This is a genomic window from Streptomyces sp. NPDC026673, assembly GCF_040638135.1.
Lineage (GTDB): Bacteria > Actinomycetota > Actinomycetes > Streptomycetales > Streptomycetaceae > Actinacidiphila.
In genome coordinates this window covers 1-57,671 of record NZ_JBEZXR010000021.1, presented here as the reverse complement: position 1 = coordinate 57,671, position 57,671 = coordinate 1, and the positions used below count along the sequence as shown (strand labels likewise).

Below are 57,671 nucleotides of genomic sequence, written 5' to 3'. Positions count from 1 at the left end.
GTCCTCGGAAGGCGGTTGACGCGGGCATGCGCAGGCGGATTGAATCGCCCTCCCGTGCAGGCCGGAGGACCAGCGCACCCGGCGAGAGTGAGGAAGCACCGTGTCCGTGCCATCCCCGGGGACGGCGGCTTTGCCACCGCCCCCGACCCCCGCCGTCCTCTCCTGGACGGATCCGCGGCCGATGGGGAGGGCGGCGCAGGCGTTCATCGCCGCGCAGTGCCTGTCGCAACTCGGCGTGGGCCTCGTCGGCGGAACCCGGTGGGAGTACTACCCCGTGGCCGTGACGCCCCTGGTGGCCCTCTTCATCGGCTCGGTCGTCACCTTCATCCGCTGGTTCCGGCAGTGCCGGGTCAACGCGGCGCTTCTCGCGCCGGGTTCGCAGAAGTACGCCCCCGGCCTCGCCGCCGGGGCCTGGTTCATCCCCTTCGTCATGTTGTGGGTGCCGCGCCGGATGGCCGTCGACATCGCGCGGGCGAGCGGGGTCAGGGGAGCGGCCTGGCTGGTCAACGCGTGGTGGGCGGCCTGGCTCGTCAGGACGCTGGCGCCGGGGGTCGCGGGGGGAGGCGCCGGTTTCTCGCGCGTGGAGGTGGCGGCCGCGCTCGTCGCGGGCGTCCTGGTGGTGGTGCTGATCCAGCGGATCACCGCCGCCCAGGTGGCCCGGGCCGCCGGCTGAGCGCACCGGGGAACGCCGGAGGGGGACGCGCATCGCGCGTCCCCCTCCGGCATCGGCCCCGCGGGGCCTACGTGGTGACCGACACCAGCCGCTGCCCCTGCGACGTGACGACGTCGAACCGGGAGATGTCGTCGGGCTGCATCCCCGCCGACCCGTCGAGGGTCAGCGGGTTGGGCTGGTCGGAGGTGCCGTACCCGGCGGTCGGGACGCTCCAGGTGCCGACCGTCTGCTGGGAGCCGTCCTTGCCGACGACGACCAGGCGGCAGGTCAGCGGGCCCTGGACCCCGGCGAGGGTGAGCCCGACCTCGCTGCCCCACTTCTTCTCGTTGACGCCGACCGTCGCCTTGACGCCCGTGGAGTTGTCGGCGCCCTTGAACTGCTCCGCGTAGACCCTGTCCTGGGCGTCGTCGGAGCCGCCGCCGGAGGCGACCACCGCGATGGCGGGGCCCGCGATGATCAGCGCCACCGAGGCGGCGAGCGCGAACATCCTGCGCCGGGCGCGGGTCTTGCGGTCGTCGGAGACCTTGCCGAGGAGGCGTCCGAGCACCTTGTCGCCGCTGGGCGGGACGGGCACTCCGGCGCCGGCGGGAGCGAGTTCGGCGAGTACCGGCACGAGGCCGCTCAGCTCGTCGAGTTGCTGTCCGCACTGGTGGCAGATGGCGAGATGTTCCTCGAAGCGCGCCATGTCGGCGTCGTCGAGGACGCCGAGGACGTACGCCCCGACGTCGACATGTGGGTCGTGGGGGGCACCTGCCCCGGAGCCGTAACCGTAGACCGTCACGAGGTGGTCACACCCCTTTCCTCAAGAGCGATTTTCAGGGAGCGGAGGGCGTAGAAGACGCGCGAGCGCACGGTGCCGGGCGGTACCCCCAGCGCCGCCGCGGCCTCGTTGACCGTCCGGCCCTTGAAGTACGTTTCGATCAGCACCTGGCGGTGGGCCTCGGTGAGATCATCCAGTGCGTCGGAGATCGTCATCAGCCTCAGGGAGCGTTCGAGTTCGTCCTCGGCCGGGAGCTGGTCGAGGGCGGCCGGGGAGGCCTCCGGGGGCCGTGCCTGGCGGCTGCGATGGCCGTCGATCACGATCCGCCGGGCGACCGTCACCAACCAGGGCCGCAGGGAGCGGGCGCCCGGGTCGAGCCGGGACGCGCTCTTCCACGCGCGCAGGAGTGTCTCCTGCACGACGTCCTCGGCCAGGTAGCGGTCACCGCCGACCAGCCGAAGAACGTATGCGAAGAGCGCGCCCGCGTGTTCGCGGTAGAGCGCCCGCATGAGGTCCTCTTCGGGGACCCCACCTGAGCGATGGTCGGCCACGAGCGCATCCTGCCCTACTGATCGCTGGGGGTCGAGTCCTCTCAATGCCTGCTGTCCCATCAGTACCCGTCTGACCCGTTCTCGGTGGAGGCGCTCTTCGGCTGCGCGGGCGCCCCGGCCTTCGCGCCGTCCGGGGTGGCCGCGTACCAGGCGCGGTTCGCGCCCTGGCCCTTGGTGTCGCCCGGGTTCTTGTCGCCCGCGAAGTGGTAGAGCGGCATTCCGTTGAGCGTGAGCTGCATCGTGCCGTCGGGGCGCTTCACGCTGCCGACCAGGTTCTGGTCCACGCCCTGCACCTGTGTGTCCGAGACCGCCGCGGCCGGCTGCCACTGGGTCGCGCATTCGCCGGTGCAGTTCGAGGTCGGCGGGTTGGGCTTGTCCTTCTCGAAGCGGTACAGCACCCAGCCCTTCTCGTCGGTGACCAGCTTGCCGAGCTGGGCGTTGTCGACGGTCCTGAGGCCGGGTGACGACTGCGCGGGCTGCGACGCCTGGATCGCGCCCACCGGGGGACTGGCGCTGTCGGCGCCCGCGTTGCAGGCGGTGGCGACGATCAGCATCGCGGCGGCGAAAGCGCCCGCCGTGACCGATCGACGCAACTTCGGAACGTTCATGCCAAAGCCCCCGGCATTGTCTGGTCGGTGTGCTCCGCCCCTGGTGGGCGGTTGCCAACTCATACGTGGGTGAGGGCCGGTGTACTCAACGTCCCCAGAAAAAACTTCCGCCCCGGGGAGGGGGTGCCCGGGGCGGAAGCCGGCGGTGGGTCACACCGCCTCAGGGGGAAGTCGCGCGTGGTGCCGCGACAGGTCGGGGGAGGGTCAGTGGAAGCTGTGCTCCGGGGCCGGGTACGCCCCGCCCACGACGTCCTCGGCGAAGGCCCTGGCCGCGCCGCCGAGGGTCTCGCGCAGCGCCGCGTACTGCTTCACGAAGCGCGGCACCCGGCCGGCGGTCATCCCGGCGAAGTCCGTCCACACCAGCACCTGGGCGTCGCACTCCACGCCCGCGCCGATGCCGACCGTCGGGATGTGCAGGATCCGGGTGACCTCCGCGGCCAGCTCGGCCGGGACCAGCTCCAGGACCACGGCGAAGGCGCCGGCGTTCTGCACGGCCTTGGCGTCCCGCAGCAGCTGCTGCGCCGCCTCCTCGCCCCGGCCCTGGACCGGGTAGCCGCCGAAGGCGTTGACCGACTGCGGGGTGAGGCCGATGTGGGCCATCACGGGGATGCCGGCCTGGACGAGCAGCTCGATCTGCTGGGCGGAGCGCTCGCCGCCCTCCAGCTTCACGGCGCCGACCCCGGCCTCCTTGACCAGCCGGGTCGCGCTGCGCAGCGCCTGCGTCGGGCCCTCCTGGTACGAGCCGAACGGCAGGTCGCCGATGACCATCGCGCGCTTGGTGCCGCGCACGACGGCGGCGGACAGCATCGTCATCTCGTCCAGGGTGACCGGGACGGTGCTGTCGTAGCCGAGGTGACAGTTGCCCATCGAGTCGCCGACCAGCAGCACGGGGATGCCGGCCTCGTCGAAGACCGAGGCGGTCATGGCGTCGTAGGCGGTGAGCATGGGCCACTTCTCGCCGCGCTCCTTGGCGGCGGCGATGTCCCGGACGGTGATCCGCCGCGTGCCCTTGCCGCCGTACAGCGCCTTGCTGCTGTCGGGAGCGGGCTGGGCGGGCGTCTGGGCAGCCGGAACGGCATGCGTCATTGCAACGGCTCCTTGTGTCATCTCGAGGCGCCCTGACGGCGTCCCCGGACCGGTTCCATGCTGACACGCGCCGCCGTCCGCGCAAAGGGGGACGTCCGCCACTCCCCCTTTTGCCGAGGTTTTACAATACGATACGGGACCGTATCGGAAATGGGGTCTACCTTGACGGCATGCCCGCCGACATAGCGAAGCCGCAGCCGCTCAGCGTCCCCGAGGCCGTCCACCGCCGCCGCTGGGGGATCCTGACCGTCCTGCTGTTCAGCCTCCTCGTGGTCGTCCTGGACAACTCGATCCTCAACGTCGCGATGAAGACCATCGCCGAGCCCGCCCCGACCGGCCTGGGCGCCACCCAGAGCCAGCTGGAGTGGGCGATCAACTCCTACACGCTGGTCTTCGCCGGACTGCTGTTCACCGCCGGCCTGCTCGGCGACCGCCTGGGCCGCAAGAAGGTGCTCCTCTTCGGCATGGCGGTCTTCGGCGTCGGATCGGTGCTGTCGGCGTTCGCCGGCTCCTCGGGCGAGCTGATCGCCTTCCGGGCGGTGATGGGCTTCGGCGGCGCCTTCGTCATGCCCGCCACCCTCGCGATCATCATCAACGTCTTCGAGCGCGAGGAGCAGCCCAAGGCGATCGGCATCTGGACCGGTGCCGTGGGTCTGGCCATAGCCATCGGCCCGGTCACCGGCGGACTGCTGCTCGACCACTTCTGGTGGGGTTCGGTCTTCCTGGTGAACGTGCCGATCATCGCGGTCGCCCTGGTGGCGATGGTCCTCCTCGTGCCCGACTCGCGCGACCCCCGGCCGGGCCGGCTGGACCCCCTCGGCGTGCTGCTCTCCATCGTCGGCCTGGTGCTGCTGGTGTACGGGATCATCAAGGGCGGCCAGCTCGCCGACTTCACCGCCCCCGCGGCATGGACGACCATCGTCGGCGGTCTCGCGGTCCTCGGGGCCTTCGTCTGGCACGAGGCCCGCAGCAGCCACCCCGCCTTCGACGTGTCGTACTTCCGCAACCCGACCTTCTCGGCCTCGGTCTCCGCGATCGGCCTGGTCTTCTTCGCGCTCATGGGCGTGACCTTCTTCATGGTCTTCTACACCCAGAGCGTGCGCGGCTACAGCGCGCTGGAGTCCGGCCTGCTGCTGCTTCCGCTCGCCATCGCCCAGCTCGTCTTCGCGCCCCGCGCCCGGCTGGTCGTCGACCGCTTCGGCGCCCGCGCCACCTGCGCCACGGGCCTGGGGCTGATCGCCCTGTGCTTCCTCGGCTTCCGGCTGCTGACGGCCGACAGCGAGATCTGGGTGCTCGAGGTGCTCTTCTTCCTCATGGGCACGGCCATGGCGCACGTCATGCCGCCGGCGACCGTCGCGATCATGTCCTCCCTGCCGCGCGAGAAGGCCGGCTCGGGCTCCGCGGTCAACAACACCTTCCGGCAGGTCGGCGGCGCGCTCGGCGTGGCAGTCCTGGGCTCGCTGATGTCCGCGGTCTACCGTGACGGCATCGAAGACCATTTGAGCGGCCTCCCCGCCGGGGTACGGCACCAGGCCGGCGAGTCCATCGAGGCCACTCGCGCCGTGGCCGAGCACCTCGGGCCGCAGGGCAAGGCCCTGCTCGCCCCCGCCACGGACGCCTTCCTGGACGCCATGCACATCACGGCCTACGCCTCGAGCGGCGTCGCGCTGCTCGGCATGCTCGTCGTCCTGTTCTTCCTGCCCGGAAAGACGCCCGGGACCCGCCCCGCGGACGGCGGGGAACGCGAGGCCAGCGCGGTGGGGGCCGAGCGGTGACCGCGACCCGGGCGACGACGGGACCGGCCGACGACGCGGTCGGCGGTCCCTCCGTACGCGTGCCGCGCGGCCGCCCGCGCAGCGCCGCCGCCGACAACGCGATCATCGAGGCCGTCCTCAGCCTGCTGGAGGAGGGCGCCACGATCGGCGAGCTGTCGATGGAGCGCATCGCCCGCGCCGCCGGGGTCGGCAAGGCCACCGTCTACCGGCGGTGGCCGGGCAAGAACGCGCTGATGCTCGACGTCATGAAGTCGGTCGACGAGCAGACCCCGGAGCTCGCCGGGCGCTCGGTCCGCGACGACCTGGTCACCTGCGTCGAGTTCATACGGCGCAGGGCGCTGGTGAAGCGCTCGTCGGCCCTGCTCCGGAACGTCCTCGCCCAGGTCCAGAACGAGCCCGAACTGTGGGCCGCCTACCACGACACCGTCATCGCGGCCCGGCGCGCCCAGGTCCACGAGGTCCTGCGGCGCGGCGTCCGCACCGGCGAACTGCGCGCCGACATCGACCCGGAGCTGCTCGGCGACCTCTTCATCGGACCGATGCTGTCCCGTTCGATGCTCCGGCCGGAGGCCGCCCTGCCCGAAGGGCTGTCCGAGCTGGTCGTGGACTCGGTGCTGGAGGGCGTCCGCGCCGGACGGTGAACAGATGCGGGAACAGGAGGGAATGTCCGGGTTCTGTCACAGGGAGGCCTTCCGCGGGGCCCTGGCGGAACCTCTCGCCCCGCGAGTCCCGTCCTCCGTCCGTCGATCCCCTAAGGTCGACTGAGCACCGCAAGACAGCAGTGAGGACCTCCCCCATGGCGCAGGCGTACGACGCGGACGTGACCACCGACAGCGGTTCCAAGCCGCAGGGTTCGGACGCGAGCGGACGCTTCGGACGCTTCGGGCGTTTCCGGAGGTTCGGGGACGGCATGTGGCGGCGGGGAATCGTCATCGCCGTACTGGCGGTCGCCGTCGCCGTGGTGATGGCCTTTCACGGATCCGTGCCCAACCGGGTGGGCAACCTGGGCAGTCTGCTGGAGACCTTCCTGCCGTGGATCGGGCTCGCGATCCCGTTGCTGCTGGTCGCCGGCCTGCTGCGGCGGTCGGCGACCGCGCTGATCGCCGGCCTGCTGCCGATCGTCGTGTGGCTGCACTTCTTCGGCGGGCTCGTGTCGGACAAGCACAGCGGCGGCGGCGACCTCACCGTGGTCACCCACAACGTCAACGTGGACAACCCCGACCCCGCCGGTACCGCGCGGGACCTCATCGCCTCCGGGGCCGACCTCGTCGCGCTGGAGGAGATCGCCGCCGGACAGGTCTCCGTCTACGAGTCCGCGCTCAAGGCCCGCTACCCCTTCCACTCGGTCCAGGGCACCGTCGGCCTGTGGAGCAGGTACCCGCTGACCGGGGTGCGGCCGGTGGACACCCGGCTCGGCTGGACCCGCGCGCTGCGCGCCACCGCCGCCACCCCGCACGGCAAGGTCGCCGTCTACGTCGCCCATCTGCCATCGGTGCGCGTCAAGTTCAACGCCGGCTTCACCGCCGGACAGCGCGACCGCAGCGCCGACGCCCTCGGCGAGGCCATCGCGGACGAGAAGCTGCCCGACGTCATCCTGATGGGCGACCTCAACGGCACCATGAACGACCGCGCGCTCGCCAACGTCACCTCCCAGATGCGCTCCACGCAGGGCGCGGCCGGGCGCGGCTTCGGCTTCAGCTGGCCGGCCGACTTCCCCATGGCCCGCATCGACCAGATCCTCGTCAAGGGCGCGGAGCCGACCGACTCCTGGGTGCTGCCCGCGACGAACAGCGACCACCGGCCGGTGGCGGCGAAGGTAGCGCTCTCGTAACGAGTTCTTCGCCTGCGGGAAGAATGGGCCGGGCAGACTTTGTTCCGTAGCTAAACTAATAGCTGCTGCGAAGCCCCCGACCCTGCTGCCCGGAAGGTCTCTCATGCCTCTCGCCCTGCTCGCACTGGCGATCAGCGCTTTCGGCATCGGTACGACGGAATTCGTGATGATGGGCCTGCTGCCCGACGTCGCGGACGACCTGCACACCTCCATCCCCACCGCCGGCTACCTCGTCTCCGGCTACGCCCTCGGCGTCGTCATCGGCGCCCCGCTGCTCGCCGCGGTCACCACGCGGATGCCGCGCAAGGCGCTCCTCATCTCCCTCATGGGACTCTTCACGGTCGGCAACACGCTGTCCGCGCTCGCCCCCGGCTTCGGCTGGCTGCTGGCCGGACGCGTACTGGCCGGGCTCCCGCACGGCGCGTTCTTCGGCGTCGGCGCGGTCGTCGCCGCGGGCATGGTCGATCCCGCGCGCAAGGCCCGCGCGGTCTCCCTGATGATCGCCGGACTCACCGTCGCGAACATCGTGGGGGTGCCCGCCGCGACCCTCCTCGGCCAGCACCTCGGCTGGCGGGCCACCTTCCTCTCCGTCGGCCTCATCGGCGTCGCCGCCATGGCGGGCATCGCCCTCCTCGTCCCCCGCATCCCGGTCGTTCCGGGCGGGGGCCTGCGCCGGGAGCTGTCGGCGTTCCGCAGCGGGCAGGTCTGGCTGGCACTGGCCACCACGATCTTCGGGTTCGCCGCGGTCTTCGCGATCTACAGCTACGTCACGCCGCTGCTCACCCGGGTGGCCGGCTTCGGGGAGAACAGCGTCACGATCGTGCTCGCGCTCTTCGGCGTCGGCGCGACGATCGGCAACCTCCTCGGCGGACGGCTGGCCGACCGCGCCATGCGGCCCGCGCTGCTCGGCGGGCTCGGCGCGCTGGCGGTGGTGCTGCTGCTCTTCACGGTCACCGCGCAGGCGCAGTGGAGCGCGGCGCTCACGGTCGTCCTGCTCGGGATCGCGGCGTTCGCGACCGGGTCGCCCATGATGATGCTCGTCATGGAGAAGGCCCGGCACGCCCCCGGGCTGGCCTCCGCCGCCAACCAGGCCGCGTTCAACCTGGCCAACGCGGGCGGCGCCTGGCTCGGCGGGGTCGTCATCGCCCGCGGCTTCGGCTACACCGCCCCGGCGGTGGCGGGGGCGGTGCTGGCGGTGACGGGGCTCGCGATCGCCGCGGCGGCGGGCCTGCTGGACCGGCGCGCGGGCGCGCGGGCGGCCTCCTCGTCCCGGGTCGTCGTGGCGTCCGACGCCGTGGTGCGGTCCGCGGAGCGGGTGGGCTGACGGCGGGCGCGCCGTTGGTTCCGTTTGTTCTGCCGGGTTGGCGGGGGCGGGGGCGGGGCGGTGCCGGCTGGTTCGGGTGGTTCGGCTGTTCAGCCGTCGTCGGCTCTCCCACCGTCTCGCTCCCTTCGGTCGCAAGGATGCGGGCTGCGGATGAGGGGGGTGGGGGGCGGGCCATCGCCGCGGTGTGCGGGCCGAGGTCGGCGGGGGTTCAGGCTCCGGAGCGGGGTGCCTTTCCAGTGGCGGGGTCTCGTGCCCGACCGCGCGTAGAGATGGCCGCTTCCACGCCTTTGCCGGGTGACGGGCGCGCCTGCCGTAACCGGCGTCTGCGGCTGATTCGGGGTGCTGGTGGGGGGTGGGCGGGACATCGGGCTCGCTTTCGCCGATATGTTCGGCGGAACAGAGCCCGATCTTTGAGTCAGGGAAGATCGGGCCCGCTTTCGCCGACTATGTCAGCGAAACAGAGCCCGATCTCGCAAAGCCACCCGCCGAGCCCGTCGCCCACAGGGGGAATCACCCGCAGACGCAGGTCACGGCGGGCGCGCCACCCACGAAGGGTGGGCGTGGCAACCAGCCATCTCTACCCGCGGACGGCAACGAGACCCGCGCCCATGAACAACCGGCCCCGCTCCGGAGCCTGAACCCCGGCCACCCACCGGCCCGCACACGCCCGACGAGAGCCGCCCCCACCCTCCCGTCCGCAGCCCGCCGCTTTGCGCCCGAAGGGCGCGAGACGAACCCGCACCCGACCACGGGCATCACCGCCCCAGCGCTGCCCCGCCCCAGCGCCGCCCCGCGCACAGAGCACCCAGCAGCCGAGAACGCCGACGGCGGACACCCGGGGCCCGACCCGGCGACCTGGCGCCCCGACGCCGCAAGGCTCCTGCGTTCGGGCAGGCCGCCCCCGGCGCCTACGCGTGCTCGCGCCAGCGATTCGTGATCGGGAGCCGCCGGTCCTTCCCGAACCCCTTCGCGGAGATCTTCGTCCCCGGCGGATACTGCCTCCGCTTGTACTCCGCCGTGTCCACCATGCGCAGCACCTTCGCGACGAGCTCCGCGTCGAACCCGGCGGCGACGATCGCGTCGCGCCCCTTGTCCTGGTCGACGTACATCGCCAGCATCCGGTCCAGGACGTCGTAGTCCGGCAGGGAGTCCGTGTCGACCTGGCCGGGCCGGAGCTCCGCGCTCGGCGGCTTGGAGATGGAGTTCTCGGGGATCGGCGGGGTCTGGCCCCGCTCCTCCGCCGCCTGGTTGCGCCACTTCGCGAGGCGGAAGACGGTCGTCTTGTAGACGTCCTTGATGGGCCCGTACGCACCGACCGAGTCGCCGTACAGGGTGGAGTAGCCGACTGCCAGCTCGCTCTTGTTGCCCGGGGCGAGGACGATGTGCCCCTCCTGGTTGGAGATGGCCATCAGCATCGTGCCGCGCAGCCGGGACTGCAGGTTCTCCTCCGCCAGCCCGGTCAGCCCCAGGGATCCCATGTAGGCATCGAACATGGGGGCGATCGGCACGGTGCGGAAGTTGAGCCCCGTGCGCCGCGCCAGCTCGGCGGCGTCGCCCTTGGAGTGGTCGGAGGAGTACCGCGACGGCATGGAGACGCCGTAGACGTTGGCGGCCCCGACCGCGTCGCAGGCGATGGCCGCGACCAGCGCGGAGTCGATGCCGCCGGAAAGTCCGATCAGTACGGAACGGAAGCCGTTCTTGGCGACGTACGCCCGCAGGCCGACGACCAGCGCGGTGTAGATCTCCTCGTCGTCGCCCAGCCGCGGGGCCTCGCCGCCCCGCACCTCCGGCTCGTACGCGGGCAGCGGCTCGGCCGAGAGGGTGACGTGCTCGATCTCCAGGCCGTCGTCGGCGATGCCGGCCGGCACCTTGGTGGCGTCCGCGGCGGGCAGGTCGAGGTCGACGAGCACGCAGCCCTCCTCGAACTGCGGGGCGCGGGCGATCACCTCGCCGTCCTCGGAGACGACGATCGAGTCGCCGTCGAAGACGAGCTCGTCCTGGCCGCCGATCATGGCGAGGTAGGCGAGGGTGCAGCCGGCCTCCTGGGCGCGCTTGCGCACCAGGTCCAGGCGGGTGTCGTCCTTGGCGACCTCGTACGGGGAGGCGTTGACGGAGAGCAGCAGCCCGGCCCCCGCGGTGCGCGTGGCGGGCACGCGGCCGCCGTCCTGCCAGAGGTCCTCGCAGATGGCGAGCGCGACGTCGACACCGTGCACCCGGATCACCGGAAGGGTGTCACCGGGCACGAAGTAGCGGAACTCGTCGAAGACGCCGTAGTTCGGCAGGTGGTGCTTGGCGAACTTCAGCACGACCTTCCCGCCGTGCAGCACCGCCGCGGCGTTCCGCGGCGAGCCGGCGGGCTGGCCGTAGCGGGGCTGGGCCTTCTCGCTGCGGTCGAGGTAGCCGACGACCACCGGCAGCTCCCCGAAGCCCTCGGCCGCCAGGCGCGCGGCGAGCGCCTCCAGGGCGGCGCGGCTGGCTTCGACGAAGGAGGAACGCAGGGCGAGGTCCTCGACGGGGTACCCGGTCAGCGCCATCTCGGGGAACGCCACCAGGTGGGCTCCCTGTTCGGCCGCGTGCCGGGTCCAGCGCACTACCGACTCCGCGTTCCCGGCGAGGTCGCCGACGGTGGAGTCGATCTGATTCAGGGCGAGGCGAAGTTGAGGCACGCCGCCCAGTGTAATCGTCAAATCGACGCGATGTCGTGGGCTGCGTGTGTGCCCTCGCGCACTCGGGCCCGGGAAGCCCTGCCGGACGCCCTCTTCCGGGCCTTTTCGGCGTCGGCCCCCTGTGTCAAGATCGAAAGGGTGCACCACAATGGTGGTGAGGGGTGCCCGGCGGTCCCGGCCACCGCCGAAACAGACCGGTAACGCCGTGACGTGATACTGGTCTGGCCCTCGCTCGAGCCGGCACGGACGACAGGCCCCCCATGACCTGTGAGGTTGGATAGCTATGGATAAGCAGCAGGAGTTCGTGCTCCGCACCCTCGAGGAGCGCGACATCCGTTTTGTGCGGCTGTGGTTCACCGACGTGCTGGGCTATCTCAAGTCGGTCGCCGTGGCGCCGGCCGAGCTGGAGCAGGCCTTCGACGAGGGCATCGGCTTCGACGGGTCGGCCATCGAGGGCTTCGCCCGGGTGTACGAGTCGGACATGATCGCCAAGCCCGACCCCGGCACCTTCCAGATCCTGCCGTGGCGCGCCGAGGCCCCGGGGACCGCCCGGATGTTCTGCGACATCCTGATGCCGGACGGCTCGCCGTCGTACGCCGACCCCCGCTTCGTCCTCAAGCGGTCCCTGGCCAAGGCCTCCGACCTCGGGTTCACCTTCTACACCCACCCCGAGATCGAGTTCTTCCTGCTGAAGAACCTGCCGCTGGACGGCAGCGTCCCGGTGCCCGCCGACAACTCCGGGTACTTCGACCACACCCCGCAGAACGTGGGCCAGGACTTCCGCCGCCAGGCCATCACGATGCTGGAGTCGATGGGCATCTCGGTGGAGTTCTCCCACCACGAGGGCGCCCCCGGTCAGCAGGAGATCGACCTGCGCTACGCCGACGCGCTGTCCACGGCCGACAACATCATGACCTTCCGCCTGGTCATGAAGCAGGTCGCGCTGGAACAGGGTGTGAACGCCACGTTCATGCCCAAGCCCTTCAGCCAGCACCCCGGCTCCGGCATGCACACGCACCTGTCCCTCTTCGAGGGCGACCGCAACGCCTTCCACGAGTCCGGTGCCGAGTACCAGCTGTCGAAGGTCGGCCGCTCGTTCATCGCGGGCCTGCTCCGGCACGCCGACGAGATCTCGGCGGTCACCAACCAGTGGGTCAACTCGTACAAGCGCATCTGGGGCGGCGCCAACCGCACCGCGGGCGCCGGCGGCGAGGCCCCGTCGTACATCTGCTGGGGCCACAACAACCGCTCGGCGCTCATCCGCGTGCCGATGTACAAGCCCGGCAAGACCGGCTCCACCCGCGTCGAGGTCCGCTCCCTCGACTCCGGCGCCAACCCCTACCTCGCCTACGCCGTCCTCCTGGCCGCCGGCCTCAAGGGCATCGAGGAGGGCTACGAGCTGCCGCCCGGCGCCGACGACGACGTGTGGGCCCTCTCCGACGGCGAGCGCCGCGCGCTGGGCATCCAGCCGCTCCCGCAGAACCTGGGCGAGGCCATCTCCCTCATGGAGCGCAGCGAGCTGGTCGCCGAGACCCTCGGGGAGCACGTCTTCGACTTCTTCCTGCGCAACAAGAAGCAGGAGTGGGAGGAGTACCGCTCCGAGGTCACGGCCTTCGAGCTCCGCAAGAACCTCCCGAACCTGTAGCCGCAGGTCAGCGGGGTCATCCCCGTACGACGTGATCCGGGCCGGCAGCGCGATGCCGCCGGCCCGGCGTCGTCTCATTCGCCCTGGGCCGCCTGTGGGCCGTCCGGCGCCGGGTCCGCAGCTTCGTAGAGTCTGTCGACGGCCCGGCGTGTCCGTCCGTCGCTGCTGGGCATCAAGTGCCTGTAGACGCGAAGCGTGAACCCCGCGCCGGTGTGACCCAGGTAGCTGCTCAGGGGGTAGTCAGCGGACCTGGTGCGCTGGCTCTCGCCCGCGCTATCGTCCGTGCCATCACGGGGGTGTGTGAGGTTATGGGGCGGAAGAGCAAGGTGCCAGGCATCATGCCCTGGTGGCTGTGGCTCATCTTTTGGGCGCAACTGGCTTTTGTGGCCTGGAACGTGATCCGGCCGACGGTTCATGTCAGCCTGGCCCTACTGGGACCACTGTTCTTCGCGACCGCCCTCAAGTGGCACCAAAGCCGCAGAATTGGGAGATAGCGGCGCCAGTGGTCTTCGTGTCGAAGGCCTCGGCAGCGCTACCAGACGGGTTGCACGACAGCGCTGTACGGCAGCGGAGTGCAGCAACCACCGCGTCCACCACTGACCGCCACCAGACCCAGGCGGCCGGCTGACGTGCCCAGCAGACCTCGGCGACCGTCGTGCCCATAGTTGGCATCGAGGGGATCGGGATCGGGCGTGCCACAGACGTGCCAGGTGAGGAGGGGCGAACGGGGACCCGCGGGGAACAGCGGTCACCGGGTCGCTTTGCCGCAGGTCAACGTCGGCCCAGGTGAGACAGGGTCCGCAGCCTCCGTCTTCCGAACTGGAACGCCGGCGGCGTTTCGGGCGCAGCCGGCTCTAGGCGCCCTTGGCTCGGTGGATGAGCTCCAGCGCAGCCGCCAATAGGCATGGGTTAATGTGCGCCTTGTGAGGGGGCAGGAATGGAGGACAAGCCGAAATGGCAGAATCATCCGGTCTGGTACCTGGTGTTCATAGTCCCGCAGCTCATGTTTGTGACCTAAGAGGACAACGCCATCAGTCGCTTTCTCGGGGCGTCGAGTCTCGTGCTGTGGGGATTCCTTTGCGGGCGCGAGTCGGCGAAGCGGGCCGCGTGGCGGAGGAGTACCGCTGAGGGAGGGGCCGCGGCGGATAAGAGACGCCAGTGGCGCGAAGGCCGCCGCATCACCTAGCCCGCAACCCGCGGTTCCGCAGCCGTGGTGCTGACATCCACCGATGACTGTGAAGATGGGGGTGGCGCTGTCCCGGTGGTCTGACCCGCCAAATGACCGACGCTTGACGCTCTATAGGAGTCGACCGTTCACCTGCGGTGACGCCCCGCAGGCGTGAAAATCGGTACAGGGGCTGTCCGCCGACGCCGCTTGATGTTTGGGCTGTGAGCCCGCATAGGAGTCTGGTGAGGGAGCCGTCCGAGGGGGCCGCACACTGTCGCCTTGAGCACGCCGATCAGCTTCTCCGTTACCCCTCTGGCTTCCCGGGCAGCCCCTGCCCGCACCAGCACAACAGGGGGCATGTCATGGAGGAGTTGAGAGAAGACCACGACGACGGAACGGTCGCGCGGGTCGCGGCGATCGACATCGCCAAGGCATCCGGGATGGTCTGCCTGCGCGTCCCGCACGACACCATCGAGGGCCGGCGCGTCCAGCAGGTCTGGACGGTCGCCTCGACCACCAACGCGATCCTGGAACTCGGTGACCGGCTGGTCTGCCAGGGCGTCGAGCGGGTCGTCATGGAAGCGACGGGCTCGTACTGGCGCCCGTTCTTCTACCTGCTGGAGGCCCGGGGTCTGGATTGCTGGCTGGTCAACGCGCGCGATGTGAAGAACGTCCCCGGGCGTCCGAAGACCGACAAGCTGGACGCGGTCTGGCTGGCCAAGCTCGCCGAACGCGGCATGGTCCGAGCCTCGTTCGTCCCGCCGAAGCCGGTCCGGCAGTTGCGGGACTTCACCCGCACCCGCACCGTGTTCGTCCAGGAACGCACCCGGCACAAGCACCGGGTGGACAAGGCCCTGCAGGACGCGCAGATCAAACTGTCCGGCGTGGTCTCGGACCTGTTCGGCGTGTCGGGCCGGGCCATGCTCGACGCTCTGGTCGCCGGCGAACGCAACCCCCGCGCTCTTGCAGAGCTCGCCAAGGGAAACCTGGTCAAGAAGAAGGCAGCCCTGGCCGAAGCCCTGACCGGGCAGTTCGAGGACCACCACGCACGACTGCTGCAGGTGCTACTGGGTACCGTCGACCACCTCACCGCCCAGGTCAACGAACTGGACCGACTCATCGCCCAGACCCTGGAAGAGATCGCCACTCCAGGCGACGGTCCGGGAGGAACCGGGACCGAACCGGCCGCTGACGGGGTGAGCGCGCGGGTCCTGGCCGAGCGGCTCGACGCCGTCCCCGGCATCGGTCCGGCCACCGCGCAGATCATCCTCGCCGAGATCGGCACGGATATGAGCCGCTTCCCCACCCCCGAGCACCTGGTGTCCTGGGCAAAGCTGTGCCCCCGGACCATCCAGTCCGGCGCGAAGAACACCACGGGGCCAGCCGGGCAGGGCAACCCCTGGCTCAAGGGCGCCCTCGGCGAGGCCGCCAACGCCGCTGCCCGCACCGACACCTTCCTCGGCGCCCGCTACCGGCGCATCGTCAAACGCCGCGGTCACGCCAAAGCCTTGGTCGCCGTCGCCCGCTCGATCCTCGTCATCACCTGGCACCTGATCAACGACCCAGACGCCTCCTACCGGGAACTCGGCTCCGACTGGCACAGGCGCCACCTCGACCCCGCCCGCAAAACCCGCGACCTCGTCCGCCAGCTCCAGTCCCTCGGCCACCAGGTCACCCTCGAATCCGCGACCGCCTGACCGGCCCCACCCGACATCCGGTCCGCAAGCGGCCCGGATGCTGCCGCCTGCCCTCCCGAAGATCGATTTTCCGATCAGCTTTATCAACGGCACCGGACGTAGGCACCCACGCGCGTCCCAGCGAATACGCTCCGATCAAGCAAGGACCCCTCCCAGGCCACGCTCGGATCGAACTTGTAAAGCGATGGTCTGGGTTCCCGGCCAAGCGTTGCGGGGCTAGGAGTAGCGACGGTATGGCGCGCACGAGCGGTACGGGGGAGCAGCGTGGGAACATGACCGAATGCCCGAGATATCGCCTCCGCCCTCATTCCCCTGGGCGCTCGCTCCACCCGACGTTGCCGCATGGCTTGAGGAACTGGCCGGAGACGGCCTTACGGGGTTTTTGGTACCGGCGATGCCCCATGCCGTGTGGGTGCTCAATGCCATGTACGAGCACGAGCAGGGGCCCGGCGACATCACCTACGACGAAGACGAACGGGCGCGCACCGCAGAGGGGACGGCCCAGCCGTGCATCCTCGCGGGCCTCGACCCCGCGGCGCTGGTGACCACTGGCGGCGGCCTCGGCCGCGCTGAACACCCTGGGAGGGGCTGGCGACGCCTGCGCTGGGCAGAACTTGCTCAGCGGAGCGGGGATCCAGTAGTGCCCGAAGGAATGTTCCCGTGCTACCGCTGCTTCCCCTCAGTCAGCAGGAACGGCAGTTGGCCGCTGGGTATCCAGCCACCCACCGAGGGCAGCTTGGATCGCGAGACCTGGGACCGGCTCATCGCGGTGCTCACCGAGCACAGCTCCCAAGGCGAGGACGCACGCTGCCTGGCTTACTACGGTGCGGTCATGTTCCCGGAGACGGACTTTGAAAGCCCCCAGGTCTGGGCCGGACGCCTGGGCGACGCCGGCGCCCTGTACGACAATCCGGAGGTCAACTGCAGTCCCTCCAATCTGTGGTCCGAAGACCGGTCGTGGGTGGTGTGTACTGACTGGGACCTGTGGGCCAGCAAGGTCGTTGGCCCCACACCGTTGATCGAAGCGCTACTGACCGATCCCTGGATCGAGGCACTGCGGCTGCCCTGGAATGCCTGAATCCCGCGCGGGCGCGATCAAGCGCTGTCGGCTACGTGCGGACCCATTCCGCGACTTCCGCGGCACCACGGCGGACGGCCCCATCCGGATCGTCGGCAAGAGCAGCGCACGCAGCAGAAACGGCAGGCCCCGCTTCACCTGGCGGCCAGGTCACATCGTGCGCGGCAGTCTGCAACCAATCGCCGTGATTGTCGTCAGCGCGAGCGACAGTACGGGCCACAAGCCGCACCGCGGCCAACGACCCCTGCCTCAAGAGGGCCTCGCGCAACAAGAAGCAGGAGAGGGAGGGGTACCGCTCCGCGGTCACGGCGTTCGAGCTCCGCGAGAACCTCCCAGTGGGAGCGGCGCGAAGGCCGGGCATCGACACGGCTCGGGGACGACCCGCGGCCGCATCCCTTCCGGTCGAGGTGCGCGCGTCCTCCGGACCACGCTCCCTACGGGGTCTTCACCGCGTCGGCGGGAGGTTGGCCGCGGTGTACTCGTCGGCGATGCCGAACACGCAGGCGCAACGGGGGCACTCCGCACGACCGAAGAGGTAGGTGATCCCGTGGGCCAGCCGGCGAGTCGTACAGGCGCGCCCAGTCCGTCACCCCCGTATTGAAGCGCCCCGGCGATCTCTGTCCAAGGCCCACGGGCGGCGGGTACGCGTTCCGCGGGCGGCGACGGCCCCTACCGGGCGAAGTGGTCCGTCAGCGCGTCGAGGACGGCCTGGACCGCCGGGGAGGTCCAGCGACCGCGGCGGCGGACCAGTTGGACGGGGACGTCGGGGAGGCGGGGTCCGGTGAGGGCGGTGAGGGTGCCCTCGTGCAGGGCGGTGCGGACGGTGGCGCGGGGGAGGACGCCCAGGCCGAGGCCGGCCGCCACGCAGGAGCGGGCGGCCTCGCTGCTGCCGAACCGGGTCAGCCGGGGCCGTGCCTCGGGCAGGCCCTGGAGTTCGCGCGCGACGCGGTCGCTGTAGGAGCAGCCCTCCTCGTGGAGGAAGAAGGTCTCCCGGGCGAGCTCCTCCCAGGTGACGGGCCGGTTCAGCGCGGCCAGCGGATGGCCGGGGGCGCTGATGAAGACCAGCGGTTCCGCGGCGAGGGGGCGGGAGGTCATGTCGGGCAGGCCGACGGTGTCCTCCAGCAGCAGGGCGACATCCAGCCGTCCGGCCCGCAGCCCCTCCACGGCCGTGCCGGTGCCGGGGGGGAAGAGGTGGACGTCGATGGCGGGATGGGTGCCGCGGAGGGTGGCGATGATCAGCGGTACGTGTGTGGAGCAGAGCGTGTCGCCCGCGCCGAGGGTGACGATCCCGCCCGTCCGGGCGTCCCCGGCCGCGGTCCCGCGCAGGCGCGTCTCCGCTTCGAGGACGTCCGCGGCCTCCGTCATCAGGCGCCGCCCGGCGGCGGTGAGTCGTGCGCCACGGGGCATCCGGTCGAAGAGCCGCACGCCGAGGTCCTTCTCCAGGGACTTGATCTGCGCCGTGACGGTGGACTGCGACAGATGGAGTTCGGCGGCCGCGCCGGTGAAGTTCTCCGTCCTGGCCAGGGTGAGGAACGTGGTGAGCAGTCGGGTGTCCACCGGTCGACCGTAGAGGGTGCCATCGGGTTCCTCAATCGCGGCGATGGGAATTCATCGTTTCCCTCGATGAGTCGCCTGTGGCAGCGTGGAGGGCATGACAACTGGGCCTCTCACCGACGTGCTGCGCTACACCGCCTTCAGTTCCGACCCCTCCGGTGGCAATCCGGCCGGCGTCGTCCTCGACGCGTCGGCCCTGGACGAGGAGCGGATGCTCGCCCTCGCCGCCGAAGTGGGCTACTCCGAGACGGCGTTCGTCACGGCGGGGGACACCGCCGGCCGGCGGTTCGCCCTGCGCTACTTCAGCCCCCTGGCCGAGGTCGACTTCTGCGGTCACGCCACGGTGGCGACCGCGGTCGCGCTGGCGGAGCGGATCGGACCCGGCGAGCTGGTCTTCGACACCCCGGCGGGGGAGATCCCCGTGCTGACGGCCGCCGACGGCGAGGGGGCGCTGCACGCCACGCTCACCAGCGTGCCGACCCGGTCCCGCCCGGCCGAGGAAGCCGAGCTGGCGGCGGCGCTCACGGCGCTGGGGTGGGAGCGGGCCGACCTCGACCCCGCGCTGCCGCCGCACGTCGCCTTCGGCGGGGTCCACCACCTGGTGCTGGCCGCCGCCGGACGGGACCGGCTGGCGGATCTCGCGTACGACTTCGACGCCCTCGCGGAGGTGATGCGCCGGTACGGATGGACCACGGCACAGCTGGTGTGGCGGGAGACCCCGGACCTCTTCCACGCCCGTGACCCGTTCCCGGTGGGCGGTGTCGTCGAGGACCCGGCGACGGGTGCGGCCGCGGCGGCGTTCGGCGGCTATCTGCGGACGCTCGGCCTGGTGCCGGAGGCCGCCCGCGTGGTGATCCGGCAGGGCGAGGACATGGGCCGCCCCAGCGAGCTGGTCGTGGACGTCGATTCCCGGGACCCGCGCGTGCGGGTGACCGGCCGGGCGGTGTCCCTGGGCGCGCCGTCGGTCACGGGGTCCCGGGCTGTCTGATCCAGCCGATGGAGCGCTCGACGGCGCGCTGCCAGTTCTCGTACTCGGCGTTCCGGCGCTCGGGGTCCATGTCCGGCAGCCACTGGGCGGCGCGGTGCCAGTTGCCGCGCAGCACCTTCAGGTCCGGCCAGTACCCGGAGGCGAGGCCGGCGGCGTAGGCGGCGCCGAGGGAGACGGTCTCGGCGACCATGGGACGGACCACCGGGACGTCGAGGACGTCGGCGATGAACTGCATGAGGAGGTTGTCCGCCGTCATGCCGCCGTCGACCTTGAGCTCCTTCAGCCCGAGCGAGGAGTCGGCGTTCATGGCGTCGACGACCTCGCGGGTCTGCCAGCCGGTGGCCTCCAGGACGGCACGGGCGAGGTGCCCCTTGGTGATGTACGACGTCAGGCCGACGATGACGCCCCGGGCGTCACTGCGCCAGTGCGGGGCGAAGAGGCCGGAGAACGCGGGCACGATGTAGCAGCCCCCGTTGTCCTCGACGGTGCGGGCGAGGGTCTCGATCTCCGGGGCGCTGCTGATCATGCCGAGGCGGTCGCGGAACCACTGCACGAGGGATCCGGTGACGGCGATCGAGCCCTCCAGGGCGTAGACCGCCGGCTGGTCGTCGATCTTGTACGCGACCGTGGAGAGGAGTCCGTGCCGCGACCGGATCATCGTGGACCCGGTGTTGAGCAGCAGGAAGCTGCCGGTGCCGTAGGTGCACTTCGCCTCGCCGGGGGAGAAGCAGGTCTGGCCGAAGAGCGCCGCCTGCTGGTCGCCCAGGGCGGCGGTGATGCGCACGCCCGGCAGGACGGCGCGGGCGGCGCCGTAGTTCTCGGCCGAGGCGTGGATCTCGGGCAGCATCGCGCGGGGGACGCCGAAGAAGTCCAGCAGATCGTCGTCCCAGGTCAACGAGTGGATGTTCATCAGCATGGTGCGGCTGGCGTTGGTGGCGTCGGTGATGTGCAGGCCGCCGTCCGTCCCCCCTGTCAGGTTCCAGATCAGCCAGGTCTCCATGGTCCCGAAGAGCACCTCGCCGTTCCGGGCGCGCTGTTCCAGCCCGGAGACCTCGTCGAAGAGCCAGCGGATCCGCGGCGCGGAGAAATAGGTGGAGGGCGGCAGGCAGCAGCGCTCCAGGAAGAAGTCGTCGCCCGGGTCCTTCCGCAGCCGCTCGACCAGCGGCGCGGTGCGGGTGTCCTGCCAGACGATCGCCCTGCCCAGCGGTACGCCCGTGGTGGGGTCCCACAGCACGGTCGTCTCCCGCTGGTTGGCGATGCCGATGGCCGCGACCTCCTCCGGCGCGATCTCGGCTCCGGTCAGCGCCTGCGGCACGATGCGCTGGAGATTGCGCCAGATCTCCAGGGCGTCGTGCTCGACCCAGCCGGGTTTGGGGAAGTGCTGCTGGTGCTCGCGCTGCGCCACCGACACCAGGCGCCCCCGGTGGTCGAACAGGATGCATCGGGTGGAGGTGGTGCCCTGGTCGATGGACATCACATACCGTTCAACCATGATCGGGGCCTGCTTTCCGATGCGTTCGCTGCGTTCGCTGTGTCCGGTGCGCGGGCGGCGTTCACCAGCGGGCCGCGCCCAGGTCTCTGGAGATCGCCCGCGCGGCCTCGCGGAGCAGGGTGACCAGGGACGGGACAGGGCGGCCCTTGGTGTCGCAGACCCGCTCGACCGGGCCTGACAGCCCGATCGCGCCCACCACGAGGCCGCCGGACCCGCGGATCGGTGCCGACACCCCGGCCTCGCCCATCGACATCTCCTGCACCTCCGCCGCCCAGCCCTGGTCGCGGACCTCGGCGAGGGCACGGGTCAGGTCCTCCGGGATCACCAGCGTGTGCCGGGTGTACGCCTCCAGTTCCTCCTTCAGCAGCGGTTCCAGGGGGGCCGTCCCGTACGCCAGCAGGATCTTGCCCAGTGAGGAGGCGTGCAGCGGCAGCAGGGCACCGACGTCGAGGGTCTGCAGGCTGTCGTCGGGCCGGAAGACGTGGTGGACGATGAGCACCTGGCCCTCCAGCGGCGTCCCCAGGCGGACCGCCTCGCCGCTGCGGGCGGCCAGGGCGTCGGCCCAGTTGATCGAGCGGGACCGCAGTTCGTTGACGTCCAGGTAGCTGGTGCCCAGGTGCAGCAGGGCCGCCCCGAGCTGGTACTTCCCGGTCGCCGGGTCCTGCTCGACGAAGTCCACGTGCTGGAGCGTGCGCAGGATGCCGTGGGCGGTGCCCTTCGCCAGGCCGAGCGAGGCGGCCACCTCGCCCAGGCCGAGCCGGCGGGGACCGCCGGCCAGGAGCCTGAGGATCGCCGCCGCCCGTTCGATGGACTGGAGCGGGCCGGCCATAAGTCGATGCTATCCCCGGGATCACCGATGGGCATCAGCGCGTTTCCGCAGGTCGTTCGGCCTGCGAGGGCAGCGTTCGATAATGACGACCCCGATTCATTGACCGGGGATGTCCTGTCTCCGAAGCTTTCGTCCAGGTCCGGGAGCCCACCCGGCGGGACTCCCCGGAGGAGGACACCATGGCGGCTCAGCCCGAGACGATGCCGCAGCGCCAGGACGAGCACGTCTGCGCGCTGTCGCACATCCCCGGCGCCCTGTCCGTCGTGCGCCGGCGGGTGCGGGGTGTGCTGGCCGAGTGGGAGCTGCGTCCGGAGGTCGCCGAGGACGTCCTGCTGGTGATCTCGGAGCTGACCACGAACGCGATCGTGCACGCCGACGGTCCCGCCGCGCTGCGCCTGTCCTGGACCCGGGTCGACGGACGCAGCGCCCTGCACATCGAGGTGACGGATTCGGGACCGGCCGCCCAGCCCTGCCTGCCGGGGGGCACCACCGACCCCGATGAGCACGGCCGCGGTCTCGGCATCGTCAGCGCCCTGTCCACGCGGCACGGCGTCCGCGCCGACTGCGCCGGGTTCACCCGCTGGGCGGACCTGGTCACCGCCTGAGCCGCCGCGGCGGGGCCGGACCGCCGCCCGGGCCCGGGGCGGGCGGCGGGTCGTTCCGCTCGCCGCGCCGGGAGCGGGCTTACGGTGCCGCTCATGGCACTGACCATTCGCAACCAGATCGACGGCAAGGTCGCCTCGGTGGTCCCCGGCGAGGTGATGGCCGTGGTCACGGTCCGCCTCGACGGCGGGGGACCGGACTTCACGGCGGCCGTGACCGCCGAGGCCGTCCGTGAGCTCGGCATCATCCCCGGCGGCGGGGTGACCGTCCTCATCAAGGCGACGGAGGTCTCCCTCGCCACGGCCCCGGTGCGGGGCATCAGCATCCGCAACCGGATCCCCGGGACGGTCACCGCCGTGGCGGCGGGCGAGGCCATGGCGACCGTGCGGATCGCCTTCGCGGGCGGCCGCGAGCTCACCGCGGTGATCACCAGGGAGGCCCTCGACGAGCTGGCCGTCGCCGAGGGCGCCGAGGTCGTCGCGCTGGTGAAGGCGACCGACGTGTCGCTGTCGACCTGAGCGGACGGCCCGGCCGAGGTGTGCCGCGCCTAGCCGAGATACGCCGGGGCCAGCGCCGCCGTCATCATGCGGCGCGCGGAGCCGGTGTCGTCGGCGGGCACCGTCCACAGGTCCGCGCCGAAGTCCCCGGCGAGGGCGTAGACGACGGTGTGGTCGTCCCGCCAGACGACCTGGTCGTCGACGCTGCGCCGCTCCGCGAGCGGGGTCTCGCGCATCGTGGCCAGGTCCAGGACGTACAGCCGCCAGGGCGCGTCGGGGGAGAGGCCCTCGACGCGCTTCTTGAACACCAGCCGCGTGCCGTCCGGCGAGAGCGAGGGGCACTCGACGTTCGTGCGGAGCGTGCGGACGGAGCGGGCGGCGACGTCGCCGCGGACCAGGTAGGTGCGGCCGCCGGTGCCGAGGGTCGCGTAGAAGTGGCCGTCGTCGGCGAAGGTGACGCCCCAGAAGTTGACGTCGGCCGCGTGGTACGGCCGGCCGTCCCTGGTGATCCGGAAGTCCTCGAGGTTCTTGACGAGGGCCCCGGTGCGGGTGTCCAGGACGGACGTACGGGTGGAGAAGTCGGTGCCGGCGTAGGAGTCGCCGCCGACGAAGACGGTCCAGGCGACCATGCGCCCGCTGGGCGAGACCCGGGCCCGGGTCGGGATGCCCGCGAGGGGGTAGCGGCGCAGTTCGTGCAGCCGGGAGTCGAGGACGACGGCACGGTAGGCGTCCTGGACGGCGCCCTTGACCGACTGCAGGCAGATGCCGGTGCCCGCGGCCGCGTAAAAGCGCAGGCACTTCACGGCGGAGGCGGTGCGCGCGGCGCCGGGGCTGCCGGCGGGGACGGTGGCGAGCTCGTCCCGGTGCGGGCCCCACGCCATGTTCCGGAAGACCATGCGGGGGGCGTCCGGCGCCAGCGACACCGCCCCGGCAGCCACCGCGGGGCCACCCGCCTGCGGGCGGTCCTTCTCCGCCGCGCGGTCGGCGGCGCGCAGTACGGAGACCGCGGCGACGGCGGCCAGCGCCACCACGGCGGCGAGCAGCACGATCAGGCGGCTGCGGGTGTTCATGGGGGGCCTTTCCTCGGGGATCACGTGCGGGGCGCCGGGCGCAGGTACACCGCGCAGACCGCGCACGCCGCGAGCGCCACGGCGGCGGTGGTGAGCGCGGTGCGGTCGCCCCAGGCCGTCCAGGCGGCGCCGAAGGCGAGGGAGGCCGCGAACCGGGCCATGGCCTGCCCGGTCTGGACGAGGGCGAGCCCGGCACCGCGCAGCTCGTCGGGGACGGCGGTGGAGGCGGCGGCCATCAGCACCCCGTCGGTGGCGGCGTAGAAGGCGCCGTGGCAGAGCAGGACGGCGTACGCGGGCCCGTGCGCCAGCAGCAGCCAGTACCCCGCGAGCAGGGCGACGTGCCCGGCCAGGAACATCCGCCACCGACCGAGGCGGTCGGCGAGCCGCCCCAGCGGGATCGCGAGCAGGAGGAAGGCCGCCGCGGTGCCCAGGGGCAGCAGCGCGAACCAGCGGTCGGGGACCCCGAGCCGGTGCTGGAGCAGCAGGTAGACGAAGGAGTCGCTGACCGTCGACAGCCCGAGCAGGGTGGCGCAGATCGTCAGCCGCCGTACGTCGCGGCGGCGCAGCAGCGCCAGTGACGCCCGCAGCGACGGCGCCGGCGAGTCAGCGGGGGCGGGGCTCTCGGGGCCGCCGCCACGGCCGCCGGGCACGAAGAGCAGCAGCACCAGCACGCCCACGGCTGCCACACAGGAGCTCACCGTGAAGACGGCGTCGTATCCCTCGGCGGCCTGCCGCAGGATGAGGAACGCCACCAGGGGTCCCAGCAGCGCGCCCGCGGTGTCCATCGCCCGGTGCACGCCGAAGGCCCGGCCGCGGTCCTCCGGCGCGGAGGACAGCGAGATCAGCGCGTCCCGGGGAGCGGTGCGCAGCCCCTTGCCGGTGCGGTCGGCGGCGAGGACGGCGCCGATCAGCGGCAGGCTGTGGACCATGAGCAGCGCGGGCCTGCACAGCGCCGACAGGCCGTAGCCGACGGCCGCGACCGCCTTGTGCCGGCCGCCGCCCCGGTCGGCGAGATGGCCGCCGGCCAGCCGTACGAGCGCGCTGAAGCCGTTGTAGACGCCGTCGAGCAGGCCGAAGCCGAGGGGGGAGAGGCCGAGCCCGGCGACCAGGTAGAGCGGCAGGACGGCGGTGACCATCTCCGACGAGACGTCGGTGATCAGGCTGACCGTGCCGAGGACGAGGACCGTGGGGGCGACGGCGGCCGTGGCCCGGGACCGGGGACGCGTCGCGTCCCCGGTCCCGGCACCGGCGGCGCCGCGGCTGTCCGCGACGTACACGCTCAGCTCGCCCAGATGCCGGTGATGTCGGAGGCGGAGGCCGCGTTGCCCGCGTGCGTGGTGAGACCGGCCAGGTCCTCCAGCGTGCGGAGCATGTTGTAGTGGTTGTAGGTCGTCGCGGACGACGAACCGGCCTTGACCGGCTGGCCGTACAGCACGGTCGGGATCTTGTTGCCGCTCAGCCTGTTGTCCTCGTCGAAGGTGACGACGAGCAGGCTGTTGTGGGTCTTCGCCCAGGTCGCGTACGCGCCCAGCTTGTTCTTCAGCCAGGTGTCACCGGTGGAGACCGAGCAGTCGTGCATGTCGCTGCACAGGTTCGGCACCACGAAGGAGACCTTCGGCAGGGTGGTGAAGTCCGTCGGGAACTGCGCGAAGGTCTTCGCCGTCGACGTCGGGACGTTGCTGAACGCGAACCACGGGTTGTGCTTGCGGGCGTAGTCGCCGCTGCTGCAGGTGGTGGAACCCTGGCTGGGCAGCGTCTCGTTGTAGCTGGCCCAGCTCTTGCCGGCGGCGATCAGCTCGGAGGCGAGGTTGGGCTTGGAGCTGAAGCCGGGGGTGTAGCAGCTGTCGTCGGTGACGCCCTGGTTGCCGCCCGAGAAGATCTGCAGGTAGTTGGGCTGGCTCGGGTGCGTGACGCCGTACGACTGCGTCAGGCTGGCGCCGCCGGCCTTCAGCGTGTTGTTGATGTACGGGGCGCTGGAGCTGCCGATGACCTGGCTGTAGGCGTGGTTCTCGAACATCACCACGACCACGTGGTCGGGGTTCGGCACGCTGCCGGCCGCGTGGGCGGTCTCGGAGCCGCCGAGCCCGGCCCACAGGCCGAGGGAGGCGGCGGCGACGCCGAGGGCGGAAGCGAGGGCGGTGACGGAGCGACGGGGACGGGGCAGGGACCAGCCGGACACGGCGGACCTCCGGAAAGAGGGGGACGGGGAGTGGCGCCGCGCCAGGTTAAGAGGGGGCCGCGGACGCCCGAAGCGCCGCGGAAGTGAAGGTCAGGGGAACGCTGCGTACGTTCCGGATCTTGAGGTCAAGCACAGGTAAAAGGGCCCGGGGAGCGCAACTCGCGCTCCCCGGGCCCTTGCTGTCAGCGCGTCACTTCAGGTAGACGATGCCGTCCGTGGTGATCGCCGGGCGCCCGGAGGTTCCCACGACGACGATCTTCAGCGTGTGCTTGGCGCTGGTGCTCCAGGACTTGGACCAGATCGTCTGCCGGTAGGCGGTGGTGGAGGACTTGAGGTCCACCGTGGCCGCCTTGACCCCGTCGATGTAGACGTACGCCTGGCCGGAGGTCGAGGCCCGGGAGACCACCCAGCCCACCGAGCGGCCGGTGAACGTCCACGTCAGGCTGGCGTTCTTCGAGGACGAGGTGAGCGACTTGCCGCTGAGGTAGCTGGTGCTGCTCTTCGCCGTCCACGTCCCGGTCTTCGTCGCCGAGGTCTCCTGGAGGACCGCCGCCGTGCGGCTCACCGAGGCGGTGGTGTAGTTCCCGGCCGCGTCGGTCGCCTTCAGGCCGTACGTCACCGCGGTGTTCGCCTTGCCCGTGGTGCTCCACGACGTGGTGGTCGGGCCGAAGGCGGCCGTGCTGGGGGCGGTCGCCGCGACGCTCTTGAGCGCGCCGTTGTCGGCGGCCTTCCAGCTGACGGAGACCGGCACGGAGGTGCTGGACACCGTGGCGTTGCGGATCTTCACGGAGGGGGCGGTGGTGAAGGTGGGCTTGGTCGTGTCCCCGACGATCGTGTACGAGGACGCCGACGTCGCCGTCTTGTTGTTGTTGTGCACCGCCCGCACGGTCACGGTGTGCTTGCCCGCCGCCACCGTGATCGTCGCCGAGGCGTCGGCGGCCTTGGCGGTGGCCGCGACCCTGCCGTCCACGAGCACCTCGAACCGCTTCAGAACGGCGGCCGGGGTGCTCTCCTTCCAGGCGACCTTCGCGGTGCCCTTGGTGTAGTACGAGGTGCCGGAGAGCGTGGCGCCGCTGACACCGTCCAGGGTCGGCGCGGCGACGCCGGCCGCGTAGGAGCGGATGAGGGCGAGCTTGTCGTACAGGTTCTGGCCGGGGCAGGCGGTGGCGAAGCCGTCACGGTGCCCGGAGATGGGGTTGAACGTGTACGACTTGTTGTAGTCCCACGGCGGGCTGTCCTGGGCGCCCTCGGTCAGCGTCTGCGTCTTGCTGCCGGGGTTGGGGTTGATCCCGTACTGGCCGAGCTTCCACGCGGACAGCGCCGCGATCGAGCCGAGCATCTTGGAGGAGATCGGTGTGGCCGGGACGCCATCGATGACCTGGAAGGTGCCGATCGCGGCGATGCCCCAGCTGCGCGTGTTGAAGCCGTAGGTCTGCGCGCCGATGACCGGCAGGTCCAGGCCGCCGTAGCGGCCCTCGAAGATGGTGCCGCACTTGTCGACGAGGGCGTTGTAGCCGATGTCGCGCCAGTCCTGCGACAGGTGGTACGCGTAGATCCACCGCACGATCTGGGCCGATTCGGTGCAGTCGTAGTCGGCGGCGGTGTCGGTGTGGTGGACGAAGACCACGTTCACCTTGTCCGCGTAGGGCGGGTCGCCGGCCTCGCGCTTGGACTCGTCGGCGCCCCAGTCCTTGCGGAGCGTGATGGCCGGCTTCGCCACGGTGGAGGCTGGGGCGGTCGGCCGGGTCGAGCTCGGCGACGGCGAGGTGGGCGGGCTCGAGGACGTGCTCGGCGAGGCGCTCGCCGAGGACGAGGAGTCGCCTGCCGGCGGCGTGGTGCTCGCCGGCGCCGAGGTCGACGGGGCCGCCGTGTCGCTCGGGGAGGAGTCGTCCGGATCCGGAGTGACCGTGTCGGGCGGTGTGTCGGTCGCCGAGGGATCCACCGGCGGGGTCGTGGTCTCCTCGGCGTCCACCGCGAAGGCGGCGGGCGCCATGGCCACATTCTTGCCGCTCTTCTTGGCGTCACCCACCAGTTCGAGCCGGAGGCCCTTCGGAAGGGTGCCCGCCGCGCCGTTCGCCGAGACGACCTTGAGCTCGACGCCGTTGGAGAGCCCCACGTACAGCGGGGCCGAGCCGCCCCGGGTGGCGCCCTCGGTCTTCGGGTCCGGAGCGTCGTCGTAGTGCGGGTCGACCGCGTGCCAGTCGGACCACTGGCCGGTCTTCACCGCGCGGGTGCGCACCTGCACCGTGCCGTCCAGCTCGGTGCGAGGGTTGTCCCACGTCACGCCGAGCAGGCCGAAGGTGTCCGTGTCGCGTCGCGGCACGTTGCGCTCCCCGCCCTCGCCCTTGAGGTCGAGCGACTGGACCGCGCTGGGAACCGGCCCCTTCGCGTCGGCCGTCGTGGCGGACCCCTCCGGGCCGCTCGCCACGGACGCGGCGGTCACGACGCCGGCCCCTCCGAGTACGACCGCCCCGACCGCGAGCCACGCCCGCCCGCGCAGACGTATTCGCCTCATGCTTGCTTCCCCGCCCCGTCCCACCCCTGGGTAGCTGTGGGTACCGATAGTTGGCTTCTGAAACTTCCAAATGAGCAAGCGCTTTATACCAGAAGGACCAGACCACGTTCACGCCGCGGGAACAATCGGACGGAACGTCGCATACCGCCAGGTAACAGAGTCGGGGCGGGGCGGATACTCTCTCTTGGGCGGATCAGCCCAGCCGGGGAACACCGGGAAAGGCAGGCGGCGTGCTGGAAGGGCGACGGGACACCAGGTTCGGACGGCTGCTGCGACACGGTTTCAGCGACGCCGCGGCCGCCGAGGCGCTGCTGGGCGGCGACGTGCTCGCCCCGGTGCGCAGCGACCCGGTCCTGCTCGACGCGCTGGGCGCCACCGCCGACCCCGACCAGGCCCTCGCCTCGCTCGTACGGCTGGTGGAGGCCCTCGACCCCGGCGAGCGCCGCACCCTGCTCGACACGCTCACCGCCGCCAAGCCGCTGCGCGACCGGCTGCTCGGGGTGCTGGGCGCGTCCACGGCCCTCGCCGACCATCTGACCCGGCATCCGCGTGACTGGCACTCCCTGGTCACCTACGAGCACGCCGACCTCCACCCGGGGACAACGGAGTTCGAGCGGGGACTGGCCGGGGCCACCGATCCCGAGTCGCTGCGCGTCGCCTACCGGCGCTGCATGCTCGGCATCGCCGCCCGCGACGTGTGCGGCACCAGCGACCTGGTGCAGACCGCGGCGGAGCTGGCCGACCTCGCCACCGCGACGCTGCGCGCGGCCCTGGCCATGGCCGAGGCGGAGGCGCCGGGCGACGCCGCGCTGTGCCGGCTGGCCGTCATCGGCATGGGCAAGTGCGGTGGCCACGAGCTCAACTACATCTCCGACGTCGACGTCATCTTCGTGGCCGAGGCCCGCCCCGAGGCCGAGGAGGCCAAGGCGCTGCAGGCCGCCACCCGGCTGGCCTCGCACATGATGCGGATCTGCTCGGACACCACCGTCGAGGGCAGCATCTGGCAGGTCGACGCCAACCTGCGCCCCGAGGGGCGGCGCGGCCCCCTGGTACGGACCCTCTCCAGCCATCTGGCCTACTACAAGCGCTGGGCCAAGACCTGGGAGTTCCAGGCGCTGCTGAAGGCCCGCCCCGTCGCCGGCGACCCCGCGCTGGGCCAGGAGTACGTCGAGGCGCTGTCGCCCATGGTGTGGCAGGCCGCCGAGCGCGACCACTTCGTCCAGGACGTGCAGGAGATGCGGCGCCGGGTCGTGGAGAACATCCCCGTCGCGCACGTCGACCGGGAGCTCAAGCTCGGTCCCGGCGGGCTGCGGGACGTGGAGTTCGCGGTGCAGCTGCTCCAGCTCGTGCACGGCCGCACCGACCCGTCGCTGCGCAGCGGCACCACCCTGACCGCGCTGTCCCAGCTCGCCGCCGGCGGGTACGTGGGGCGGGCCGACGCGGCCGCGCTCGACACCTCGTACCGCTTCCTGCGCACGATGGAGCACCGCATCCAGCTCCACAAGCTGCGCCGCACCCACCTGGTGCCCGAGGACGTGGCCGACCTGCGGCGGCTCGGCCGTTCCCTGGGGTTCCGCGCCGACCCGGTGACGGAGCTGCAACGGGAATGGCGACGGCACGCGAGGGAGGTGCGCCGCCTCCACGAGAAGCTCTTCTACCGGCCGCTGCTGGACGCCGTCGCCCAGCTCGCCCCCGGCGAGGTGGGCCTGTCCACCGACGCGGCCAAGCAGCGCCTGGAGGCGCTCGGCTACACCGATCCCACCGCGGCGCTGCGCCACCTGGAGGCATTGGCCTCCGGGGTCAGCCGCAAGGCCGCCATCCAGCGGACCCTGCTGCCCGTGCTGCTCGGCTGGTTCGCCGACTCCGCCGACCCCGACGCCGGTCTGCTGAACTTCCGGAAGGTCAGCGACGCGCTGGGCCGCACCCCCTGGTACCTGCGGCTGCTGCGCGACGAGGGCGCCGCCGCCGTCAACCTCGCGCGGGTGCTGTCCTCCGGGCGGCTCGCCCCCGACCTGCTCATGAGGGCCCCCGAGGCGGTCGCCCTGCTCGCCGACGACGAGGGGCTCCAGCCCCGGACGCGCGGCGCTCTGGACCAGGAGGTGCTGGCCGCGGTCCACCGCGCGGACTCCGCCGAGCAGGCCGTGGCCGCCGTACGGGGGGTCCGCCGCCGCGAGCTGTTCCGCACCGCCGCCGCCGACCTCATCGGCGTCCACCGCGACGACCCCGACGCCGTCGGCGCCGCCCTCACCGACCTCAACGCCGCCGCCGTCACCGGGGCCTTGCAGGCCGCCGTCAACTCCGTGGAGGCGGCCGAGGGGGAGGCCCTGCCGACCAGGTTCGCGGTGATCGGCATGGGCCGCTTCGGCGGCCGCGAACTCGGCTACGGCTCCGACGCGGACGTCCTGTTCGTCCATGAGCCGCACGAGGGCGCCGACGAGCCCCGGGCCACCCGGGCAGCGCTGAAGGTCGCCAACGAGTTGCGCCGGCTGCTGCAGATCCCCACCACCGACCCGCCGCTGCTCATCGACGCCGACCTGCGGCCCGAGGGCAAGAGCGGACCGCTGGTGCGGACGCTCGGTTCGTACGCCGCCTACTACCGGCGCTGGTCCCTGGCGTGGGAGAGCCACGCCCTGCTCCGCGCCGAACCGGTCGCGGGCGACGAGGACCTGGGCGCCCGCTTCATCGCCCTGGTCGACCCGCTGCGCTATCCGGCCGACGGGCTGACGGAGGAGGCGGTCCGCGAGATCCGCCGTCTCAAGGCCCGCATGGAGTCCGAGCGGCTGCCGCGCGGCGCCGACCCCACGACCCACGCCAAGCTGGGGCGGGGCGGACTCAGCGACGTCGAGTGGACCGTGCAGCTGCTGCAGCTCCGGCACGGAGCCGGGGTCCCCGGGCTGCGGACCACCCGCACCCGCCCGGCGCTGGCCGCGGCGGCGGAGGCGGGGCTGGTCGCCGCCGAGGACGCCGAGGTCCTGGACGCGGCGTGGATCCTGGCGAGCCGGTTGCGCAACGCCGTCATGCTCGTACGGGCCCGCGCCGGCGACACCTTCCCCGGCGACGGGAAGGAACTGGCCGCCGTGGGACGGTACCTCGGGTACGAGCCGGGCCACGTGGGCGACATGGTCGAGGACTACCGCCGCACCACACGCCGCGCCCGCGCGGTGGTGGAGCGCCTCTTCTACGGCACGTAGCCCGCGCCCGCCCCCCCGGCTAGGCCGTGGCGACGCGCACCTGGCGCGGCAGGCGGTAGGCGAGGCCGCCGTAGACCGCCCAGGAGGCGGCGAAGCCGACGCCGAGGCAGAGCGTGCCGCCGGCGGCGTCCAGCCAGAAGTGGTTGGCGGTCGAGACGATGACGAGCAGGGTGACGACGGGGTAGAGCACGCCCAGCACCCGCACCCAGGCCCACCGCGCGAGCATGGCGACGGTGATGCCGCACCACAGCGACCAGCCGATGTGCATCGAGGGCATGGCGGCGTACTGGTTGGAGACGTGCGCCAGGTCGCCCGAGGCCATCGACCCCCAGGTGTGGTGGATCTTCACCGTGTCGATGAAGCCGCCGCCCTCCATCAGCCGGGGCGGCGCCAGCGGGAAGAAGTAGTAGCCGAGCAGGGCGATGCCGGTCGTCACGAAGAGGACGAGCCGGGTCGGCGCGTAGCGGCCGGGATGCCTGCGGAACAGCCAGACGAGGACCGTGAGGGTGACGATGAAGTGGAGCGTCGCGTAGTAATAGTTCATCCCGACGATGAGCCACGTTACGGAGTTCACGGCATGATTGACCGCGTGCTCGAAGGCGAGGCCGAGGGATCGCTCGAGGCCCCAGACGTGGCCCGCGTTCCGCATGGCGTCGTCCTGCTGCTCGGGCACGGCGTTGCGCACGAGTGAGTAGATCCAGTAGCTGACGGCGATCAGCAGGATCTCGAACCACAGGCGAGGCCGCCGTGGCTCCAGCAGTCCGCCCGTCGTCGTCGCTCCATCGGTGTCACGGGAATCGATGGAGCGCGGCGCTGTGCCACTGCGGTGGGCCATGATCTTCGCGGTCGATTCCCCCATGGGGCGATAGTCTGCCATGCGGCCCGGTGCCGTCCGATCAACCCCCGGTGGGATTCCGTGCATCCGCTGTACGCCTCCCGGCCGACTGCTGCACGGGTACGGCTGCCCCCGCCTTGGGACCTGATGCCGTCGAACCGCGGACGACCAGTTCGGGCAGGAAGACGAACTCGCTGTGCGGCGCCGGGGTGCCGCCGATCTCCTCCAGCAACGCGCGCACGGCGGCCTGGCCCATGGCCGTGACCGGCTGCCGGATCGTGGTGAGCGGCGGATCGGTGAAGGCGATCAGGGGGGAGTCGTCGAAGCCGACGACGGAGACGTCCCCGGGGACGGACAGGCCCTGCTGCCGCGCGGCGCGGACGGCGCCCAGCGCCATCATGTCGGAGGCGCACACCACGGCGGTGCAGCCGGAGTCGATCAGACCGGAGGCGGCGGCCTGACCACCCTCCAGGGTGAACAGGGAGTGCTGGATACGGGCGGCGGCCTGGTCGGCCGGTATGCCCAGCACCTCGTCCATGCTGCGCAGGAAGCCCTCGATCTTGCGCTGCACCGGGACGAACCGCTTGGGGCCGACCGCGAGGCCGATCCGCTCGTGGCCCAGCGCGGCCAGATGGGTGACGGCCAGACGCATCGCACCCCGGTCGTCGGGGGAGACGAACGGCGCCTTGATCTTGTCGGAGAATCCGTTGATCAGGACGAACGGCACGCCCTGGCCCTGCAGTCGGTCGTAGCGCTCCATGTCGGCGGTGGAGTCGGCGTGCAGTCCGGAGACGAAGATGATCCCGGCGACGCCGCGCTCGACGAGCATCTCCACGAGTTCGTCCTCGGTCGAGCCGCCCGGGGTCTGGGTGGCCAGCACCGGGGTGTACCCCTGGCGGGTCAGGGCCTGCCCGATGACCTGGGCGAAGGCCGGGAAGATCGGGTTCTCCAGTTCCGGGGTGATGAGGCCGACCAGGCCCGCGCTGCGCTGCCGCAGCCGCACCGGCCGTTCGTACCCCAGCAGGTCGAGGGCGGCCAGCACGGACTGACGGGTGGCGGCGGAGACGCCGGGCTTGCCGTTGAGGACACGGCTGACGGTCGCTTCGCTCACCCCCGCCTGGGCTGCGATGTCGGCAAGCCTTGCGGTCACAGGATTGGACTGTACCGGTCGCATCTCAGATCGCCCACCAGATGCACGAATCAGCCGGAAGACGGACGGAACCTCCGGCGAAGGAAACGGGCTCGGAGGAGAGCACCGGACGCCCCGGCACCGGCAGTTGGACGGGGGCCGGATTGGCGTTGACGGTGCACACCAGGCCGGGCCGGGAGAAGGCGAGGACCCCTTCGGGGGCGTCCAGCCAGCGCATCGGCCCGTCGCCCAGACCGGGCAGCTCGCGGCGGAGCCGCAGGGCGGAGCGGTACAGCTCCAGGGTGGAGTCGGGGTCGCCGGTCTGCGCCTGGACGCTCAGCTCCGCCCACCGCGCGGGCTGCGGCAGCCAGCTGCCGGCGGGGCCGAAGCCGTGGCTGGGGCCGTCGGCGGTCCACGGGATCGGCACGCGGCAGCCGTCGCGCAGTCCGTCCTGGCCGTTGTCCCGGAAGAAGGACGGGTCCTGGCGGACCTCGTCCGGCAGGTCGGCGACCTCCGGCAGACCCAGTTCCTCGCCCTGGTAGACGTATACGGAACCGGGCAGCGCGAGCATCAGCAGGGCCGCGGCCCGGGCTCGGCGCAGCCCGGCCGCACCGCCGCCGTAGCGGGTGACGTGCCGGACGACGTCGTGGTTGGAGAGCACCCAGGTGGTGGGGGCGCCGACGGAGACGGTGGCGGCGAGGGACTCCTCGATCACCGCGCGCATCGCCCCGGCCTCCCACGGGCACTGCAGGAAGTGGAAGTTGAAGGCCTGGTGCAGCTCGTCCGGGCGGACGTACAGCGCCATGCGCGCGGCGTTCGGCGCCCAGGCCTCGGCGACGCCGATGCGCTCGCCCGGGAGCGCCCCCGGCCCGGCGCCGGAGGAGTAGGAGTCGAGCAGCCGGCGCCAGGCGCGGTGGATCTCGTGCACCCCGTCCTGGTCGAAGAAGGGCAGCAGCTGGGAGCCGATCATCTTGACCTGCTCCTTGCGGCCGATGTCGGGCAGGCCGGCCGCCTTGACCATGCCGTGGGCGACATCGATGCGGAAGCCGTCGACGCCCAGGTCCAGCCAGAAGCGGAGGATCGCGTCGAACTCCTCCCGGACCTCGGGGTGGTCCCAGTCGAGGTCGGGCTGCTCGGGCGCGAACAGGTGGAGGTACCAGTCGCCGTCGGCGACCCGGGTCCAGGCGGGGCCGCCGAAGACCGACTCCCAGTCGTTGGGCGGGAGTTCGCCGTTCTCGCCCTTGCCGGGACGGAAGTGGTAGCGCTCGCGGGCCGGCCCCCCGCGCCGGTCCGCGAGCGCCGCCCGGAACCACGCGTGCCGGTCGGAGGTGTGGTTCGGGACGATGTCCACGATCACCCGCAGGCCCAGCTCGTGGGCGGTGCGGATGAGCGCGTCGGCGTCCGCGAGGGAGCCGAAGAGGGGATCGACGCTGCGGTAGTCGGCGACGTCGTAGCCGCCGTCCGCCTGGGGCGAGGCGTAGAAGGGGGTCAGCCAGACCGCGTCGGCGCCCAGCTCCGCCAGATGCGGCAGCCGGGCCCGGATGCCGGGCAGATCGCCCACGCCGTCACCGTCGCCGTCGGCGAAGGAGCGGACGTAGACCTGGTAGATGACGGCGCTGCGCCACCAGCCGGGAGCGCCCCCCTCGGGGGCGGCCGGGGTCGCGTCGGTCGCGTCGTGGATGACGGGGGCGAGCTCTTGGGTCATGTCGGTCCCTCGTGAGTCGGCGCCGTTCCCTGCCGATGATCCCGATCCACCGCTTCCTCGGCAATGCCTTTCAGAAATTTGCGGAAGATCGCGTAACGGCTTCCAGGAGCGTGAGCGTCCCACGTCACGTCTCCCGTCGGCAACTGTGAGGACACGCAGATGTAACGATCGGAAGATCTTGCAAGTCTTTGCAGCAAGGTCTTTCGTCGGGCTTTCTTCCCTGTTACGTTCCTCGACAGCCCGGCGGCCGCAACGGTGCAGTCGGCAGGGGGGACGCGGCAACGCGCCCCGCACTATCACGGGCTTTCATCCTGGAGGAGATCACATGCGGCGTGGCATAGCGGCCACCGCGCTGGTTGCGGCGCTCGGGCTTGCGGCGACGGCTTGCGGCGGCGACGACAGCGGCAGTGACAAGGCCGGCGGTCCCGTCACCATCACCTGGTGGGACACCTCGAACGCGACCAACGAGGCGCCGACCTACGAGGCCCTGGTCTCGGAGTTCGAGAAGGCGAACCCGAAGATCAAGGTCAAGTACGTCAACGTCCCCTTCGACGCGGCGCAGAACAAGTTCGACACCGCCGCGGGCAGCAAGGGCGCTCCGGACGTGCTCCGCTCCGAGGTCGGCTGGACGCCCGCCTTCGCCAAGAAGAGCTACTTCGTCGCGCTGGACGGCACCGACGCCCTCGCCGACCAGGACAAGTTCCAGGCCTCCCTGCTGAAGCAGGCCCAGTTCGAGGGCAAGACCTACGGTGTGCCGTTCACCACGGACACCCTGGCCCTGGTCTACAACAAGAAGCTGTTCCAGGAGGCCGGCATCGCCGACGCCCCCAAGACCTGGGACGACCTGAAGGCCGCCGCCAAGACGATCAAGAAGAAGACCGGCGTCGACGGCTTCTGGCTGAACACCGCCTCGTACTACGCCCAGCCGTTCCTGTACGGCGAGGGCACCGACATGGTGGACACCGCCGCCAAGAAGATCACCATCAACGGCGAGGCCGCCGCCAAGGGCCTCAAGACCTGGCAGGGCATGTTCTCCGGCGCCGGTCTGCACAAGGCCGACACCACCGCCGACTCCTACGCCCACATCCAGGACGCCTTCGTCAACGGCAAGGTCGCCGCGATCATCCAGGGTCCCTGGGAGATCACCAACTTCTACAAGGGCTCCGCGTTCGCCGACAAGAACAACCTCGGCATCGCGTCCGTCCCGGCCGGCTCCTCCGGCTCGGCCGGTGCCCCGACCGGTGGCCACAACCTTTCGGTCTACGCGGGCTCGGACAAGGCGCACCAGGCAGCCGCGATCCAGTTCGTGAAGTTCATGACCTCGGCGAAGAGCCAGACGCAGATCGCCCTCAAGAACTCCACCCTGCCGACCCGCTCGGACGCCTACACCGCCGAGGTCACCGCCGACCCGGGTGTCAAGGGCTTCCAGGCGGTCCTGGCCGCCGCCCAGCCGCGGCCGGAGCTGCCGGAGTACGGTTCCCTGTGGGGCCCGCTCGGCGAGGAGCTGACCAAGGTCGCCGGCGGCAAGGAGCCGCTGGACAAGGGCCTGGACAACGCGGCCACCGCGATGGCCAAGCTGCTGCCCGACTACAGCAAGTGATCCCCGCGGCCGCCGGTCCCGCCCCTCACCGGGCGGGGCCGGCGGCCACCGGCTGTTCCACCCGGCAAGAAACCCCCGTAGAAGAGGGCCAACGATGACAATCGCCGCCCAGGGCACGGCTTCCAAGACCCGCGGTTCCCGCGAGCCGCGTCCCGGTCCGATCAAGCGCCTCAAGCGCTCCTACCAGAAGTACTGGTACGCGTACGCGATGATCGCCCCGGTCGTCGTCGTGCTCGGCGTGCTGGTGGGCTACCCGCTGGCCCAGGGCTTCTACCTCACGCTCACCGACGCCAACAGCCTGAACTCGGCCCGCACCATCGGCGTCAACCACATCGACGCCACCTACGAGTTCATCGGCCTCCACAACTACGCCGACATCCTGTGGGGACCGACGGCGTACGACCGCTTCTGGTCCCACTTCATCTGGACGGTGATCTGGACCGCGGTCTGCGTGACCCTCCACTACGGCGTGGGCATGGGCCTGGCCCTGCTGCTCAACCAGAAGCTGCGCGGCCGCACCTTCTACCGCATGATGCTGATCCTGCCCTGGGCGGTGCCGACCTTCGTCACCGTCTTCTCCTGGCGGATCATGCTCAGCGACTCCGGAGTGGTGAACTCCTTCCTCGGCGCGCTCCACCTGCCGCAGCCGCAGTGGCTGGAGGACAGCACCTTCCAGCAGATCGCCGCGATCGGCGTCAACACCTGGGTCGGCGTCCCCTTCATGATGGTCTCCCTGCTCGGCGGCCTGCAGTCGATCCCCTCGGAGCTCTACGAGGCCGCGGAGATGGACGGTGCCAACGCCTGGCAGCGCTTCCGCAACGTCACGCTGCCCGGCCTGCGCTCGGTCAGCAGCACCGTCGTCCTGCTCGGCATCATCTGGACGTTCAACCAGTTCGCCATCATCTACCTGCTGTTCGGCAGCGGGGCCCCCGACGCGCAGATCCTGGTGACCTGGGCGTACTACCTCGGCTTCGGCCAGCAGCCGCGCGACTACGCGCAGTCCGCCGCCTACGGCGTCCTGCTGCTGTCCATCCTGGTCGTCTTCACCGCCTTCTACCGCCGCTGGCTCGCTCGCAACGAGCAGCTCGCCGGCTGAGGGGATCAGCAGCATGAGTACCACCACCAAGACGACGGTCCCGGGCCCCGGCCTCGGCGGCGACCCGCTCGACCCCCCGGCGCGGACGCGCCCCAAGCGGATCCGCGGCCGCGGGCAGCGCAGCCGCACCGCCTCGGTGCTGTCGCACGGCGTGCTGATCACCGCCAGCCTCATCGCGCTGTTCCCCATCGCGTGGCTGGTCTTCCTCTCCCTCGGCCCGGACAAGGACGACTACCTGCACCCGGGCCGGATCCTGGGCAAGGCGGGCTTCTCGAACTACTCCTTCGTCCTGGAGAACACCAGCTTCTTCACCTGGATGGGCAACACCGCCATCATCGCGGGCGCCACCTGCGTCATCGGTGTGATGATCGCCGCCACCACCGGCTACGCGGTCTCCCGGATGCGCTTCCCGGGCTACAAGAAGTTCATGTGGGCGCTGCTGGTCACCCAGATGTTCCCGGTCGCCGTGCTCATGGTCCCGATGTACGTGATCCTCTCCGACCTGGGCCTGATCGACACGTACGGCGGCCTGATCCTGGTCTACTGCAGCACGGCTGTGCCCTACTGCGCCTGGATGCTCAAGGGCTACTTCGACACCATCCCGTTCGAGATCGACGAGGCGGGCCGGGTCGACGGTCTCAGCCCCTTCGGCACCTTCTGGCGGCTCGTGCTGCCGCTGGCCCGGCCGGGACTCGCGGTCGCCGCCTTCTACACCTGCCTCACCGCGTGGGGCGAGGTCGCCTTCGCGACCACCTTCATGCTCGACGACGGCAAGTACACCCTCGCCGTCGGCCTGAGCAGCTTCGTCAGCGAGCACGACGCGCAGTGGAACCTGATGGCCGCCACCGCGGTCCTGATCGCCATCCCCGTCAGCGTCGTCTTCTACCTCGTGCAGAAGCACCTGGTCACCGGCCTCACCGCCGGCGCGGCCAAGTCCTGACCCGTACCACCCGGGGCGCCCGGCCCGACCGGCCGGGCGCCCCGGTCCCGCCCCATCGCCGCACCGAGCCTTCCATCCTCCAAGGGATCACCATGACCCAGTACCTGGCGGACTCCACCCGTCACCCCCACACCTCCGACCAGTCCGTGGCCACCACGGACTGGTGGAGAGACGCGGTCATCTACCAGGTGTACCCCCGCAGCTTCGCCGACGGGAACGGCGACGGCATGGGCGACATCCCCGGCATCCGCGAGCGCCTGCCGTACCTGCGCGACCTCGGCGTCGACGCCGTCTGGCTGAGCCCCTTCTACGCCTCCCCGCAGGCCGACGCGGGCTACGACGTCGCCGACTACCGGGCCATCGACCCGATGTTCGGCACCCTCCACGACGCCGACGGCCTGATCCGCGACGCCCACGGGCTGGGCCTGCGGATCATCGTCGACCTGGTCCCCAACCACTCCTCCGACCAGCACGAGTGGTTCAAGCAGGCGCTCCGCGAGGGCCCCGGCTCCCCGCTGCGGGCGCGTTACCACTTCCGCGCCGGCAAGGGTGAGAACGGCGAACTGCCCCCCAACGACTGGGAGTCGATCTTCGGCGGCCCGGCCTGGACGCGCGCGGCCGACGGCGAGTGGTTCCTCCACCTGTTCGCCCCCGAGCAGCCGGACTTCAACTGGGAGCACCCGGCCGTACAGGACGAGTTCCGCTCGATCCTGCGCTTCTGGCTGGACATGGGCGTCGACGGCTTCCGCATCGACGTCGCGCACGGCCTGGTCAAGGCCGACGGCCTGCCCGACATCGGCGCCCACGAGCAGCTCAAGCTCCTTGGCAACGATGTCCTGCCCTTCTTCGACCAGGAAGGCGTCCACGAGATCTACCGCTCGTGGCGGCGCATCCTCGACGAGTACGACGGGGAGCGCATCGCCGTCGCCGAGGCCTGGACCCCCACCGTCGAGCGCACCGCCAACTACGTCCGCTCCGACGAACTGCACCAGGCCTTCAACTTCCAGTACCTCGGCACCAAGTGGGACGCCGTCGAGCTGCGCGAGGTCATCGACCGCTCGCTCGACGCCATGCGCCCGGTCGCCGCGCCCACCACCTGGGTCCTCTCCAACCACGACGTGGTCCGCCACGCCACCCGGCTGTCCCCCGACGGGAAGAGCTACGACGTGCGCCGCGCCCGCGCCGCCTCGCTGCTGATGCTGGCGCTGCCCGGCTCCGCGTACGTCTACCAGGGCGAGGAGCTGGGCCTGCCGGAGGTCACCGACCTGCCGGACGAGGCGCGCCAGGACCCGGCGTTCTTCCGCGCGGCCGGTCAGGACGGCTTCCGCGACGGCTGCCGGGTGCCGATCCCGTGGACCGCCGAGGGCCCGAGTCACGGCTTCGGCAGCGGCGGCAGCTGGCTGCCGCAGCCCGCGGAGTGGGCGGGGCTCAGCGTCGCCGCGCAGACCGGCGACCCGGGTTCCACCCTGGAGCTGTACCGCTCCGCCCTGCGGCTCCGCCGCGACCGGCAGGGACTGGGCGCGGGCGAGTCGGTCGAGTGGCAGGACGCCCCGGAGGGCGTGCTGTCCTTCCGCCGCCCCGGCTTCGCGTGCACCGTCAACACCACGGCCGCGCCGGTGACGCTGCCCGTGCCGGGCGCGCTCCTGCTGGCCAGCTCCCCCGTGGAGGTCACGGCGGAGGGCGTCGTCGTCCCGGCCGACACGACCGTCTGGTGGGCCGTTTGACGTGCGTCGCGGTCGCATAGGGTCTGCAGGTGTGAACACCACAGCCCGACTCGCCGACATCGCGGCCCAGGCGGGGGTCAGCGAGGCCACCGCCAGCCGCGTGCTGAACGGGAAGGCGGGGGTCGCCCCCGCCACCCGGCAGAAGGTGCTGGCCGCACTGGACGTGCTCGGCTACGAGCGTCCGGTGCGGCTGCGCCAGCGCAGCGCCGGCCAGATCGGGCTGATCACCCCCGAGCTCAACAACCCGATCTTTCCGGCCTTCGCCCAGGTCATCGAGCAGAACCTGACGGGCTACGGCTACACCGCGGTGCTGTGCACGCAGCACCCCGGCGGCTCCACCGAGGACGAACTGGTGGAGGCGCTCGTGGAGCGCGGCGTGCGCGGCATCGTCTTCCTGTCGGGACTGCACGCCGACGTCACCGCCGATCCCGAGCGCTACGCCCGGCTCCTCGGCCAGGGCGTTCCGTACGTCCTGGTCAACGGCTTCAACCCGGCGATCGCCGGGCCGTACATCTCACCGGACGAGCGCGCCTCGGCGCGCATCGCCGTGCAGCACCTGGTGGAGCTCGGCCACCAGCGGATCGGCCTGGCCGTCGGGCCCAACCGCTTCGTTCCGGTGCACCGCAAGGTCGAGGGCTTCGTGGAGGCGCTCGGCACCCTGCTCGGGCTCGACGGGGAGCAGGCCGCGGAATACGTCCGGCACACCCTGTTCTCCGTGGAGGGCGGGCACGCGGCCGCCGGAGCGCTGCTGGACAAGGGCTGCACGGGCATCGTGTGCGGCAGCGACCTGATGGCGCTGGGCGCCGTGCGGGCGGTGCGGGAGCGGGGGCTGACGGTGCCCGGCGACGTGTCGGTCGTGGGCTACGACGACTCGCCGCTGATCGCCTTCACCGACCCGCCGCTGACCACGGTCCGGCAGCCGGTCGAGGCGATGGGCGCGGCCGCCGTGAACGCGCTGCTGGAGGAGATCGGCGGCAACCCGGTGCAGCGCTCGGAGTTCGTCTTCCAGACGGAGCTCGTCGTACGCGGCTCCACGGGCCAGGCGCCCGGCGCGGGCCGGCACTCCTGAGCGGCGGCCGGCCGTTCCGGGCCGGCCGTTCGCTCCGGGCCGGTCCGTGTTCCCGGGATTCCCCGGCACGTGTCGAGGCGGGCCCTGGACCTGCCCCGGGCGGGGCGCAGCGGGGTGGCTTCGTCGGTCCTGGGCCCGCCTCCGTCTTGGTGGCGACCGGTCCAGCCGGCCGGGCGCGTGGGACCCGCCGTCAGGGGCGGACCCCCGGCCGGCCGAACCGGGCTGAAGAGGAACGTAACAGCCGTTCCGGCCGAGATGGAAGGCCCCTGCAGAAACTTTCTGCAAGATTCTGCAGGGGCCTTTCGAAAGGACGTGACCGCAGGTCGGAGGCGGTCAGGGAGCGATGCCCACGCCGTCCAGCCGGCTCCACGCCCGCTCCTGCGCGGCGGGCAGCGCCGGCCAGTGCCGCGCCCCGGGGCGCGGGTACACCCGGGAGGCGTAGGAGCGCGGAACGTACCCCGGCTCGAAGAAGCACCCGGTGCCGTAGACGGCGTCGAAGGCCGGGCAGGAGGCCGCCACCGAGGTGGGCGTGGGCTTGCGGCCGGTGCGCACCCAGGTCGCCAGCGACCGCAGGGCGGCGGCGTACTCCGCGTCGCTCAGCTCGCTGTGCTCGCTCTCCCGTGTGAAGTTCTGCACCAGCAGGCTCCCGCGGCCGGCGCCCTCCAGGGAGGCCCGGTAGGCCGCCTCGTGCTCGACGAAGGCGGTCGGGTCGTCGATGGCGTGGACGGTGAGCACGGGGATCGACACGGCGCCGGTGACGTCGCTGTCGAAGGACAGGTCCCGCCGGGCGGTGGGGTCGGCGGCGAAGCGCTCCACGCCCGCGTTGAGCGCCGCGTCGTCGTGTGAACCGGTGTAGCGGACGGTGGTGTTGCCGAAGGGATTCCGGCCGCCGAGCCGGTTGTGCACGATGTCGCGGAAGGTGAAGGTCGCGAACCGCAGATGCGACTCCAGCGTCCGCTCGGGGATGCCCGTCACCGCCAGGATGTCGTCGAGGTTGCGCTGCTGCAGTGCGGTGCGTTCCTGCGGGGGCGAGGAGTAGCCGGTGCACTCCTGCAGGCGGGAGCGCAGTCCGGTGGTGGTCATCGTCGAGTCGGCCCGCAGCCCCATCCACAGCGGGTACGGGGGCTCCGTGGGCCGGGGGTGGTTGCGGCAGTAGTACTGGTAGACCACGCGCAGGTCCACCCGGTAGTCGTAGCCGCGCGAGCCTCCGCCCAGGACGCCGCTGGTCAGCAGGGCGCCGTCGTACGGCGCGTGCCGGCCCGTGCCGTGGATCTCGGCCACCTTGGCGGCCACGTCTCCGCCCCAGGACTGGCCGTGCACATAGGTGCGGCGCGGGGTGCCGAAGCGCTCCACGAAGAGCCGCCGCGCGTTCTCGGTGTCGGCGGCGGCCATCCGCGTGCCGTAGCCGCCGCGGCGGTAGGAGGAGCCCGCCCAGGCGTAGCCCTCCTTCACCATCACCGACCAGCGCGCCAGGTCCCCGGTGCTGCGTTCGGGATCGGAGGTGTCGCCGAGGTCGGGGCCGCCGTGGGCGTGGACGACCAGCGAGCCGTTCCAGTCGTGCGGGACGGCCATCGCGTAGTAGGCACCGTTCGCGTCCTGTCCGCGGTAGCAGGTGGCCTCCGCCGCCAGCTCCGCCGGACAGTCGGCGGGGGCGGGTCCGCCGGCCGCGGACGCCGGTACGGGCCCGGCCAGCGCGGTGCCGAGGAGTGCGGCGACTCCCGCGAGCGTCAGGGAGATGCGGCGTCGTGCGGGTCCGGACCGGGGGCGGTGGGGGGAGTGCCCGGTGACCATCGTCTCGTCCTTCCGTCGTTGTCCGGCGCTTCGTTGCGCGGGCCCCGATGTTTGGGGACGAGGGCGGCGGGGGTCCAGAGCCGTGGCCTTTGCGTTCATAGTGTTCGGTGATCCACCGCGGCGGAGCGGTATCTGACGAGACATCAGCGGCGGTCGCCCGTCGCGGAGACGGCCTCATTGGAAATCCTTGCGACATCTTGCTGTAAGACCTTCGTAAGGGGTACGGTCCCGGTCACTGGTCCGGCACCGCTGCCGGGCGAAGGCTCATGGCGCGTGGGCTCCCAGAGGTACAACCGTCCGCACACGGATTCCGCAAGGAGAACACCCCGTGGCCCAGCACCCCGGGCTGCCCGCGTCCGCGCGTTCACGCACGCGCAGACGCGGAGCCGCAGCCGTCGCGGTGGCGGCCCTCGCCGCCGCCTTCGCCGTCCCCGCCTCGGCCCCCGCCGCCTCGGCGGCGGCCCCGCCCCCGCCGCCCTCCGACGCGGCGCTCGCCGCGCAGCCCGCGCGTCACGACCTCACGCGGGAGCAGTTCTACTTCGTCCTGCCGGATCGTTTCGCCAATGGCGACACGTCCAACGACAAGGGCGGCCTGACCGGCAGCCGGCTCAGTACCGGCTACGACCCCGCTGACAAGGGCTTCTACCAGGGCGGCGACCTCAAGGGCCTCACGAAGCGGCTCGACTACATCAAGGGCCTCGGCACCACCGCGATATGGATGGCGCCGATCTTCAAGAACCGGCCCGTGCAGGGGACGGGGGATCAGGCCTCGGCCGGTTACCACGGCTACTGGATCACCGACTTCACCCAGGTCGACCCGCACTTCGGCAGCAACGCCGACCTCAAGGCGCTGATATCCAAGGCCCACGCCAAGGGCATGAAGGTCTTCTTCGACGTCATCACCAACCACACCGCCGACGTCGTCGACTACGACGAGAAGTCCTACGGCTACCTCTCCAAGGGCGCCTTCCCCTACCTCACCAAGGACGGCGTGCCCTTCGACGACGCCGACTACGCGAAGGGCGGCAAGGGCTTCCCCGCCGTCGACCGCGACTCCTTCCCCCGCACCCCCGTCGTCAGCTCGAACAGCAAGGTCCCGGCCTGGCTCAACGACCCGACGATGTACCACAACCGGGGCGACTCCACCTTCGCCGGCGAGAGCTCCGACCAGGGCGACTTCTCCGGCCTGGACGACCTGTGGACCGAGCGTCCCGAGGTCGTGAAGGGCATGGAGGAGATCTACGAGAAGTGGGTCCGCGACTTCGCCGTCGACGGCTTCCGCATCGACACCGTCAAGCACGTCGACCTGCCGTTCTGGACCCGGTGGGCCACGGCACTGGACGCCTACGCGGCCGAGCGCGGCCGCAAGGACTTCTTCATGTTCGGCGAGGTGTACTCCGCCGACACCGCCATCACGTCCCCGTACGTCACGCAGGGCCGCCTCGACTCGACGCTCGACTTCCCCTTCCAGGACGCCGCCCGCCAGTACGCCTCCCAGGGCGGCTCCGCGGCGAAGCTGGCCGGGGTCTTCGGCGACGACTACCGGTACACCACCGACAAGGCCAACGCGTACGAGCAGGTCACCTTCCTCGGCAACCACGACATGGGCCGCATCGGCACGTTCCTGAAGCAGGACAACCCGAAGGCCGACGACGCCGAACTCGTGAAGCGGGACCGGCTCGCCAACGAGCTGATGTTCCTCTCGCGCGGCAACCCCGTCGTCTACTACGGCGACGAGCAGGGCTTCACCGGCCCCGGCGGCGACAAGGACGCCCGCCAGACGATGTTCGCGTCCAAGGTCGCCGACTACCTCGACGACGACCAACTGGGCACCGACCGCACCCACGCGAGCGACGCCTACGACACCGGCGCCCCCCTCTACCGGGCGATCGCGAAGCTGGCCGCGCTCCGCAAGGCCCACCCCGCCCTGGCCGACGGCGTCCAGACCGAGCGCCACGTCGCCGACGGTGCCGGGATCTACGCCTTCTCCCGCACCGACGCGAAGACCCGGACCGAGTACGTCGTGGCCGTGAACAACGCCACCGAGGCGCGCACCGCCGACGTCCCCACCGGCTCCGCGAACACCGCCTTCACCGCGCTGTACGGCACCGAGGGCTCCGTCACCAGCGGTACCGATCGGAAGATCGGTGTCACCGTCCCGGCACTGTCCACGGTTGTCTACAAGGCGACGAAGCCACTCGGCGCCCCCGCAGCCAGGCCCGCCCTCACTCTGAAGGCCCCCGCCGCGGGCGCCACCGGCACCGTCGAGCTCTCCGCCGACGTCGACGGCGGGCGGCTGAACCGGGTCGTCTTCGCCGCGCAGACCGGAAACGGGCCGTGGAAGGTGCTGGGTTCGGCCGACCACGCGCCGTACAGGGTCACCCAGACGGTCGGCGACGACGTGACGCCCGGCACCGCGCTGCGGTACAAGGCCGTCGTGATCGATTCCGCAGGCCGCACCGCGAGCGCCACCGCCGCCACCACCAGCGGCACCCCGGTCAAGCCGCAGCCCCCGGTGGCGAGCAGCCGCGACTACGCCGTCGTCCACTACAAGCGCGCCGACAACAACTACACCGACTGGCGCCTGTACGCCTGGGGCGACATCGCCGACGGCGAGGGCACCACCTGGCCGGCCGGCCACGACTTCATCGGCCGCGACGCCTACGGCGCCTTCGCCTATGTGAAGCTCAAGCCGGGCGCGTCCAGCGTCGGTTACCTCGTCATCGACAAGGACGGCACCAAGGACGTCGCCGCCGACCGCTTCATCGACGTCACCAAGAACGGTGAGATCTGGGTCGAGCAGGGCAAGGAGGCCGTCGCCACCCAGGCACCGTCCGGGACCGAGCCGGGGCAGGACAGGACGAAGGCAGTCCTGCACTACCACCGGGCGGACGGGGACTACGCGGGCTGGGGCCTGCACACCTGGACCGGTGCCGCGAACCCGACCGACTGGCCGAGCCCGCTGCAGCCGGTCAGGACCGACGCCTACGGCGCCGTCTTCGAGGTGCCGCTCGCCGCGGGCGCCACGTCGCTCAGCTACATCATCCACAAGGGCGACACCAAGGACCTGCCCGCCGACCAGTCGCTCGACCTCGCCACCTACGGACACGAGGTGTGGCTGCTGAACGGCACCGAGAAGTACCTGCTGCCCTCCACGTCCGGCTCCTCCGCCGACCTCGACCTGTCCTCGGCCAAGGCCCAGTGGATCGACGCGGACACCGTCGCCTGGAAGACCGGCGACGCCGCCGCCAGCCGGCAGTTGGTCTACGCCCCGGACGGCGGCCTGGCGATCAAGGACGGCGCGCTGACCGGTGAGGGCCACTGGCTCCGCCTGCAGCCTGTCGCGGGCGGCCTGACCGACGCCCAGAAGACCCGCTTCCCGCACCTGAAGGACTACGCGGCCTTCACGATCGACCCGCGCGACCGCGACCGCGTCCGCACCGCCCTCACCGGGCAGGTCGTCGCCACCCAGCGCCTCGCCAACGGCGCGTTGCTGTCCGCGACCGGCGTCCAGATCCAGGGCGTCCTCGACGACCTGTATGCGGCGAAGGCGACCAAGGCCGCGCTCGGGCCGGTCTTCACCTACGGCAAGCCCACCCTGTCGGTGTGGGCCCCGACCGCCCAGTCCGTCTCCCTGGACCTGGACGGGCGCACCGTCCCGATGCGGCGCGACGGTTCCACCGGTGTGTGGAGCGCGCACGGCGAGCGGAGCTGGATCGGCAAGCCCTACCGCTACGTGGTCAAGGTGTGGGCGCCCAGCGTGCAGAAGGTCGTCACCAACGAGGTCACCGACCCCTACTCGGTCGCCCTGACCGCCGACTCGAAGCGGAGCCTGGTCGTCGACCTCGACGACGCGTCCCTCGCCCCGGGCGGCTGGTCCGGCCTGGCCAAGCCCAAGGCCGTGGGCCTGAACAACGCGCAGATCCAGGAACTGCACATCCGGGACTTCTCCGTCGCGGACTCCACCGTCCCCTCGAAGGACAAGGGCAGGTACACCGCCTTCACCGACACCGGGTCCGCGGGCATGAGGCACCTGAAGGCGCTGGCGAAGTCCGGGGTCTCCTACGTCCACCTGCTGCCCGCCTTCGACTTCGCCACCGTCGCTGAGAAGAGCACCGACCAGGCCACCGTCGACTGCGACCTGGGCGCCTACCCGGCCGACTCCGACAAGCAGCAGGAGTGCGTGGCCGCGGTCGCCGCCAAGGACGCCTACAACTGGGGCTACGACCCCTTCCACTACACCGTCCCCGAGGGCTCCTACGCCACCGACCCGGACGGCACCAAGCGCACCGTCGAGTTCCGGAAGATGGTGCAGGGGCTCAACAAGGCCGGACTGCGCGTCGTCATGGACGTGGTCTACAACCACACCGCCGCGAGCGGCCAGGACGACAAGTCCGTCCTCGACCGGATCGTGCCCGGCTACTACCAGCGCCTGCTGGACGACGGAACCGTCGCCAACTCCACCTGCTGCTCCAACACCGCGACCGAGAACGCGATGATGGGCAAGCTGGTCGTCGACTCGATCGTCACCTGGGCGAAGGAGTACAAGGTCGACGGCTTCCGCTTCGACCTGATGGGCCACCACCCCAAGGCGAACATCCTCGCCGTCCGTGAGGCGCTCGACGCGCTGACCCCCGCGAAGGACGGCGTCGACGGCAAGAAGATCGTCCTCTACGGCGAGGGCTGGAACTTCGGCGAGGTCGCCGACGACGCCCGCTTTGTGCAGGCCACCCAGAAGAACATGGCCGGCACCGGCGTCGCCACCTTCTCCGACCGGGCCCGCGACGCGGTCCGCGGCGGCGGCCCCTTCGACTCCGACCCCGGCGTCCAGGGCTTCGCCTCGGGCCTGTTCAACGAACCGAACGGATCCGCCGCCAACGGCACCGAGGCCGAGCAGAGGGCCCGCCTGCTGCACTACCAGGACCTCATCAAGGTCGGTCTCACCGGCAACCTGAAGTCCTTCTCCTTCACCGACAGCAGCGGCAAGGAGGTCACCGGCGCCGAGGTCGACTACAACGGCTCACCCGCCGGTTACGCGGACGCCCCCGGCGACGCCCTCGCCTACTCCGACGCCCACGACAACGAGGCCCTGTACGACGCGCTCGCCTACAAGCTCCCCCAGGGCACCTCGCCCGCCGACCGGGCGCGCATGCAGGTGCTCGCCGAGGCCGTCCCGGCCCTCTCCCAGGGACCGGCGCTCTACCAGGCGGGCTCGGACCTGCTGCGCTCCAAGTCCCTGGACCGCAACTCCTACGACTCCGGGGACTGGTTCAACGCCATCCACTGGGACTGCTCGGCGGGCAACGGCTTCGGCCGCGGCCTGCCGCCGAAGGCCGACAACGAGTCCAAGTGGCCCTACGCGAAGCCGCTGCTGACCGCGGACACGCTGAAGGTCGGTTGCGCCCAGATCACCTCCGCCTCGGCCGCCTACCGGGACCTGCTGCGGATCCGCTCCACCGAGCCGGCCTTCGGGCTGACCACGGCGGCGCAGGTCCGCGAGCGGCTCTCCTTCCCGCTGTCGGGGAAGGACGAGACCCCGGGCGTGATCACCATGCGGGTCGGCTCGCTGGTGGTGGTCTTCAACGCGACCCCGGAGACCCGGGACCAGCGGGTCGGTGCCCTGTCCGGCAAGGGCTACGCCCTCCACCCGGTGCAGGCCGCCGGCTCCGACACCGTGGTGAAGCGGGCCTCCTACGACGCCGCCTCCGGCACCTTCACCGTCCCGGCCCGCACGGTCGCGGTGTTCGCCGGGAAGTAGCGGCACGCTCCGTCACCGCCCGGCCGGCGGCCCCGCTCACCGCGGGCCCCGGCCGGGCGGTGCTGCGTACGGGCGAAGTGCGAGTCCATCCGAATGAATTCGCGGCGTGTCGGTCCCGAGGGATGGGCGGGCGGGGGTACGTATTCGCGCGCCTCCGGTGACGCAGTGTGACTGTCGTCCGGGTGGCCTCGTTCCCGTCGTCCCTGGAGGACCCTTGAAGCGGCGCCAGCGAATATCGCTCTCCACTCTTCCCGCCCTGCTCGTCCTGCTCGTCAGCACCCTCATCGGCACGGTCGCCCCCGCGCACGCCGAGGACTGGGGCCCGGGCGCCAAGCCCGCGGCCTCCCACGACCGCCCGGGATCGGGCTCCGGACCCGGCACGGCCGCGGGTGCCCCCGGGCGCGTTCCCGGTGGCCAGGAGAACCCCCGCATCTGCATCGGTGCCACCTTCACCAGTCCCAAGTTCTTCTGCGGCGACCCCCGGCTCGGCCCGCGCAACCTGCCCGCCAAGGGACTGCTCCGCGCGATCCTCGCCGACTACCGGCGCCTCGACTCGCAGAACGCCAACGGGTTCCTGAGCACCTGGTGGAACTTCACGACGAACAGCTACAAGTTCCCGGACCCCGTGACCAACCCCAACGGCTTCCGGACGGGTTTCACTCCCGTCACCATCGACCTGGCCGTCGGACAGAGGATCGACCGCTTCGGCGGCGAGGGCGGCAGGTTCCTCGCACCGGCGGGCTCGCCGTACTCCCAGCGCTCCATCCCCCCGTCCAACCTCAACACCTTCGACGCGGGCTACCCCTTCAACTACCACCTGTACAAGGTCGTCAAGCCCTTCCAGGTCCTCGCGGGACCCACGGAGCCCTTCTACGGACAGCCGGGCAACGGCCTCCAGTACGTGCTGCCGGGCGCGACCGACCGTGTCTCCGACCTCGTCACCAACGGTTTCCTCATCCGGCTGAACTGACAGGCTCCGACCATGGACCGACGTGAACTCTGCGAGGCGCTCGCCTCCGAAGGAGTGCCCGGCGGGCTGTACCAGATCCCCGGGTTCCACGAGTTCGACCTGAGTCCGCCGGACTTCAGGTACCTCCGGCGGGAGGGCGACGCGTGGGTCGTCGGCAACTTCGAACGCGGGGTCCACGACCCGCACGGGCGCTTCGACACCGAGGACGCGGCCTGCCGCTACCTCTACGACCAGCTCACCGACCGCGGGCCCGGCCCGGGCCCCGGCTCCGACGAGGAGATGGAGGCGGTCCTCCGCGACCGGGAGGAGATCCAGCGCGCCGCGCACGATGCCTATGACCGGGCCCGGCGCCGGGAGACCTGATCCGCGACCCCCGCAGGCCCGACGCAGCGGAGCGGCCCGCCCCGAACCTCCGGGCGGGCCGCTCCGCCGCGTGCCGTCCGCCGCGCGCCTAGAGCTTCTTCTCCAGCAGGGTCACCGCGTACGGGCTGCCCTTGCCGCCCTGCTTGTGGGGCTGCTCACCGACGACGGCGTAGCCCGCGCCCTCGTAGTACGCCCGCAACTGCGGGTTGCCCGCCACGCAGTCCAGCCGCGCGTAGGGGCGGCCCGTCTCGGTGATGCGCTGCTCCGCCCGGTCGAGCATCGCCCGGCCGGTGCCGCGCGGGGCGGCCGTCCGGTCCACCATCAGGCGGTGGACGTAGCCCGCGTCCGGCGGGCGCACCCCCCACGCGTGCTCGTCGGTCCACCACAGCTCCCAGGCGCCGACCACCCGGCCGCCGTGTTCCGAGAGCCAGACCTCGCCCTCCGCCATGCGCGTGCGGAAGTGCTCCTCGTCCATCTCGCCCGGCTTCCACTGGTCGATGCCGTGCTCCTGCATCCAGCGGGCCGCGTCGTCCCGGAGGCGTACGAGGGTGGTGGCGTCGTCGGGGCCCGCGAGGCGGAAGGCGAGATCGTTCATGCCCCCATTGTCACCGACCCGTCCCCGGGCCAACGCTCGGACGGTCCCGCCCAGGGCCAGGCCCTCGCGCCGGGGCGGGCGAGGACCGCAAGGAGCGAGAAGCCGCCGACCGCGGTGCGGCCGGCCGGGCCCGCGCGCTCGGGGACGTCCGCGGAGCTCGTCATGGCACGACGGCGCGCCGCGTCGCCGCCCGGAACCCAACCCTTCGGCAGGAGGGAGTAACCGAGGGTACGGCCAGGTCCGGGCGGCTCGCGGTGCCGCGCGGGGGGTGTGACGCGGCCGTCGTGCCGGTTCGTGCGATCAGCTGGTTCGTGCGATCAGTTCACGAAGACGGAGGGGCCGCCGTCCTGGCCGGAGTCGGTCACCGGGGCGTACTTCGCCGTGAAGAAGCCGTTGGCGAAGCAGAGCGACGAGCCGGAGGCCTTGGTGAACTGCTGATCGGTGAAGGTGATGCTGTTGTCGGTGTTGTCCGCCGTGCCGGTCAGGCCCGCCGCGCGGTAGACGCAGGAGATGCTGCCCAGCAGGGTGCGCAGCACGACCGTGGTCTGGATGGTCGAGCCGTCCGCCGGGGCGACGGTGACCAGGCCGTCCGAGGCGACGGCCGAGGTGTACGGCAGGTTGTTGACCGTGATGCTCGTGACGCCGAGCACGCCCGCGACGTTGCTGGTGCAGCTCGCGCTCGGGAAGGTGTGCGCGGTGACCGATTCCGTCGCGGTGCCGGGGGCGACCGGGTTGTCGGTGACGGTCGCGACGAAGGTCGACTGCGAGCACGTCACGCCGCTGGTGCCGGTGGCGCTGGAGTGCAGCGTGGCGGTGGTGCCGGTGGCCAGCGAGGCGTTGAGCACGTCGCCGGGGGCGACCGGGGTGCCGCCCAGGCCGACGGTGGTGAGCACCGGGACGTCGGCGTCGGTGGCGGAGGCGGGTGCGGCGGCCTGCAGTAACGAGAGCGCGGCGGCGGTGGCCGCGGCGGCCAGCGCGAGGGCGGGACGAGTGCGCATGCGGGTGCCTCGTTTCGGTGTGGGGGGAGGGTGGGGGGACGTGGGGGGATCGCTCCGGTGGTCAGGCGAGAGGCAACGGGGACGGTGCTCCGGGCGGTGGTGAGGGGGGTCCGGAATCGGCCATGCGCACGTGCTCCTCGTGACGGAGTGGGGCCGGGAGGATGTGCTGCGGTGGAGAACGGGTCCGGCGCCACGGACCCGTGGAAAACCTGCGAGAGTTGTAAACCTGACGAGTATTCAGCGTCAAGGACCCGGAAGGAAGTTCGCGATGACCGCGGTTCCCTCGCCAGCGCCGCCCCTCGTGCTCCCCGGCACCCGGGCGGGCCGCGATCCGGAGCGCTCCATCCGCCGCGGACCCCGCAGGCTGCCGGCCGAGGTGGTCGCCGCGACCCAGCGCGACCGGCTGCTGGACGGCATCGTCCGCACCGTCGCGCAGAGCGGCTACGCCAAGGCCCGGATCAGCGACATCTGCCAGGCCGCGGGCGTGACCAGGCCGGTGTTCTACGAGCAGTTCCGGGGCAAGGAGGACGCCTTCCTGGCCGCGCACCGCCATGGCACGACCCTGGTGATCGCCTCCATGGAGGCCGCCTTCGAGGCCGCCGGCGACTGGCCCTCCGGCATCCGGGACGCCCTCGGCGCCCTGCTCGGCATCCTCGCCGGGGCCCCCGCCTTCGCCACGATGGCGGTGGTCGAGATCGACGCCGTGGGGGAAGCCGGGCGGGAGGAGCGCGATGTGCTGCTCGCCCAGTTCCGGCGCTTCTTCACCACCGCGGGCGGTGCCGCCGGCGCCGCCGGGGCCCCGCCCGGGGTCGCCGCCACCGAACTCGTCGACGCCGTGGTCGGCGGGGTGTACGCGAGCGTCTACCGCCGCATCGCCGCCGGCGGGGCCGCCGAACTGCCCGTGCTGCTGCCCACCTTGAGCTACTTCGTGCTCGCCCCGTTCCTCGGGCCGGAGGGCGCCGCCGCCCGGCTCGCCGAGCCCCGGCCGGCGGTCCGCGCCTCCGCCGCGCCCTGTCTGCATCCCGGCGCCTCCCGTCAGCACGGCGCCGACGCACCGTCACCATGACTCCTCCACAAGGGCCTTGACCCGGTACCTACCGGGCTGTAACTTCCACCCCGGCTACTGCGCCGTACCGTGAACGCCCCTGCACCCCGCCGGGAGGCGCGGGGGACGGACGCCCGCAGCCGCTGTCCGCGCCAGGACAACACGCCAGTCAGCTCGTTCCTCCGCATTCGCATGTCCTGGGAGCAGCAATGGCCTCGTCCGCAGAGCCCGGCACCACAGGCACCGAATCCACCACCCCCACCACCCCCGAACGGCCCGGCCGCGTCCGCTGGCGCCGTGCCGCCGTGATGGCCGTACCCGCCGTCGCGATCAGCGCCACACTCATGACGCTCACGGCGCAGGGCGCGCTCGGCGTGCAGTTCGCGATCTCCGGGATGCCGTTCACCGTCACCGCCACGGAACTCAAGGGCGAGGGCTTCGCCCAGTTCGGCGGCCTCGACTCCATGGCCGAAGGCAGCCCCAACGAGGGCGACACCGGCGGCCAGGTGCTGGTCGTCGTCTCCGCGATCAAGAAGGCGACGCTCACCAACCTCTGCCAGAGCGTCGATCTCGGCGGCACCAATCTCGTCATCACGGCCGGCGGCGGATCGGAGAAGGTCACCGCCGCGGGCCTGACCACCGACTCCACCGAGCTGTCCGGCGACGCTGCCTTCGACGACATCGAGATCGGCAACGACGCCAGTACGCTCGACAAGGCCGGCGTCCAGGGCCCGATCGGCGTCTTCAGTCAGCAGTCCGACACCGTGACCATCGCCAACCTCCGGCAGACCAACTACGCCACGACGGCCGCGGTGTTCAAACTCCCCGGCCTGAAACTGAAGTTCAGCGACAAGGCCTGCTGATGGCCGGGTTCGGGCGCTGGCGGGGCCGCCGTCCGTTCTGGGGAGGGCTGCTGCTGACCGCGGGCGGCGCCGAGATCCTGGTGACCGAGAAGGCCGCACTGCCCGTCGTCATGCACATCGGCATGCAGGGGCTCGCCGGCTACCTGCTGCCCGGGCTGATGGTGGTCTGCGGGCTGCTGATCCTCCTCAACCCGGCGCAGCGGCTGTTCTACTCGATCGTGGGCGTCCTGCTCGCACTGGGCAGCTGGGTCACCTCGAACCTCGGCGGCTTCCTCGTCGGGATGCTGCTCGGCGTCGCCGGCAGCTGCCTCACCTTCGGATGGCAGCCCGACGTGGGACCGCGCCGCCGCCGCTTCCGCCGCCGCTTTCCGCGCGGCGCCCCGGCGGCCGCTCCCGAGGAGCCGGCCGCCGGGGCGGGGCCGGGTGGGCTCAACGCAGCGTCGTGAGCCTCGCGCCCGAGTCGAGCACCGCCGACAGCTCGGCCCGGGCGCCCTGCCGGGCCCGCACCGCCATCATCGGGCCCTTCGCGGAGCCGGTCACTCCTCCGGTGGCCTTGATCCGTGCCACGTCACGGCTGCCCGCCGCCAGCAGATACCAGTGTCCCGCCGTGGACTTCCACAGCGCCCCGGCCAGCACCTGGGGCACCGCCCGGCCGCAGGCCCCGGTGTCGCGGCCGCTCTGGCCCACCGGTGCGCCCGGGCTGCCGGGCTCGGAGACCGGGGGCAGGAACATCGCCAGCGCCCGGCCTTCCGTGCCGCGCCAGGTGTCGGCGCGCGCGCAGACCCACGAAGCCTGCCCGTTGTCCTCCGGCAGCCGCTGCGTCGCGTACCGCCAGATGTTGACGGACCGGGTGCCCAGACCGCTCATCGAGGCCAGGTGGCAGGCCGTCCGCGCCACGTTCGCCAGCCCCGTGGGACCGGTCGCCTCCATCGGCGCGCCCTGCCCGGCCGCCTGGTAGGTCAGATGCGCCGGTACGAGGTCGCCGAGGTCGGTGAGGAGGAACGGCCGGTCCGCGCCGAGCCCGTCGGCGGCCCGGAGCTGCAGGGCCGGCCAGGTGTCCCCGCACACCCCGGGACGGCTGTCCGCCCCCGGCATCCGCACCGGCTCGGTCACCCCGTCCGCCGCGCGGTCCAGCTTCGCCGCCGCGCGCCCGGGGTCCTTCAGGTCCCGTGAGCCGGCGTCGGTGACCCAGGGGGCGGTCAGGAACCGGGTGTTGCCGTCCGTCCGGCCGAGGACCACGGCCGCGGTGGTCACGCCCGCGCCGTCCACCCGGGCGAAGTCCAGGGCCGCCGTGCCCCCGCCCGTGCGCGGTTCGGCGTAGCGCACCAGCCGCAGGCCGTCGTACATCAGCACCACGGTGGCGCCGTCCACGTCCCCCGCGTACAGCAACTGCGGCTGCTGCGCGGGCAGTCCCTCGGCGGTGCCCTTGGTGGCCGACACGGCGACCCGGGCGGAGGGTTGCGCCCACACCGCCATCGCCCGGCCCAGCAGCGCCCGGTCGCCGGCGCGTCCGCCACGGGTCGGCCAGGCGGTGAAGTCGACCCGGGTGGCGCGGGTCCACGCGGTGTCCCCGACCCGCACCAGCTTCGCCGGGTCGAGCAGCCCCGCGGTCCCGTACGCGCCCGGAGACCCGCCCGCCGGGTACGGGTCCTGCCCGCCGCTCAGCACCGCGACCAGCGTCACGGTGACGGCGATCGCGCCCGCCGCGATCAGTCCCACCCGTGTGTGCTGCCGCCTGCGCAGCAGATCGGTCGGCCGGGCCTGCACCGTGCACGGGTCGAATCCGCTGCCGCCCAGCAGCAGGCCCTCCGGCACCGTCCTGGCGGCCTTCAGCGCGCCCCGCGGGTCGGGCACCCCGGCGGCCACCAGCAGCCTGCGGACCTCGCGGCCGTCCGGATGCCGCGGCCGTTCCAGCTCCAGCAGCGCGTAGGCCGCCCGGCCGGCCGCGTTCAGCCCGGCCAGGGCCCGGTCCAGCTCGGCCTCGTCCGTCCCGGTCGCCTTGGTGTGCAGCCGCAGCCCCCAGACGTACGGCGCCGGGCCGCCCACCAGCGCCCTGCGCAGCCGGCCGCGCCAGCCCCGCTCGCGCCCGAACGCCAGCGCGGCGTCCAGCACTTCCTGCCGCACCAGGGCGTACGCCGGGTCGGCGGCCCCCCGCGGCCCGGGTACGTCCGCCACCGCCGGATCCGGTTCGCACGGCGACCGCGGCAGCGCGCCCTGCGTCAGGGTGTGCGCGGTCAGCACCCTTCGGTGCCGGCCCAGTGACGGCGGCAGCGTCAGGTACGCCAGCCGGACCAGGTGGGGGTAGTTCTCGACGAGTGCGGCCTCCGCCTCCTCGACGTCCACGATGACGGGTGCGCCGTGCCGGGGACGGGTGGCGGTCGCGTGCTGGGCATTCACGTTCCGTAGAACGAGTGAATCCTGGGATGGTCACCCCGCCGACCGCGCCCCGCACCCGGCGCGGGAGCGGCCAAGTGCCCCAGCGGAGGGCGTTGTCGGTGGCCGGGGCCCTTCCCCGACGGCTGGCCCGCGGCCCGGTCCGCCACCCCGGTCCAGCGCGCCTACGCCGCCGCCCTGGCCGCCCACGACACCTTCTGGAACCCGCGCGGCGGCAACCGGGGCGCCCTCTTCGCCCGGCTGGGACTGCCCGACGACCGTGCCGTCTGGCAGGCGCTGAGCACGACGTCCGAATCCCGCCGGAGCCCGTGACCGGTTCCGGCGAGGCTGGCGGCATGGAAACCCACCGCATCGCGTACGAGGTCCGGGCCATCGCCCCGGCCGTGGTCGAGGAGTTGCGCGGCACCGACGACGCCGGTCTCGTCCCCCGCCCCGAGCCGGACCCGGAGGGCGGTGCCCCGCTCCGCTGCTGCCTGCGGCACAGCGCGCCGGGGGAGCGGATCGCACTGGCCGCCTACGCGCCGCTGCGGCGCTGGGCCGCGGCGACCGGGGCGGACCCCGGGCCGTACGCCGAGACCGGCCCGGTCTTCGTGCACGCGGCCGCCGAGGACTGCCCCGGCCCGCCGGACGCCCCCGGCTACCCCGCGCCGCTCCACGGCGACCGCCGGGTGTTCCGCTGCTACGACGCCCGGGGCCGCATCCTCGGCGGCCGCCTGGTGCAGCTCACCGCCGGCGAGGTCGCCGCGGGCGCCGCCGACGCCGTCCTGGCGGCCCGGTTCGCCGATCCGCGGGTCGCCCTGGTGCACGTACGGGCCGTGGAGTACGGCTGCTTCCTCTTCGAGGCCGTCCGTACGCCCTGAACGCGCCGAGGGCGCCCGTCGCATGGACGGGCGCCCTCGGGGAGCAGCGGTGCGTCAGACGAGGTCGGCCTTGTCCAGGGCCGAGCAGCAGGTGTCGACGATGAGGCGGGTGACGACGTAGGGGTCGACGTTGGCGTTGGGGCGCCGGTCCTCGAT

At 71.8% G+C, this 57,671-nt stretch carries 43 protein-coding genes and 1 pseudogene; 24 read left to right on the top strand and 20 right to left on the bottom strand.

Annotated features, from left to right (window positions below; genetic code table 11):
* The first annotated feature begins 100 nt into the window (after window positions 1-100).
* Window positions 101-673, top strand: a complete 573-nt coding sequence (locus tag AB0F62_RS17010; RefSeq protein WP_361798669.1) for a DUF4328 domain-containing protein — start codon at window positions 101-103, stop codon at window positions 671-673.
* A gap of 67 nt (window positions 674-740) precedes the next feature.
* Here AB0F62_RS17010 and AB0F62_RS17005 read toward each other — a convergent pair whose 3' ends face one another.
* The 4 genes from AB0F62_RS17005 to panB all read right to left on the bottom strand — a co-directional run bounded on the left by AB0F62_RS17005 (window position 741) and on the right by panB (window position 3,678).
* Window positions 741-1,454, bottom strand: a complete 714-nt coding sequence (locus tag AB0F62_RS17005; protein WP_361798666.1) for a zf-HC2 domain-containing protein — start codon at window positions 1,452-1,454, stop codon at window positions 741-743.
* Entirely contained in the window at window positions 1,451-1,984 is a 534-nt protein-coding gene (locus tag AB0F62_RS17000; protein WP_265737377.1) for a sigma-70 family RNA polymerase sigma factor, read from the bottom strand. Before AB0F62_RS17000 ends, AB0F62_RS17005 begins: the two co-directional genes overlap by 4 nt.
* Before the next feature lie 59 nt (window positions 1,985-2,043).
* Entirely contained in the window at window positions 2,044-2,592 is a 549-nt protein-coding gene (locus tag AB0F62_RS16995) for a hypothetical protein (RefSeq protein WP_361798663.1), read from the bottom strand.
* A gap of 204 nt (window positions 2,593-2,796) precedes the next feature.
* On the bottom strand, window positions 2,797-3,678 hold the full coding sequence (gene panB, locus AB0F62_RS16990; protein WP_361798660.1) for a 3-methyl-2-oxobutanoate hydroxymethyltransferase: 882 nt from the start codon (window positions 3,676-3,678) through the stop codon (window positions 2,797-2,799).
* Window positions 3,679-3,848: 170 nt separating this feature from the next.
* Here panB and AB0F62_RS16985 point away from each other — a divergent pair, with 170 nt between their 5' ends.
* The 4 genes from AB0F62_RS16985 to AB0F62_RS16970 all read left to right on the top strand — a co-directional run bounded on the left by AB0F62_RS16985 (window position 3,849) and on the right by AB0F62_RS16970 (window position 8,608).
* Entirely contained in the window at window positions 3,849-5,453 is a 1,605-nt protein-coding gene (locus AB0F62_RS16985) for an MFS transporter (protein ID WP_361798657.1), read from the top strand.
* A gap of 59 nt (window positions 5,454-5,512) precedes the next feature.
* Entirely contained in the window at window positions 5,513-6,094 is a 582-nt protein-coding gene (locus tag AB0F62_RS16980; RefSeq protein WP_361798808.1) for a TetR/AcrR family transcriptional regulator, read from the top strand.
* A 155-nt stretch (window positions 6,095-6,249) separates the two neighbouring features.
* Window positions 6,250-7,284 (top strand): endonuclease/exonuclease/phosphatase family protein, encoded by a 1,035-nt coding sequence (locus AB0F62_RS16975; protein WP_361798654.1) that lies wholly within the window; start codon window positions 6,250-6,252, stop codon window positions 7,282-7,284.
* A 103-nt stretch (window positions 7,285-7,387) separates the two neighbouring features.
* Complete coding sequence (locus AB0F62_RS16970; protein WP_361798651.1) at window positions 7,388-8,608, top strand: MFS transporter; 1,221 nt, start codon at window positions 7,388-7,390, stop codon at window positions 8,606-8,608.
* A gap of 908 nt (window positions 8,609-9,516) precedes the next feature.
* Here the strand turns inward: AB0F62_RS16970 and AB0F62_RS16965 are convergent.
* The gene (locus AB0F62_RS16965; protein WP_361798648.1) at window positions 9,517-11,274 is read right to left on the bottom strand and encodes an NAD+ synthase; all 1,758 of its coding nucleotides are present in this window, start codon (window positions 11,272-11,274) and stop codon (window positions 9,517-9,519) included.
* 283 nt (window positions 11,275-11,557) lie between these two features.
* Here AB0F62_RS16965 and AB0F62_RS16960 point away from each other — a divergent pair, with 283 nt between their 5' ends.
* Entirely contained in the window at window positions 11,558-12,919 is a 1,362-nt protein-coding gene (locus AB0F62_RS16960) for a glutamine synthetase family protein (RefSeq protein ID WP_361798645.1), read from the top strand.
* Between the two features lie 74 nt (window positions 12,920-12,993).
* Here the strand turns inward: AB0F62_RS16960 and AB0F62_RS16955 are convergent.
* Window positions 12,994-13,152, bottom strand: a pseudogene (locus AB0F62_RS16955) (integrase); the annotation flags it as partial.
* Window positions 13,153-14,449: 1,297 nt separating this feature from the next.
* On the opposite strand from AB0F62_RS16955, the gene AB0F62_RS16950 reads away from it, so the two are divergent.
* Complete coding sequence (locus tag AB0F62_RS16950) at window positions 14,450-15,784, top strand: IS110 family transposase (protein ID WP_361798642.1); 1,335 nt, start codon at window positions 14,450-14,452, stop codon at window positions 15,782-15,784.
* A 280-nt stretch (window positions 15,785-16,064) separates the two neighbouring features.
* Window positions 16,065-16,862, top strand: coding sequence for a hypothetical protein (locus tag AB0F62_RS16945; RefSeq protein ID WP_361798639.1), 798 nt, complete (start codon window positions 16,065-16,067; stop codon window positions 16,860-16,862).
* 669 nt (window positions 16,863-17,531) lie between these two features.
* Here AB0F62_RS16945 and AB0F62_RS16940 read toward each other — a convergent pair.
* Window positions 17,532-18,419, bottom strand: coding sequence for a LysR family transcriptional regulator (locus AB0F62_RS16940; RefSeq protein WP_361798636.1), 888 nt, complete (start codon window positions 18,417-18,419; stop codon window positions 17,532-17,534).
* Between the two features lie 94 nt (window positions 18,420-18,513).
* Between AB0F62_RS16940 and AB0F62_RS16935 the strand changes: the two genes are divergently transcribed.
* Window positions 18,514-19,404, top strand: a complete 891-nt coding sequence (locus tag AB0F62_RS16935; protein ID WP_361798633.1) for a PhzF family phenazine biosynthesis isomerase — start codon at window positions 18,514-18,516, stop codon at window positions 19,402-19,404.
* Here AB0F62_RS16935 and glpK read toward each other — a convergent pair.
* Both glpK and AB0F62_RS16925 read right to left on the bottom strand, forming a co-directional pair.
* Window positions 19,382-20,896: a glycerol kinase GlpK gene (gene glpK / locus AB0F62_RS16930; RefSeq protein ID WP_361798630.1), complete on the bottom strand. Its 1,515-nt coding sequence runs from the start codon at window positions 20,894-20,896 to the stop codon at window positions 19,382-19,384. The two genes, AB0F62_RS16935 and glpK, sit on opposite strands and share 23 nt — an antisense overlap.
* Window positions 20,897-20,957: 61 nt before the next feature.
* Entirely contained in the window at window positions 20,958-21,725 is a 768-nt protein-coding gene (locus tag AB0F62_RS16925; protein ID WP_361798627.1) for an IclR family transcriptional regulator, read from the bottom strand.
* Window positions 21,726-21,904: 179 nt separating this feature from the next.
* Between AB0F62_RS16925 and AB0F62_RS16920 the strand changes: the two genes are divergently transcribed.
* Both AB0F62_RS16920 and AB0F62_RS16915 read left to right on the top strand, forming a co-directional pair.
* On the top strand, window positions 21,905-22,330 hold the full coding sequence (locus AB0F62_RS16920) for an ATP-binding protein (RefSeq protein ID WP_361798624.1): 426 nt from the start codon (window positions 21,905-21,907) through the stop codon (window positions 22,328-22,330).
* 93 nt (window positions 22,331-22,423) lie between these two features.
* Window positions 22,424-22,846: a TOBE domain-containing protein gene (locus AB0F62_RS16915; protein WP_361798621.1), complete on the top strand. Its 423-nt coding sequence runs from the start codon at window positions 22,424-22,426 to the stop codon at window positions 22,844-22,846.
* Window positions 22,847-22,875: 29 nt separating this feature from the next.
* Here AB0F62_RS16915 and AB0F62_RS16910 read toward each other — a convergent pair whose 3' ends face one another.
* The 4 genes from AB0F62_RS16910 to AB0F62_RS16895 all read right to left on the bottom strand — a co-directional run bounded on the left by AB0F62_RS16910 (window position 22,876) and on the right by AB0F62_RS16895 (window position 28,589).
* Complete coding sequence (locus tag AB0F62_RS16910) at window positions 22,876-23,895, bottom strand: TolB-like translocation protein (protein ID WP_361798618.1); 1,020 nt, start codon at window positions 23,893-23,895, stop codon at window positions 22,876-22,878.
* A 20-nt stretch (window positions 23,896-23,915) separates the two neighbouring features.
* Window positions 23,916-25,172, bottom strand: a complete 1,257-nt coding sequence (locus AB0F62_RS16905) for an MFS transporter (protein WP_361798615.1) — start codon at window positions 25,170-25,172, stop codon at window positions 23,916-23,918.
* A gap of 2 nt (window positions 25,173-25,174) precedes the next feature.
* Window positions 25,175-26,074, bottom strand: coding sequence for an alkaline phosphatase family protein (locus tag AB0F62_RS16900; protein ID WP_361798612.1), 900 nt, complete (start codon window positions 26,072-26,074; stop codon window positions 25,175-25,177).
* Window positions 26,075-26,264: 190 nt separating this feature from the next.
* On the bottom strand, window positions 26,265-28,589 hold the full coding sequence (locus tag AB0F62_RS16895) for a peptidoglycan recognition protein (protein ID WP_361798609.1): 2,325 nt from the start codon (window positions 28,587-28,589) through the stop codon (window positions 26,265-26,267).
* Window positions 28,590-28,819: 230 nt separating this feature from the next.
* Here AB0F62_RS16895 and AB0F62_RS16890 point away from each other — a divergent pair, with 230 nt between their 5' ends.
* The gene (locus AB0F62_RS16890) at window positions 28,820-31,780 is read left to right on the top strand and encodes a bifunctional [glutamine synthetase] adenylyltransferase/[glutamine synthetase]-adenylyl-L-tyrosine phosphorylase (protein WP_361798606.1); all 2,961 of its coding nucleotides are present in this window, start codon (window positions 28,820-28,822) and stop codon (window positions 31,778-31,780) included.
* A gap of 19 nt (window positions 31,781-31,799) precedes the next feature.
* Here the strand turns inward: AB0F62_RS16890 and AB0F62_RS16885 are convergent, their stop codons facing one another.
* Genes AB0F62_RS16885 through AB0F62_RS16875 form a run of 3 tightly spaced genes read right to left on the bottom strand, consistent with a single transcriptional unit; the run spans window position 31,800 to window position 35,449 of the window.
* Window positions 31,800-32,639, bottom strand: coding sequence for a phosphatase PAP2 family protein (locus AB0F62_RS16885; RefSeq protein ID WP_361798603.1), 840 nt, complete (start codon window positions 32,637-32,639; stop codon window positions 31,800-31,802).
* 37 nt (window positions 32,640-32,676) lie between these two features.
* The gene (locus AB0F62_RS16880) at window positions 32,677-33,765 is read right to left on the bottom strand and encodes a LacI family DNA-binding transcriptional regulator (RefSeq protein ID WP_361798600.1); all 1,089 of its coding nucleotides are present in this window, start codon (window positions 33,763-33,765) and stop codon (window positions 32,677-32,679) included.
* A gap of 25 nt (window positions 33,766-33,790) precedes the next feature.
* The gene (locus tag AB0F62_RS16875; protein ID WP_361798597.1) at window positions 33,791-35,449 is read right to left on the bottom strand and encodes a glycoside hydrolase family 13 protein; all 1,659 of its coding nucleotides are present in this window, start codon (window positions 35,447-35,449) and stop codon (window positions 33,791-33,793) included.
* A gap of 325 nt (window positions 35,450-35,774) precedes the next feature.
* Here AB0F62_RS16875 and AB0F62_RS16870 point away from each other — a divergent pair, with 325 nt between their 5' ends.
* The 5 genes from AB0F62_RS16870 (at window position 35,775) to AB0F62_RS16850 (ending at window position 41,878) form a co-directional block, all read left to right on the top strand.
* Entirely contained in the window at window positions 35,775-37,049 is a 1,275-nt protein-coding gene (locus tag AB0F62_RS16870; protein ID WP_361798594.1) for an extracellular solute-binding protein, read from the top strand.
* 94 nt (window positions 37,050-37,143) lie between these two features.
* Window positions 37,144-38,145 carry a sugar ABC transporter permease gene (locus AB0F62_RS16865; RefSeq protein ID WP_361798591.1) on the top strand — a complete coding sequence of 334 codons (1,002 nt, stop codon included), beginning with the start codon at window positions 37,144-37,146 and terminating at the stop codon, window positions 38,143-38,145.
* Window positions 38,146-38,158: 13 nt separating this feature from the next.
* Window positions 38,159-39,085, top strand: coding sequence for a carbohydrate ABC transporter permease (locus AB0F62_RS16860; RefSeq protein WP_361798588.1), 927 nt, complete (start codon window positions 38,159-38,161; stop codon window positions 39,083-39,085).
* Window positions 39,086-39,177: 92 nt separating this feature from the next.
* Entirely contained in the window at window positions 39,178-40,809 is a 1,632-nt protein-coding gene (locus AB0F62_RS16855; protein ID WP_361798585.1) for a glycoside hydrolase family 13 protein, read from the top strand.
* A 31-nt stretch (window positions 40,810-40,840) separates the two neighbouring features.
* Window positions 40,841-41,878, top strand: coding sequence for a LacI family DNA-binding transcriptional regulator (locus tag AB0F62_RS16850; RefSeq protein ID WP_361798582.1), 1,038 nt, complete (start codon window positions 40,841-40,843; stop codon window positions 41,876-41,878).
* 333 nt (window positions 41,879-42,211) lie between these two features.
* Here AB0F62_RS16850 and AB0F62_RS16845 read toward each other — a convergent pair whose 3' ends face one another.
* The gene (locus AB0F62_RS16845; RefSeq protein WP_361798579.1) at window positions 42,212-43,669 is read right to left on the bottom strand and encodes a hypothetical protein; all 1,458 of its coding nucleotides are present in this window, start codon (window positions 43,667-43,669) and stop codon (window positions 42,212-42,214) included.
* 328 nt (window positions 43,670-43,997) lie between these two features.
* Here AB0F62_RS16845 and pulA point away from each other — a divergent pair, with 328 nt between their 5' ends.
* The 3 genes from pulA (at window position 43,998) to AB0F62_RS16830 (ending at window position 50,760) form a co-directional block, all read left to right on the top strand.
* A complete protein-coding gene (gene pulA / locus AB0F62_RS16840) occupies window positions 43,998-49,427 on the top strand; it encodes a pullulanase-type alpha-1,6-glucosidase (protein WP_361798576.1) in 5,430 nt (1,809 codons plus the stop codon).
* A gap of 214 nt (window positions 49,428-49,641) precedes the next feature.
* Complete coding sequence (locus tag AB0F62_RS16835; RefSeq protein WP_361798573.1) at window positions 49,642-50,397, top strand: TNT domain-containing protein; 756 nt, start codon at window positions 49,642-49,644, stop codon at window positions 50,395-50,397.
* Between the two features lie 12 nt (window positions 50,398-50,409).
* Entirely contained in the window at window positions 50,410-50,760 is a 351-nt protein-coding gene (locus AB0F62_RS16830) for a hypothetical protein (RefSeq protein ID WP_361798570.1), read from the top strand.
* An 88-nt stretch (window positions 50,761-50,848) separates the two neighbouring features.
* On the opposite strand, the gene AB0F62_RS16825 is transcribed toward AB0F62_RS16830, so the two are convergent.
* Both AB0F62_RS16825 and AB0F62_RS16820 read right to left on the bottom strand, forming a co-directional pair.
* Entirely contained in the window at window positions 50,849-51,355 is a 507-nt protein-coding gene (locus AB0F62_RS16825) for a GNAT family N-acetyltransferase (RefSeq protein ID WP_361798567.1), read from the bottom strand.
* A gap of 317 nt (window positions 51,356-51,672) precedes the next feature.
* On the bottom strand, window positions 51,673-52,353 hold the full coding sequence (locus tag AB0F62_RS16820; protein ID WP_361798564.1) for a Tat pathway signal sequence domain protein: 681 nt from the start codon (window positions 52,351-52,353) through the stop codon (window positions 51,673-51,675).
* A gap of 268 nt (window positions 52,354-52,621) precedes the next feature.
* On the opposite strand from AB0F62_RS16820, the gene AB0F62_RS16815 reads away from it, so the two are divergent.
* From AB0F62_RS16815 to AB0F62_RS16805, 3 genes are all read left to right on the top strand, one after another.
* Window positions 52,622-53,419: a helix-turn-helix domain-containing protein gene (locus tag AB0F62_RS16815; protein ID WP_361798561.1), complete on the top strand. Its 798-nt coding sequence runs from the start codon at window positions 52,622-52,624 to the stop codon at window positions 53,417-53,419.
* Between the two features lie 188 nt (window positions 53,420-53,607).
* Window positions 53,608-54,261, top strand: a complete 654-nt coding sequence (locus AB0F62_RS16810) for a DUF6230 family protein (RefSeq protein WP_361798558.1) — start codon at window positions 53,608-53,610, stop codon at window positions 54,259-54,261.
* The gene (locus tag AB0F62_RS16805; protein WP_361798555.1) at window positions 54,261-54,707 is read left to right on the top strand and encodes a DUF6114 domain-containing protein; all 447 of its coding nucleotides are present in this window, start codon (window positions 54,261-54,263) and stop codon (window positions 54,705-54,707) included. The genes AB0F62_RS16810 and AB0F62_RS16805 overlap by 1 nt, the downstream gene beginning before the upstream one ends.
* Here the strand turns inward: AB0F62_RS16805 and AB0F62_RS16800 are convergent.
* Window positions 54,691-56,658 (bottom strand): hypothetical protein, encoded by a 1,968-nt coding sequence (locus AB0F62_RS16800; protein ID WP_361798552.1) that lies wholly within the window; start codon window positions 56,656-56,658, stop codon window positions 54,691-54,693. The two genes, AB0F62_RS16805 and AB0F62_RS16800, sit on opposite strands and share 17 nt — an antisense overlap.
* Window positions 56,659-56,990: 332 nt before the next feature.
* On the opposite strand from AB0F62_RS16800, the gene AB0F62_RS16795 reads away from it, so the two are divergent.
* The gene (locus AB0F62_RS16795) at window positions 56,991-57,515 is read left to right on the top strand and encodes a DUF1203 domain-containing protein (RefSeq protein ID WP_361798549.1); all 525 of its coding nucleotides are present in this window, start codon (window positions 56,991-56,993) and stop codon (window positions 57,513-57,515) included.
* The last annotated feature ends 156 nt before the right edge of the window (window positions 57,516-57,671 follow it).

Bases quoted from the DNA above. Each gene is read 5' to 3' on its own strand.
- AB0F62_RS16995 (WP_361798663.1), bottom strand. From the start codon at position 2,592: ATGAACGTTCCGAAGTTGCGTCGATCGGTCACGGCGGGCGCTTTCGCC.
- panB (WP_361798660.1), bottom strand. From the start codon at position 3,678: ATGACGCATGCCGTTCCGGCTGCCCAGACGCCCGCCCAGCCCGCTCCC.
- AB0F62_RS16985 (WP_361798657.1), top strand. From the start codon at position 3,849: ATGCCCGCCGACATAGCGAAGCCGCAGCCGCTCAGCGTCCCCGAGGCC.
- AB0F62_RS16975 (WP_361798654.1), top strand. From the start codon at position 6,250: ATGGCGCAGGCGTACGACGCGGACGTGACCACCGACAGCGGTTCCAAG.
- AB0F62_RS16970 (WP_361798651.1), top strand. From the start codon at position 7,388: ATGCCTCTCGCCCTGCTCGCACTGGCGATCAGCGCTTTCGGCATCGGT.
- AB0F62_RS16960 (WP_361798645.1), top strand. From the start codon at position 11,558: ATGGATAAGCAGCAGGAGTTCGTGCTCCGCACCCTCGAGGAGCGCGAC.
- AB0F62_RS16950 (WP_361798642.1), top strand. From the start codon at position 14,450: ATGGAGGAGTTGAGAGAAGACCACGACGACGGAACGGTCGCGCGGGTC.
- AB0F62_RS16945 (WP_361798639.1), top strand. From the start codon at position 16,065: ATGCCCGAGATATCGCCTCCGCCCTCATTCCCCTGGGCGCTCGCTCCA.
- AB0F62_RS16935 (WP_361798633.1), top strand. From the start codon at position 18,514: ATGACAACTGGGCCTCTCACCGACGTGCTGCGCTACACCGCCTTCAGT.
- glpK (WP_361798630.1), bottom strand. From the start codon at position 20,896: ATGGTTGAACGGTATGTGATGTCCATCGACCAGGGCACCACCTCCACC.
- AB0F62_RS16925 (WP_361798627.1), bottom strand. From the start codon at position 21,725: ATGGCCGGCCCGCTCCAGTCCATCGAACGGGCGGCGGCGATCCTCAGG.
- AB0F62_RS16920 (WP_361798624.1), top strand. From the start codon at position 21,905: ATGGCGGCTCAGCCCGAGACGATGCCGCAGCGCCAGGACGAGCACGTC.
- AB0F62_RS16915 (WP_361798621.1), top strand. From the start codon at position 22,424: ATGGCACTGACCATTCGCAACCAGATCGACGGCAAGGTCGCCTCGGTG.
- AB0F62_RS16910 (WP_361798618.1), bottom strand. From the start codon at position 23,895: ATGAACACCCGCAGCCGCCTGATCGTGCTGCTCGCCGCCGTGGTGGCG.
- AB0F62_RS16895 (WP_361798609.1), bottom strand. From the start codon at position 28,589: ATGAGGCGAATACGTCTGCGCGGGCGGGCGTGGCTCGCGGTCGGGGCG.
- AB0F62_RS16885 (WP_361798603.1), bottom strand. From the start codon at position 32,639: ATGGGGGAATCGACCGCGAAGATCATGGCCCACCGCAGTGGCACAGCG.
- AB0F62_RS16875 (WP_361798597.1), bottom strand. From the start codon at position 35,449: ATGACCCAAGAGCTCGCCCCCGTCATCCACGACGCGACCGACGCGACC.
- AB0F62_RS16870 (WP_361798594.1), top strand. From the start codon at position 35,775: ATGCGGCGTGGCATAGCGGCCACCGCGCTGGTTGCGGCGCTCGGGCTT.
- AB0F62_RS16865 (WP_361798591.1), top strand. From the start codon at position 37,144: ATGACAATCGCCGCCCAGGGCACGGCTTCCAAGACCCGCGGTTCCCGC.
- AB0F62_RS16860 (WP_361798588.1), top strand. From the start codon at position 38,159: ATGAGTACCACCACCAAGACGACGGTCCCGGGCCCCGGCCTCGGCGGC.
- AB0F62_RS16855 (WP_361798585.1), top strand. From the start codon at position 39,178: ATGACCCAGTACCTGGCGGACTCCACCCGTCACCCCCACACCTCCGAC.
- AB0F62_RS16845 (WP_361798579.1), bottom strand. From the start codon at position 43,669: ATGGTCACCGGGCACTCCCCCCACCGCCCCCGGTCCGGACCCGCACGA.
- AB0F62_RS16830 (WP_361798570.1), top strand. From the start codon at position 50,410: ATGGACCGACGTGAACTCTGCGAGGCGCTCGCCTCCGAAGGAGTGCCC.
- AB0F62_RS16825 (WP_361798567.1), bottom strand. From the start codon at position 51,355: ATGAACGATCTCGCCTTCCGCCTCGCGGGCCCCGACGACGCCACCACC.
- AB0F62_RS16820 (WP_361798564.1), bottom strand. From the start codon at position 52,353: ATGCGCACTCGTCCCGCCCTCGCGCTGGCCGCCGCGGCCACCGCCGCC.
- AB0F62_RS16815 (WP_361798561.1), top strand. From the start codon at position 52,622: ATGACCGCGGTTCCCTCGCCAGCGCCGCCCCTCGTGCTCCCCGGCACC.
- AB0F62_RS16810 (WP_361798558.1), top strand. From the start codon at position 53,608: ATGGCCTCGTCCGCAGAGCCCGGCACCACAGGCACCGAATCCACCACC.
- AB0F62_RS16805 (WP_361798555.1), top strand. From the start codon at position 54,261: ATGGCCGGGTTCGGGCGCTGGCGGGGCCGCCGTCCGTTCTGGGGAGGG.
- AB0F62_RS16795 (WP_361798549.1), top strand. From the start codon at position 56,991: ATGGAAACCCACCGCATCGCGTACGAGGTCCGGGCCATCGCCCCGGCC.